Origin of the sequence: Caproicibacterium argilliputei (assembly GCF_029211325.2) — a bacterium.
GTDB lineage: Bacteria > Bacillota > Clostridia > Oscillospirales > Acutalibacteraceae > Caproicibacterium > Caproicibacterium argilliputei.
Genome location: NZ_CP135996.1, coordinates 115,343 through 173,013, shown reverse-complemented (window position 1 = coordinate 173,013; position 57,671 = coordinate 115,343). Strand labels below are relative to the sequence as shown.

The window sequence follows — 57,671 nt, the reverse complement described above, 5'->3', positions numbered from 1 at the left end:
TTACCAACGGCTCCAACTACTACGACCACCTGCAGCCGGATGTCACCTCTTATGACTATGATGCCCTGCTGACCGAAGACGGACGCCTGACGCCGAAATACCATGCCTTTCAAAAGGTCATTGCCAAGTATGCACCGCTTCCGGAAGTAACGCTTGACCCACCTGCGCCACGCAAGGCATATGGCAGTTTCCCGGTGCAGGACGCGGTATCGCTGTTTTCCGTTTTGGAGGAACTTGCAGACTGCACGGAAAGCCCGTGGCCGCTGTGCATGGAAAAACTCGGTCAGAATTTTGGCTATACCTGTTACGTTTCTGCGCTAAAGCCGAATGTTCCCATCGAAAAGCTGCAGCTCATCGGTGCCAATGACCGCGCGCAGGTGTTCTTTGACCGCGAACTGTACCTGACACTTTATGACCATGACCTGCTGCGGGAGCACCCGGCTGCGCCACTGTCTGGCAGCCGCTCTGAGCTGGAAATCCTGACGGAGAACATGGGGCGCGTCAACTACGGCCCGCGCATGGAACAGCAGCGGAAAGGCATTGACGGTTCTGTACTGCTCAACGGTCACAGCCACGCCGGATGGAAAATGTATCCGCTGCCGATGGACGCGGACATGGCGCGTAAAATAGACTTTAGCAAGCCGTACCGCACCGGCACCCCGTCCTTTTACCGCATTCCCTTTACCGTGGAGCAGCCTGGTGACACGTTCCTAGACTTGACCGGATGGGGAAAGGGCTGCGCCCTGCTCAACGGCTTTCAGCTGGGGCGCTTCTGGGAAATTGGCCCGCAGAAGCACCTGTATATCCCCGCACCGCTGCTGCGGCAGGGAGAAAACGAACTGCTCCTTTTCGAATCAGAGGGCAAAGCCGCCGCGCAGATTACCCTGACGGCAGAACCGAATCTCGGCTGAAAATACAAACAGACCCGCCAGCAAAGGCAGGCCTGTTTTTTTATGCGCGCCGCAGCAAAAAGCGCAGCAGCTCCAAATTGGACTGATTGTTGATTGCCGCTTCCTCCTGATTCAGCAGGAAGCGGGCGTCCGCCTTCCACTCCCCACACACATCCACGCCCAGCACTCTGCAGCGCGACTCAAACAGCCCCAGCAGCTTTTCCAGCACCGGCAGGGAAAGCCCGCCCTGGCTCCAATCTGTGCGCGCAAAGTAGGTGTTCAGCACATCCTTGTCAATCGACACATAAACCGGCAGTCGGCTGCTTTGCAGGCGGTGCAGCTGCACCCAGGTCTGCTGCTCCTGCAGTGCCTGCAGGCTGATGCACTGCAGCCGCCTGCGGTACGGCTGGGCAATGCCGGCAAAGGCGCTTTCATCCGGCCCGACCATCCACACCTGCCGCAGATTCCGGTTTTCGTCCATGGCACGCTGCACCCAGCATCCACAAGAGAGCAGCCCCGGAAACTTCGGTGGCTGCATATCGCTGTGGTAATCAAACAGCAGCAGGTGAAACGGCTCCTCGATTTTTTCCATCCAAAACGCACTGACATAGTGGTAATCACCGGAATCAATAAAGTGAATGCCATATGGGGAATACGGCCGGATTCGCCGCCGAATCTCGTCTGCCGCCTGCGGCGTGCAGTAACAGGAAGTGCCGGCAATATCCGAACAGTCCACCCACACAAAGCGGGTGTTCCGATAAAAATCCTCCTGTTCGTACACATGAGAAAAGTCCATGATAATCGTCTGCGGTTTCATTTCCTGCTCCCCTTTCTGCGTCGCTTTTCTTCCAGTATATCCCTTCTGCTGAAAAAGTCCAGCCCTGCACGCCCCACTAAAAAAAGACGGCGGCCGCCGCAAGGCGTGAACCGTCGTCTTCTATAAACGCTTCTGTGAAATTAAACATACCCCATGGGGTCAACTGCTGTACCATTTTGGCGCACCTCAAAGTGACAGTGCGGCCCTGTGCTGTTTCCGGTACTGCCAACATAGCCAATCAGCTGTCCCTTGGCCACCGTCTGGCCGCTGCTGACCGCCACACTGCTCATGTGCCCATAGTAAGTGGTCAAGCCGTTGCCGTGGTCAATAATCACCAGATTGCCGTACCCCCAGCCGTTGTCGCCTGCCTGCACCACAACGCCGCTGTCTGCCGCCACAATCTGCGCCCCATAGCTGGCGCCGATGTCAATTCCCTTGTGATAGGTACTGCCGATACCGCCGGGGCTGCTCCGGCGCCCAAAGGGAGAAGTGACCGTTGTGCAGCTGGGCACCGGCCACATCAAGGAGCCGCTGCTGCTGCCGCTTGCCTTGCTTTGCTCGGCGGCTTTCTGTTGCGCCGCCACTTTCTTTCTCTGCTGGCTTGCCTCGTATTCCTTATACCACTGGTCAACCGCCTCGCTGGCCTGCGCTTCCTTCTGCGCCAATGAATCACTGACCGACTGCATATCCTTCTCTTGCGAAGCCATGTCGTTGATGACGCTCTGCGCCTCGCTGACCAAGCCGGAAAGCTCTTTCTGCTTCTGTGCAACCGCTGTCTTTGCCGTGGAAACATCCTGCCGATTCTGCTCAATGGTATCCTTCTGCTTTTTCACCGCCGCCATATCCGCTTTCAGCGTGTCAATTAAAGTGGTGTCGTGTTCTGTCACCATCTGCAGGGCGGTCGCCTTATCTGCCAAGTCAATGACGCTGCTGGCAGAAAGCAGAATCTCCAGATTGCTTGCGCCGCCAGACATATACAGCGCGCAAAGGCGCTGTTTGAGCTTCTCTGTGTTGGTGGTAATCGCGCTTTGCTTGCCCGCGATGGCGTGCTCCGCCTTTACAATCTGTGCGTCCAGCTCCTCGACCTGCGCGTTGTATGTATCAATCTGATTTTGCAGGGTGGAAATCTGGCTTTCCAGCGTTTGCTTGTATGCTTCTTTCTGGTTCTTATCCTGACGGAGCTGGCTGAGTTTCGCGTCATTTTCCTTTTTCTGCTGGGCGTACTCTGCCTGCTTCTGCTTCAGCGCCGACACGTCCCCCGCCGCATATACGGCAGAAACGGCCGGCGACAGGGTCAGCGAAGCCGTGAGCAGCAGCGAAACCAGACCGCCGAGGACTTTTTTCGCGTTTTTTGCCTTACCAGCCAACGATAGAACCTCCTTCTTTTTTCAGGTAACGTCCAATGGAAATAATGCCGCCCACTGCGCCGAACAGCGCGCCGATGAGCATAAACAGCGCAACAACCGGCGCCATCATGCTGTTGAGGTTGACCACATTAAACAAGGAACTAATGCCCATGGAACTGACCACGCGGTAATACACCAAATTCAGCAGCGCCGCCGCAACGCCGCCGGCAGCCACGCCAATGACCATACCCTCCACCAAAAACGGCACGCGGATAAACCAGTTGGTGGCGCCGACAGACTTCATAATGCTGATTTCCAAACGGCGCGAATACATGGCTACTCGAATGGTGTTCGCAATGATGAACAGCGAAACCAGACTCAGCGCAGCCACCACAATCAAACCGACATTGGTGACAATGTGGTCAATGCGCGTCAGCTTGTCTGCCAGCTCCTGATAGTCGTAAATTTTGTCCACCCCTTCGATGGAGGTGATTTTCGCGGCAGTTTCCTTGTACTTGGAAAGGTCTTTCATCGAAATGCGGAACGTGTCGGGCAGCCAGTTGTTGTCGCCCTCCAGACCGTCCAGCAGACCGGCGTTCTGCTCGCCGACCATCTGCTTCATTTCTTTCATGCCGTCTTCTTTGGAAACGAAGTCGCAGGTGGCAACGTTGTCCAGCTTTCGAATTTCGTCACCGATTTTCAGCGCTTTCAGCGTCGGCACATCCTGCTTGATGTACACTTTAATGGAGTTGTTGCCCTCCACCATACTCATGGCGGTTTTGATGTTCCAACTGAACAGCACCGCCGCGCCGGTCATCAGCAGACAACTCATCAGCACCGCCACAGATGCCAGTGACATCGTGCGGTTGGTCCAAATATTTTTAATGCCCTCTTTAAGCAGATATCCAAAATTCTTCATCTTGCCGCGGCCTCCAGTTCGTTGGTATCGGCCACAATGCGGCCCCCATGGATTTCGACAATCCGCTTCTGAAAGTGCTTGACCAGACTGTGCTCGTGCGTCACCATCAGAATGGTTGTCCCGCGCAGGTTGATTTCACTAAGCAGGTCCACAATTTCAAAGGACAGCGCCGGGTCAATGTTTCCGGTCGGCTCGTCCGCAATAATCATATCCGGATTGTTGACCAGCGCGCGCGCCAAACCCACGCGCTGCTGCTCACCGCCGGAAAGCTCCGCTGGGTAGCACTTCGCCTTGTTCTGCAAATTGACCAACCCCAGAATGTACGGCACGCGTTTGTGAATTTCGCGGTAATTGGCGCCCACAATGTGCATGGCAAACGCCACGTTTTCAAAAACCGTCATTTTGGAAATCAGGCGGAAATCCTGAAACACCATTCCCATGGTGCGGCGCAAGTACGGCACCTCCCGCCGTTTGATACCCATCAGGTCGTGCCCATTAACCATGAGCTTGCCACTGTCCGCCTTTTCCTCACAGGTAATCAGCTTCAGCATGGTGCTTTTTCCCGCGCCGGAGGAACCCACTATGAACACAAACTCGCCCTTGTCAACGTGCAGGTTCACATCATACAGGGCATGGGTGCCATTCGGGTAGGTCTTGCTAATATGACTCAACTCGATCAAGCAGATCGCTCCATTCCAATTCATTTTCCCTACTGCAGAAACTACCGCAGTATGTGTTAACATAATATCACACAATCTGCAAATATAGTTCTTTATAAGAATGATATTGTAATCATTCTGTAAACTGTGAGCAGACTGTGAACACCTGGTAATCCTTCGTTCCAGGCATTTCCGTCCACACAAATCCAGACAGAAAAAAAGCAACCGCACTGCTTCCCGGCACGGCCGCTTTTCTTCCTTTTAAAACTTCACCGGATTGGCGTTCAGGTACCGTTTCACCATCAGCGCTACCTTAAAGACGATGGCGTCCTCAAACTCGCGCAGGTCCAGGCCGGTAATCTTTTTAATCTTTTCCAAACGGTACACCAGCGTGTTGCGGTGCACAAACAGCTTGCGGCTGGTTTCCGAAACATTCAGGTTGTTTTCAAAGAACCGCTGAATGGTAAACAGCGTTTCATGATCCAGACTCTCAATGCTGCCTTTCTTAAAGACTTCCTTCAGGAACATTTCGCACAGGGTAGTCGGCAGCTGATAAATCAGACGCGCGATGCCGAGGTTGTCATACCGCACGATATTGCGCTCGGTGTCAAAAACCTTGCCAACCTCCAGCGCGACCTGTGCTTCCTTAAAGGAACGGGCAAGGTCTTTCACACCTTCCACCGCGGTGCCGATGCCGACTACACAGTGGGTATAAAATTCACTGGAAAGCGTATCAACAATGGAGCCAGCCAGCTTTTCCAAATCCTTGCTGTCAATGCCCGGCTTAATCTCCTTAACCAGCGCGATGTCCGTTTCGTTGATGTTGATGACAAAGTCCTTGTTCTTGTCCGGGAACAAGTTCTGTACCACGTCGTAAGCCGCCACATCTGTTTTGTTGGTCACCTTAATCAGCATGCACACGCGGCTGACGTCGTTGTTAAAGTGCAGCTCCCGCGCCTTCAGGTAAATATCACCGGGCAGAATGTTATCCATAATCACATTCTTGACAAAGTTGCTGCGGTCGTACTTTTCATCGTAATACTGCTTGATGCTGGCAAGCGACACGGAAAGCAGCGCCGCGTAACGCGCCGCCTCCGGGTCAGTGCCAAGCACAAAGACCGCGTACTCCGGCCGCGGCATACTGCCAAAAGCCTTATAGGTGTAGCCGTTTACCACAAACGTGTCCTGTGACATCATGAGTTCAGCAGTCACGCTCTCGTTCACCTCGCCGATACGGCCCAATTCGCTGCAGGCAATAATCACAGACGTTTCATCAATGACGCCAATGGTCCGGTCAATCGCGTCGCGCATTTGATGAATGACGCCCTGAAATAATCTGTTGGACATTAGGAATCCCTCGCTTTTACAAAGTATTTGAATGCATCCTACTGGCAATATCGTCAGATGGAACAATAAACGTAAAAATTGCAATGTATGATTTGACAAAAAGCGCACCTGAAAAAGTGCAAACCTTTTATATATTTTACACACTTTTGTGCTGCTTTTCAACCGTTTTGCGAAAGAATTCATAATTTTTTCTTGAATTCCGCAGGACACAGAAGCAAAAAGGAGGGAACCACACGCTGTGCAGCCCCTCCCTGGAAACATCATTTGATTTTTAGTTCAGGATTGTAACCTCAGAATCCTTGTCAAACAGATGGCACTTCTCCATATCAAAAGCAATCTTGATATTGTCGTTTGTCTTCGCAACAGAGGTGGGATCCACACGAGCCGTCAAGTTGTTGCCCTCGCAGGTCAGATACAGGTAAGTTTCCGCACCCATCAGCTCAGTAACATCAACATTTGCTTCGGCGATATACTCCGGATGCTCCTCGAGGAACTCCTGCTCGTCATGCACATTTTCCGGACGAATGCCGAACAGAACATCCTTGCCTGCATAGGGATCAAGCGTTTCTGCCTTGGCCTTGTCTGCCGGAATCAGCAGGCTGTACTTACCAAAGTCAACGGTGTAGCCCTTAGCGCCCTTGTTAATCTTGGCGTCGATGAAGTTCATTTGCGGGCTGCCCATGAAGCCTGCGACAAATTCATTGACCGGGAAGTCATACAGGTTCTGCGGGGTATCTACCTGCTGGATGATGCCGTCCTTCATAACCACGATGCGGTCGCCCATGGTCATAGCTTCTGTCTGGTCATGCGTAACGTAAATGAAGGTGGTGCCCAGACGCTTATGCAGCTTGCTGATTTCTGTACGCATCTGTGCGCGCAGCTTTGCATCCAAGTTGGACAGCGGTTCGTCCAGCAGGAAGACCTTCGGGTCACGGACGATTGCACGGCCCAGCGCAACGCGCTGGCGCTGGCCGCCGGACAAAGCCTTCGGCTTGCGGTCCAGCAGATGGGAGATGTCGAGGATGCGGGCGGCTTCCTCAACACGCGCCTTGATTTCGTCTTTCGGGGTCTTGCGCAGTTTCAGACCAAATGCCATGTTGTCAAAAACCGTCATATGCGGATACAATGCATAGTTCTGGAACACCATTGCGATATCACGATCTTTCGGCGCAACGTCGTTAGCCAGCGTATCACCGATGTACAGCTCGCCCTTGGAGATTTCCTCCAAACCTGCAATCATGCGCAGTGTGGTGGACTTGCCGCAGCCGGAAGGGCCGACCAGAATGATGAATTCCTTATCAGCGATCTCGAGGTTAAAGTCACTCACAGCCTGTACGCCGCCGTCATAGATTTTGTAAACATGTTTTAAGGATACGCTTGCCATAACATGTGCCTCCTGTTATTTCATTCTCTGTCATTCACGAAATGTTGATTGCTATTATCATAACAGATGAAACACGGTGTGTACAGCCGTGTTTTATCCAAACTTGCCGCTGCAGGTTTATGAAATTCTCCTAAAAGCCAAAAAGGCAAGTCAAAATTCGTCCATTTTGTCAAACCACGCTGTCAAAACGAAGTCGTGTTTTTTAGGCAAAGTGTCAATTTCGCGTTTCCAGCAGCGCCTGGCGCTCCTCTGGCAGAAGCGGGCGCACCCTGCCGGGCGGCAAATCCGCCGGCAGGCGCAGCGGGCCAAAACCCACCCGCTGCAGCGCCAGCACCTCGCAGCCCTGCGCCAAAAACATCCGCTTGACCTGGTGGTACTTTCCCTCGTGCACGCGCACCTCATACACCGGGCAGCTGCCGTCCTGCACCAGGGTCAGCTTTGCTGGCAGGCAGGTAAAGTCCGGCAGCACCACCCCCGCCGCAAAGCGTTCTTCCGCACCCGGGCACGGCGGCGCGGAAAGCCTGGCAAGGTATGTTTTCCACACATGGTGCTGCGGTGACAGCAGGCGGTGTGCCAGTGCGCCGTCGTCGGTCAGCAGCAGCAGGCCGGTGGTATCCTTATCCAGCCGGCCGACCGGCTGGACTCCGCGCCGATACAGCTCCTGCGGCACAAGCTCCAGCACCGTCGGCTGCTTTTTGTCCCGTGCGGCGGTCAGCACACCCGCCGGCTTGTGCATCAGCAGGTAAACAAATTCTTCGTAACCTAAGTTTTTGCCGTTCAGTGTCACCGCACGCGGGTCTACACGCTGCGCTGGATTCCGCACAGGTTGTCCTTGCAGGCAGGCGGCTCCCTGCCTCACGCACGCGGCAGCCTCCCGCCGGGTCATACCCGTCTGCAATGCCAGCAATTTATCAAGCCGCATCAGCGCCATGTGCCTCACCTCTCTTTTCCCGTATTATACCCGAAAGGCGCAGGAAACACAACTTTATGCGGAACTGCCCGCTTTCATCTCCCGCAGTGGCTTCATAAAGCCGTCCAGCGCCGCTGTGGAAATATCGCCGCCAACGATTTTTCCGTTACAGACCAGCAGCGTCGCGCGGACTTCGTCCTTGCTGGTATAATTTGTTACCCGGTACACATACTGATGACAGGTCTTTCCGGCAATTTTTTTCAAATCAAATCCGGCTTTTTGGTTCAGCGCATTATAATTCTGATACACCTTTGAAAATTCCCGGGGAATCGCGACCTCTCTCGCAGACACCGGCTCTTTTTCCACCTGCCAGCCGCACTGCGCCAAAAACGCCACCCGCTGCTGGTTGGTTTCTCCGGCAATGCCCCCTCCGGTGCCGGCGGCAGACACCAAAAACAGGATAGCCGCTGCCAAAACCGCCGCTGCCGCGGCAAAAAAGAGCTTTTGCTTTTTGCCGTGCAAAGAAATTGTCACAGTTTCACCTCCCATTTTGCTGTTACTGCACTATATGCATTTCTTAAAAAAAACAGTACACGCGCAAGTGAAAGATGCTATAATAAGTCTATCTGGATGAAGGAGTATGATTATGGCAGCATACAGACACAACAAGTCAAAAGTAACCATTCATTATAAGGATTTCTATAGAAGGAGGAAGCGGCGCGGACACATTCTCTTTTTGCTGGCCGCCATCGGCATCAGCTGTGCTGCGGTACTCGGCACGCATATGCTTTTGGAGCCGTTTCAGACTGCCGTACCGGCGGCGGCGTCGGCTGCCACACCCGCTTCCAAAAATTCGGCTGTTTCTTCCTCCACCGTTGACAAAAGTTCCTGGAAGCTGCGGTTGGTGAATGCCTCGCATCCGCTGCCCGAAAACTTCACCGTTGAAACCAGCCCTGTGGGCAATGTGCGTTTTGACATACGTGCGGCGGGCGAGCTGCAAAGCCTGCTTGATGCCTGCAGCAGCAGCGGCAATCGGCTGATTCTCTGCTCCGGCTACCGCAGCATCAGCAAACAGACCACGCTGTACCAAACGGAAATCCGCAAAGTGCAGGCACAGGGTTCCTCCAACGCGGCAGAAGAAGCCGCCACCATTGTAGCCAAGCCCGGCACCAGTGAACACAACCTGGGACTTGCGGTGGATTTCGGCTGTTTGACCGATCAGCGCTGTGACGAAGCGTTCGGCGACACCCCGGAGGGACAGTGGCTGATGAACAATGCCTACCAATACGGTTTCATCCTGCGCTACCCCAAGGGTAAGGAATCCATCACCGGCATTATTTATGAGCCGTGGCACTACCGCTATGTCGGCAAAGAAGCCGCAAAAGAAATTCACGAAAAAGGCATTTGTCTGGAAGAGTACCTCGCTTGAAAACAAAAAGCCGGAGCAGCCGCTCCGGCCTTTCTTACTTTAATTCTGCAATCGTTACGCCGCTTTCGCCCTCGCCGTAGGTACCAAGCCGGTAGGCTTTTACGCTGGAGTGGCGCTTCAGGTGCTCCTGCACCGCCTTGCGCAGCACACCGGTACCCTTTCCGTGAATAATCGTCACCTGCGTCAAATTGCTTCTGACTGCATTGTCCAAAAACAAATCCACATTGGCAAGCGCTTCGTCGGCGGTCTGGCCGCGCAGATCCAGCTCCGCGTGTGCCGGTGCGTTGGCAAACTGCTTCGTCACCGTGCGTGTGCGGCGGCGCTCCTCGCGCCGCTTTTCGGCATTTGTCACCAGCTGCAGATTAGAAACCGCTGCGCGCGTCTTGATAACGCCCGCCTGCACCAGCGCATGCTTGCCGTCTTTGTCCACTTCTAAAACCGTGGCCTGCTTGTCCAGATCCACCAGTTTGACCGTGTCGCCCGCGCGCAGCGGACGCGGCAGGCGGTAGCCGCTGTCCCGCCGGTTCCGGCTGACCGGGTCGGCTGTATTTTCCATCTGGCGCAGACCGGCGTTCAGCTTTGCTTTCTGCTCCGCTGTCAGCTGCCGGTTTTTCTGCTTTTTGAGTTCTTCCAGTTCGTTCAGCAGCGCATCCGCCTGCCCGCGCGTGCGGGAAACCAGCATACTGGCCTGCTCGCGCGCACGTTCCATTTCCTTTTGCGCGTTCCGCCGGATTTCCTCCTGCTTTGCTTGTGCGTCAGCCAGAGCCTTCCGTGCTTCCTCCAAGTCTCTGCGCGCTTCTTCGCGCTCGTCTTCCAAAGCGCGGCGGCTTTCTTCCAGCTGCCCCACCACGCTTTCAAAGCGCGTGCTTTCCGTGGAAACCAGCGACTGTGCGTGCACAACCACCGCTTCTGCCATGCCAAGCCTGCGGGAAATGGCAAATGCATTGCTGCGCCCCGGCACCCCGATGAGCAGCCGGTAAGTCGGCCGCAGGGTTGCCACGTCAAACTCGCAGGAGCCGTTCTGCACGCCGGGTGTGTCCAGCGCATACGCTTTCAACTCCGCATAATGCGTGGTGGCGGCAATGCGCGCGCCCTGCCGCCGCAGTTGCTCCAAAATGGAGGTGGCCAGCGCGGCGCCCTCCACCGGGTCGGTTCCCGCACCCAGTTCATCCAAAAGCACCAGACTCTGACCATCTGCCTGTCCTAAAATTCGAATAATATTGGTCATATGCGCCGAAAAGGTGGACAGGCTCTGCTCAATGGACTGCTCGTCGCCGATATCCGCAAGCACCCACCGAAAAACCGAAATCCGGCTTTCCTCCGACACCGGCAGCAGCAGGCCGCACTCTGCCATCAGCGTCAAAAGACCGATGGTTTTCAGCGTAACGGTTTTGCCGCCGGTGTTGGGGCCGGTAATCACCAAGGTGTCAAAATCTGTGCCCAAGCGGATATCCGTGGGCACTACCTTGTTCCGGTCAATCAGTGGATGGCGGGCGCGCTTCAGGTCAATTTCGCCGCGGTCGTTGACCTGCGGCAGCGTTGCCTTCATTTTATAGCCAAGACTTGCCTTTGCAAAAATCAAGTCAAGCTGTGCCGCAATCGTGCATCCGGTAATAATACTGGAAGCAAAGGAACCTGCCTCGGCGGAAAGCTCCTGCAGAATGCGGTCAATTTCATTTTTTTCGTCGTTCTGCAGCACACGGACTTCGTTGTTTGCTTCAACCACTGCCATCGGTTCAATGAATACCGTGGCGCCGCTGCCGGAGGAATCATGCACCAGCCCCGGCACTTCGCCGCGGCATTCCGCTTTGACAGGCACCACATAGCGCCCGTCGCGTTGGGTGACGATTGCATCCTGCAAAAATTTCTGGTAGTACGGCGAGCGCACCATGGCATCCAGTTTTTCACGCGCACGGGCAGAAGCAGCGCGGATTTTCCGGCGGATGGCCGCAAGAGCGGGGGAGGCATTGTCGTTCATTTCCTCCTCGGAATCAATCGCGCCGTAAATTTTTTCTTCTAAGTACTTATTGGTCACAATCCGGTCAAAGCGGTCGTCCAGTACCGTGCGGATTCCCGCACTTTTGCTTCGCCAGTCACAAACTGCGCGCAGACAGCGCAGAGCGCCCGCCACCCGCAAAAGTTCCGCCATATTTAAAACACCGCCGGACTCCGCACGGCGCAGCGGATTTGTCACATCGTGCAGACCGCCAAAAGACGGCGAGCCGAATTTTGCCATCAGGCTGTAGGCGTCCCACGTTTCTTGCAGCAGATGCTGTACGTCTGCAAATTCTCCGGTCGGCCGCAGTTCCTTTGCCAGCGCAGCCGCCGCGTCACTTGCGGTTTCCTGTGCCAGCATTTCTAAAATTTTATCCAGCTCCAAAGCATGGAGATGGTGTTGTGTTTCTTGATTCATAGCTCCCTCTTACGCGGCAAACGCCGCGCTTCTCCTAATTGTTCGTATGTGCAGAATCGGAAAGCCGCCCCGAAAGGCCGCTGCATTCGGCGGTTTTCCGGAGCGGTTTTGTCTCTGCTTTTATGATGTACGCCGTTCCGCAGGGGCTGTGCAGGCTTTCTCTTTTGGCGAAGCGCTGCCTGTCTCCTGCGGAATAGAATGATAAAAATCCAGTGTATGAAAGCCGCGGTCCAAACGTGCCAGCAGATACCGCTCGCTTGCCCCGGCAAGTTCCTGCAGACCCTGCGTGCCCAGTGCGAATGAAAAAAGCTTCTGCTCCTGCGCATAGATGGTGTGCCGCAGCGCGGTCAGCGCGCCGCGGTGCAGAATCACGCTGCCCTGCCTGCCCGCCTTCTCACAGCAAGCGGAGCAGAGCAGGTCTCCCTCCACCGGAAAGAAACGCATGGTTTCGTCTTCATACCGACGGCACTGCGCGCAGCCAATTAAGTCAGGCTGGTACCCCGCAAGACCCAGCATCCGCATTTCGACCGCCGCCTTAACCAGCGCAAGCGGACGCCCACCCTTGCACAACCGCTGAAACGCCCCAAGAAGCAGCCGCAGAAAGGCCGCTGCCTGCTCTTTGTCCTCCTGCGGTGCCAGCGTGCCCGCCAGTTCACAGAAATACTGTGCAAGCGCCAGCCTGCCAATGTCCTGCCGCAGCTCAAAAAAGACCTCCAGCGGCTGTGCATCGTCAATCATGTACTTGTCCTTCCCGCAGAAGAGCAGAATACGTGCGTAGCAGAACAGCTGTGTGGCAGACACCAGCCGACTGTTGGCGGCACGGCTGCGGCGCGCAAAAGCCCGTACCACGCCGCGGTCGCGCGTTAGAACCGTCACCAGGCGGTCACTCTCCCCGACAGCCGCTACCCGGATCACAACTCCCTCTGTCTGTATCTGCAACCGGCTTCTCCTCCTGATTCGCGGAACCCACTCTGCACTGGGCATAGCGCAGATAATCCTGCACACTGCCCGTACGTGCAAAGCATGACCAAGCTGTTTGTTCATCCATAACGGCTCGCTCCTTCCTATGTGCCTTGCTGCAAAACCCGCTTTTCGGGTTTTGGTTTATTACCAGTATGCACACAAGCGGGAACCGATATGAGTGGCAAATAAAAGAATTTTCGACAAGTTTCAGTGCGTTTTTCGTGGTTTTTGTGGTATGTTCAAAGCTCTGCAGCAACCTTTACTTCAGCAGATCTCTGGTATCAAAGCCAAAGCTGCGCAGGGCGGCTTCTTTGTTGCGCCAGTTCGGCTTTACCAGTACCTGCAGCTGCAGGTTAACCTTGACCCCATAAAAGCTTTCCAGCTCTCTGCGCGCGTCCGTACCGATTTTTTTCAGCATAGCGCCGCCTTTGCCGATAATAATTCCTTTATGGCTGTCCCGTTCACAGTAGATTTCCGCTTCAATGTCGATACAGCTGCCGTCCGCGCGCTCCTGCAGGCGTTTTACCACCACTGCAACGCCGTGCGGCACCTCTTTGTTCAATCGGCGCAGCATTTTTTCTCGTACAAATTCTCCTGCCAAAACCCGCTCCGGCTGGTCGGTCAGGGTATCGTCCGGAAATAAATGCCCGCCGGGCTGGCTGAGCTTTTTCAGTTCTGCCTTGAGGTCGTCGACACCGTCGCCGGTGCGCGCGCTGACCGGTACAACCGCCGTGAAAGGATATTGCTTCTGAAACGCGGCAATCTGCGGCATCAGCAGGGACTTATCTTCCAGCAGGTCAATTTTATTGATGCACAGCACCGCCGGAAGGTGCTGGTTCTGAAAGCGCGCGGTCAGGTCAAGGTCTGCCGGAGAAACCGGCGTGCCCGCCTCTGCCACCAGCACCGCAGCGTCCACCCCCGCCACAGAAGACGCCACGCTCTGCACCATATAGTTGCCCAGCCGATCGCGCGGTTTCAGCAGCCCGGGTGTGTCCAGAAACACAAGCTGCTGCTCCTGTTCGGTCAGCACCCCCATAATCCGCGTCCGGGTCGTCTGCGGTTTGCTGCTGACGATGGCCACTTTCTGGCCGAGCAGCCGGTTCATCAGGGAGCTTTTCCCCACATTCGGCCGGCCGACAATGGCAAGAAATGCGGACTTTTCTTCCGGAATCGTTTTTTGCATGGAGGTACCTCACCTTTTCATTTTAAATCAGCGACTGCGCAAAAGCTGTCTTTTCGCTACGGCAGTAGCCGGATTTTTCGTAGTAATGCATCACACCGGGTTCTTTCGAACCGGCCATCAGCACAATCTGGTAGCAGTTGTTCTGAATGGCAATCCGCTTTGCCTCCCGCAGGCACGCAGAGCCAAAGCCCTGCCTGCGGAACGAAGCGTCTGTCACCATATTTTCAACCAATGCGTATGGCCGCTGGCCGCGCGCTATGTCCGGTACAATGACCATGGAGCAGGCAGAAACAATTCTGCCGTACACCTCATTGACCACCACATGGCAGTCTGGATTTTTCAGAATCTGCTCCCACACGGTTTCGGCGTTTTCCACTGTGCACGGCTGGGCACAGCTGTGCAGCTGCGCGTACAGCAGAAGAATGCCATTTAAGTCAGTGCGCCTTGCTTCTCTTACCATTTTCTTATTCCAACTTCTTTCGGTAAAAATCTGCCGGTGTGACCGGCTTCTACAATTTTCGCGCAAGAACTTCCAAAAGTTTGCTCAGCGGTGCCTGCAAAACAGCGCGTGCAGGCGGTCGCGTATCCCCGGCGGGCCAATGGAAACATACACAGCCGAAAGCACCGCTGACACAGCCAGCAGTGCCAGCAGCCACGGCCTGTCCGTCAACCACCGCCAGCCTGCGGCAATATATGCCGGCTTTGCAAACAGGCACAGCGCCACGCCGACTGCGCAGAACGCACGCACCAGAACACCGCCCGCCGCCAAATCCTTGACGCCGCGGATGCCGCTGCTGAATGTGGTACTGACCAGATCGCACTGCGTTTCCACCACTGTATTAACCATTTCCGCAGACACAACCGAACCAATCGTCAGGAAAAGCACCGCATACCCCAGCCGCCCCAAGTGGAAAAAAGGGGAGAAAAGCAGGGTGTAAAACGCCGCCACCGTGTGAAAGCGCATATTGCGCTCGGTGTTGATACTGTACACAATCCCCCGCAGGGCATATTTCAGGCTTTTGAGGAACCGCATACAGACACCTTCCGCACCATTTCGCGCTTATTCATCGTCATCCAGCACATAGCTGCTACTGCTTGGCAGACCCAGCTCCGCCATAACCTGCTCCTCTTTCTCGCGCATCCGCACACGCTGAATGCCGCCGTCCTCGTGGTCGTATCCCAGCAGGTGCAGCATACTGTGCGCGGTCAGATAGCCGACCTCGCGCTCCAGACTGTGGCCATAGCGCTCTGCCTGCTCCGTGGCTTTCTCCATAGAGATGACAATGTCGCCCAAAATTTTTGCGCCGGTGGTGTGGTCAACGTCATACACGCCGTTTTCGCCCATCGGAAAGCTGAGCACATCCGTCGGCATATCCTTATCACGGTACTGTTTGTTGAGCTGATGAATCTGCTCGTTATCTACAAATGTCACACTGATTTCCGCGGAGCTGTCAAAATGCTCCATGCGCAGAACAGCATTGCAGCAGCGGCGCACCAGCATCCGCAGCCCTGTCGGAATTTTCACTGCTTTTTGCTTATTTTCTATCATGACTCTAATTTTTTCCATAATCAGTGTTTAACCTCCTCGTATTTTTCATAAGCCTTAATAATTTCCTGTACCAGTTTGTGCCGAACCACATCTCTTCCGGTAAACTCCACCTGCGCAATGTCTTCCACCCCGCGCAGGATGCGCATAATCTGCTTTAAGCCGCTGTGCTTGCCGTCCGGCAGATCAATCTGCGTGATGTCGCCCGTAATGACCATGCGGCTGTTAAAGCCCAGCCGTGTCAGGAACATCTTCATCTGTTCCCTGGTTGTATTTTGTGCTTCATCCAGAATGATGAAGCTGTCATCCAAAGTCCGCCCGCGCATATACGCCAGCGGGGCAACCTCAATGCTGCCGCGCTCCACGTACCGCTGGTACGTTTCCGCACCGAGCATATCAAACAATGCATCATAAAGAGGGCGCAGGTAAGGGTCCACTTTTTGCTGCAGGTCGCCGGGCAGAAAGCCCAACTTTTCGCCTGCCTCCACCGCCGGCCGGGTCAGGATGATACGCTCTACCTGATGGGCACGGAATGCGGTGACCGCCATGGCAACTGCCAGATAGGTTTTTCCTGTGCCCGCCGGCCCGACGCCGATGGTCACGGTATTGTCCCGAATGGCGGCACAGTACTTTTTCTGCCCCAGCGTTTTGGGTTTAATCGGTTTGCCTTTGCTGGTAATGCAGATGCAGTCGCCGGCCAGCGCGCTAACTTTGTCTTCCGCGCCCTCGTTGACCAAGCTGATGCAGTACCGTACGTTCTGCTCCGTCAGCGTTTCGCCGCGATTCAAAAGGGTCAGCAGGCTGTTGACGGCGCGCACCGCACGCTCCACATCCTCCGGCTCTCCGGTCACTTTGATCTCACCGTCGCGCGCCACTGCCGCCACCCGGTACTCCTTTTCGATCAGACGGATGTTGCTGTCAAGGCTGCCGAAAAGCGCCGCCGCCTGTTCCGTTCGAGCGATGCTGACTCTTTGTTCAAACAAAAGCTTCACCTTACACTGTTTAAAATTCCCGCGCTTTCTGCCTGCCGGCGCCCGGCCCCGGGCGGTTAGCACGTGATAACAAGTTTGCAGAAAGCGAATCTGTTTGCTTTTTAATCATACCACATACGGCAACCATAGTCACTAGGTTTTGCCCAAGTTTATTGTGTTCATTTTTACAGAAAATTAACGCGCATTTCTGACATTCCGCGTTTTTGGCGAATTTTTCGGCATCTGAGCCCGCTGCGCGTGCAAAAACGGCTGTTTACCGGAAAAGCTTCACTTCCTTGGCGATATTTTCGCGGCAGGTCAGCCGACGGGTCACGGTTACACCGGCCGCATCCGCACGCACCGTATCGCTGCGTGCCGTGACCTGCGCACCGGAAAGCTCCGTTTTTTCCTTGCTGTTCAGCAGTAGCCGCGCCTGCTGCTCCACCTGTGCGCGGCTGCGCCGCTGGGTAACATACCGCACCGGCGTCAGCTGCTCGCGCAGCAGGGAAAGGGGCAGCTCCCTGCCGCAGAACCGCACCGCGGTCTGCTGCCCGGTCCGTTTGAGCATCCCCTGCGGCGGCAGCTGCACGGAAAGGGGAATTTGCACCCCGAACACCAGCAGGGCGCTGCGCTGCGCGGGCTGGCCGCAAACCTGCCACTGCGAAAGCGCAAACGGAACTGTCACCTGCAGCGTGTGCTGCGTTTCGGCGATAACCGTGCCCGCGGCGTGGTACAGCTGCAAAAAATTCTGCTCCTTGTTCTCCACCACCGCAGACACCAGAAGCTGCCCTTTCACAACGCCATCGCCCACCTTCACCACTGGTGTTCCGGCAGAAACGTGCATTTCCACCACTGTGCCGCTTTCGGTGGCGCGCAGGTGGTACCAGCCGCTCTGGTCTGCAACCGGCGGCTGGGCATCCTTTTCCGTAAGCTGCACATCCACATCGGCGCCGTGATTGTTCACGCTGACCCAGCTGATTTGTGGAAACCGTTCCATCAGCTTTGTCTGGATTTCCTTGGCGGAAAAACTGCTTTTCCGCGCGCCCGGCGCAACCCCCTGCTCCGCCAGCACCTGTCGCAGCGCCTGCTCTGAAATCTGCTTGCAGCCGGTCACTTCCACTGTCCAGAAAAACTGTCCGAGCAGCAGCAGAACCGCCCAAAACAGCGCGAAGCCCGCCACCAGGCCGGGGCGGTGCCGCAGGTGCTGCAGACGGAACGGCAGTCCCCGCTTTTTCTGCAGCCGCAGCCGCACGCCCGCCTGCTTTGCCGGACGGCGCAGCGCCGCATACTGCCCTGCCCGCACACAGGCGGTCAAGCCGCCTGCCTCCGGCCGCACACGCCAGAGGTACACGCCGGCTCTGGTGCAGCTGTTCAGAAACTGTTCCTTTCCCTTGGGCGTAACCACGCGAAAGCGCACCCAACCCACCAGCCACCGCGTCAGCCACATTCAGGGTTCCTCCTTTTCCGCCTCACGCACCGGCAGCATTTCCCCGCGCGCCGCGTAATCAATCTCCGTAATGTAGCCGGTCACCACCAGTGTCTTAACCGCAAGGCTGTGCAGCGTCAATCCGCGACCCAAAAAACGCAGCACCCCCCTGCCGTAACGAATCCGCACCGCTTCCTCGGTATATTCCAACACACCGCCGCAGCCGTCCACTGTTGCCTCCCGGTTTCCCGCAAGTTCCAGTTTTTCGCCGCTCTGCGCCAGCAGAACCGGTTTTTCCGGCAGTTTCATCGCGCATCTCTCCTTTTTTCCACAGACTTTCGGAAAGCGGTTGAAAAAAAGCGGCTTTCCAAAAGTTCTCCTTCTGCTGAAAAAATATTCCTCGACCGCTGTGCATATGCATTGTGGACGGGAGGAGGTAACTTTCTATGCTGAAAAAAACGGCGGGCGCGGCGGCGGTGCTGCTGGCTGCCGCCCTGCTTCTCTTTCCCCGACAGGCGGCGGACGGTGCTTCCGCAGGAATTTCCACCTGTCTGGGGGTACTGGTTCCATCGCTGTTTCCGTTTCTGTTTCTCACTGTGTTCCTGATTAAAAGCGGGCTTTCCTCTGCCATCGGGGCGTGCATTGGCAAACCGTTTGCCAAACTTTTTGCGCTGCCGCCCGCTGCGGCGCCTGCCATCCTGATGGGTATGCTCGGCGGCTACCCAACCGGCTCCCGCGGGGCGCAGGCACTTTATGAAAGCGGCGAGCTGACCGCCGAGCAGGCGGAACGGCTGCTGCTTTTTTCGGTAAATGGCGGGCCGGCTTTCATCTGCACCGCCGTAGGACTGGGGTTTCTGGGCAGCGTGCAGACCGGCCGCTTCCTGCTGGCGGTTCACCTGCTGTCCGGTCTGGTGGTCGGCGTGCTGCTGGGGCTGCCGCACCACCGGGACAAAACGCCGCCTCGCAGAACCGCCGCCTGGCCCTCGCTGGGCAGTTCACTGGTGACCGCCGCGCACGATGCCGCTTCCTCCATGCTGCTGATGTGCTGCTTTGTCATCCTTTTCAGCACGTTTCTGTGCATCCTGCAGCAATTCCTTTCTGGAAAGGCGCTCGCCGTTTTTGCCGGTGTGTGTGAAGTCACCCTCGGCTGTCGCTCGCTTGCCAATGTACTTGCACCGCTGTGGTGCGTTTCTCTGGTGCTCGGCTGGGGCGGGCTTTGCGTGCACCTGCAGGTGCTGCAGGGACTGGCCTTCCGAGTGCGCACCGGGCGCTTCTTTCTGTGCCGCGCCGCGCAGGGTGGCATCGCGGCGCTGGCAACCCTGTTGCTGGGCGAGCGCTTCTCGGTAAAGCCCGCCCTGCCGCCGGTGGTGGATGTGTTCGGCAGCCTGGCGCAAAGTCGGCCGGCGCTTTCCGGCAGTATTGCCGCAGGCGTGGCACTGATTATTCTTTGTGCCGCCATGCTGCTGGACAGTAGCGGACAGCAAAATTCTGTGGTATAATAGTTTTTAAAAAGTCCATACTGCAAACTGTATGGCAATCACAGACAGCTGTCCGGCGCATTTTGCTTTTCCGGCAGCCTGCAAGGGGGCATTCCATGAAAATGCAGAACGGCAGTCTCTTTGGCAGCGCCATTGAACCCCGCTGCGATTACTGCGCGCACGCGGTCGGTGCGCAGGGCGGGGGTTCCTGCCTGCTTGGCCGGCAGCCCGCGCAAAACGGCGCCTGCCGAAGCTTCCGGTACGACCCGCTGCGCCGCGTGCCACGGGCGCGTCCGCCGGTTCCCAAACCGGGCGCAGAGGAGTTTAAACTCTGAACAGACAGAAAAGAAGCCGAAAGCAGCCATTTCGCTGTGCTTTCGGCTTCTTGATTTTTATAAAAAGTTTAGCAGGCAGAGCCGTTTCCCTGTCCGCTGATGACATACACCGGATTCTGCGCCTGCATCAGCTTGTGCCCACCGGCAGGGCGGGACTTCGCCACGCTGATCTGCGCAATATCCACATCCGCCAGTGCGAAGCGCTCCATGCACGCAATCGCCTGTGTCACAGTTTCCAGTGAAATGGCGTTCAGCACCAAGCGCACGCGCGGATTTTTGCGCAGCACTTCCTCCAGAATTTCCGGCAGGTTGCCCGTGCTGCCGCCAATGAACACACAGTCCGGCGCCGGCAATCCGCGCAGAACCTCCGGCGCTTCACCCTCAACCGGTTTGACGTTGTAAACGCCGAATTTTTGCCGGTTCTGCGCGGTCAGGTGCAGCGCGGCGCGGTTTTTGTCGATTGCATATACAATGCCCGCCTTTGCCTGCAGCGCGCACTCCACGCTGACAGAGCCGGTGCCACACCCGATGTCGTAAACCACGCTGTCCCGGTGCATCTGCAACTTGCCGACGCTGACAGCGCGCACCTCACACTTGGTCATGGGCACGCCGCTGTGAAAAAACGCCTCATCTGGAATACAGGTGCGCACTTCCTGCCGCACCGGCTCCGGATTTTCAACCAACAGAACGCTCATCTGGCTGAATTTGCGAATTGCCAGTTCCTCTGCACTGCCGCACAGAATGCGCTCATGCGCGGTTCCCAGCAGCTCGCCGACCACTGCCTGCAGACCACCCAAACCGCCGCTGCACAGCAGCGCACAAATATCCTGCACCCGACAGTGTCGGCTCGCCAGAAGCAACGTGCGTTGGTTTGTGCGCACCGCCCCCACGGCCTGTGCGGGAGAAGTTTCAGCAGACAGCAGCTTCGCATCCCCCCAGGTACACCCCACGCGCGCGCAGAAATACGCAATGCAGCTAACGCCCGCAGTGCCCTCTACAGTACAGGTGTCCTTGAGTGCGTCACGCAGCCGCTCAGACTCTCCGTAAAAACCGGGGTCGCCGTAAAATACAACCGCCGCCTCCTGCACCTGTGGATGTGCATCCAGATAGGACTGTATCTTCTCCGGTGCTGTCTGTCCGATTTTCGGGCAGGCAGTCTGCAGGGTTTCCAACAGCTGCCCTTCGCCAAACACACAGCCGCAGCGCGCAAGAACCTCGGCCGCCTCGGCGGTCAGTCCCTGCCTGCCGCCAACACCGGCGCCAACCAGATAAACTTTCCTTTTCATGTTTTAACTCCGTCGTTTTGTTCTCAGATTCGGGGCCTGCCGCAAAACCGCGGCAAATCAACCGTACTGTTTATTTTACTACAAAGTCAAGGAAATAGGAAGTCCAAATGTAGAAATAACAAAATCAGGCTTGCCCGCGCTGCCTGTGTTTGCTATACTAAAAACAAAAGGCGACTTTTCGCAGGAAAGCGGGTTTTCAAATTGACGCCACGGGAACGCAGAAATGCCATTCTGCACAAGCTGGAGCATTCCGGCGCGCCTGTAAGCGCCTCTTCGCTGGCACAAACATTTGGTGTCAGCCGGCAGGTAATTGTAGGGGACATTGCCCTGCTGCGCGCGGAGCAGGCCGCCGTTACGGCAACGCCGCGCGGCTACATTCTGGAGCGCACCGCACCGGCAGGGCTGCTGCGCACCGTTGCCTGCTGCCACACCGGCGCAGAAGCGCTGCGGCAGGAGCTTTATACGGTGACTGACAACGGCTGCGCCGTACTGGACGTGATTGTTTCCCACCGCGTGTATGGTCAGCTCAGCGGAAAGCTGCATATCTTCTCACGATATGATGCGGATGTTTTTCTGAAAGCCGTACAGGAAAGCAACGCGGCTCCGCTGTCTGTGCTGACGGGGGGCGTCCATCTGCACACGCTTCTGTGCCCGGATGAAGCTGCTTTCAAGCGGGTCACCGCCCAGCTGCAGAAGCTTGGCATTCTGTACTGCGGACACACGGAAGAACCGCAGAAAGCCGACATTCCCTGACAAAGGGAAGTCGGCTTTTTAACATCTTATAGGCTTTCGTGAAATGTGCGGGCGACCACCTCTTGCTGCTGCTCACGGGAAAGGCGGTTAAAATTCACCGCATAGCCGGACACACGAATGGTCAGTGTCGGGTACTTTTCCGGATGATCCATCGCGTCCAGCAGCGTTTCGCGGTTGAGCACGTTGACGTTCAGATGATGCGCGCCTTGGCTGAAATAGCCGTCCAGCAAAGCGGTCAGGTTCGCCTCACGCTGCGCTTCGTCCCGACCGAGGGCCGCCGGCACAATGGAAAACGTGTTGGACACCCCGTCCTGGCAAACGCCGCGGTACGGGATTTTCGCCACGCTGTTGAGAGAGGCCAGCGCGCCGGCTTTGTCGCGGCCGTGCATGGGGTTGGCGCCCGGCGCCAGTGGTTCGCCCTGTTTGCGGCCGTCCGGCGTTGTACCGGTTTTTTTGCCGTACATCACATTGCTGGTGATGGTCAGCGCGGAAAGCGTGTGCTTCGCGCCGCGGTACAGCGGGTACTTTTTTAGTTCCCCGATAAAGGATTCCACGATTTCGACTGCCAAATCATCTGCACGGTCATCGTCGTTTCCGTACTGGGGGAAGCTGCCCTCTGTTACAAAATCCACGGCGATTCCCTGCGCGTTGCGCACCGGACGCACGTTCGCGTACTTGACTGCGGAAAGGGAATCTGCCGCCACGGAAAGGCCTGCCACACCGAACGCCATCAGCCGCTCGACGCGCGTGTCATGCAGCGCCATTTGGCTGGCCTCGTAAGCGTACTTGTCATGCATAAAGTGAATGACGCTGTTTGCATCTGTGTAAAGCTGTGCCACATAGGCAAGCACCGCCTTGTAGTTTTCCCAGACAGCTTCATAGTCCAGCACCTCTCCCTGCAGTGGCGGAATCCCGGGCACCACCGTAACGCCCTGCAGCTCATCCACGCCGCCGTTTATGGCAAGCAGCAGGCTTTTTGCCAGATTGCAGCGCGCACCGAAAAACTGCATTTGTTTCCCTACCCGCATGGCGGAAACACAGCAGGCAATCGCGTAATCATCGCCATACACCGGTCGCATCACGTCATCGTTTTCGTACTGAATGGAATCTGTCGCAATGGAAACCCTCGCACAGTAGCGCTTAAACGCTTCCGGCAGGCGCTCACTCCAAAGCACCGTCAGGTTCGGCTCCGGGGCAGTGCCAAGGTTCCTGAGCGTGTGCAGATACCGGAAAGAATTCTTCGTAACCAAGGTTCTGCCGTCAACACCCATGCCGCCGACCGCCTCGGTCACCCAAGTGGGATCTCCGCCAAAGAGTTCGTCGTACTCCGGCGTGCGCAGATGCCGCACCAGCCGCAGCTTGATGATTAACTGGTCCACAAGCTCCTGCGCGCCTGCCTCGGTCAGCGTACCGCTTTCCAAGTCACGCTGGATATAGATATCCAGAAAGGTGGAGGTGCGCCCCAGACTGGTTGCCGCACCGTTATTTTCCTTGACGCCGGCAAGGTAACCCATGTAAACTGCCTGCACCGCCTCGCGGGCGGTCTGCGCGGGTTTTGTAAGGTCGACGCCGTAGGAAGCCGCCATCTCCGTAACCGCTTTTAAAGCGCGAATCTGCTCGCTGACCTCCTCAGACAGGCGGATGCGTTCCTCTGTCATAGGGCCGTCCAGTTCGGCAAAATCCTTCCGTTTCTGCTCAATTAAGAAATCCGTTCCGTACAGCGCCACGCGGCGGTAGTCGCCAATGATACGGCCGCGCCCGTAAGCATCCGGCAGGCCGGTCAGCAGACCAACGTGCCGCGCTGTACGCACACGCTTCGGGTAAGCGTCAAACACCCCTTGATTGTGTGTTTTCCGGTATGCGGAAAAGGACCGCTCAATCTCCGGATTCAGCCGGTAGCCATACTGCTCTAGACTCTGCTGTGCCATGCGCATTCCGCCATACAGGTTCACCATGCGTTTAAGCGGCGCGTCGGTCTGCAGCCCAACAATCACTTCGTTTTTCCGGTCAATGTACCCCGGTGCAAAATTGGTAATGCCGGAAACGCGCTCGGTTTCCACATCCAGCACACCGCCTTTTTTCTGCTCCTGCCGCAACAGAGCACTGCACGTTTTCCAAACCGCCCTTGTCTTTTCCGTCGGGCCCGTCAAAAAGCGGTCGTCTCCCTCATAAGGCGTATAATTTTTCTGAATAAAGCCGCGCACATCCACTTCGCACTGCCAGCGGCCTTCGCAGAAGCCGTCCCATGCCTGATTCATCTGTTGCCCTCCATTCATTTTTTACAACGATTCGATTTGCTTCCATCCAGGCTGTCAAAGTAACGCGCCTGCCACGTTTTCACCTGTTCCGTGTCCATGGCCGGAACGCCTGCCAGCGGGTACATAAGCCCCATGGTCTTGTATTTCTGCACACCCAGCAGGTGGTACGGCAGCAGTTCGACTTTCTGCACATTCGGCACGTGCGCAGACACAAAAGCCCGCAGTGCCGCCATGTGTGCTTCCGAATCCGTCAGCCCCGGCACCACCACGTGCCGCACCCATACCGGCGTACCCGCGCGGCGCACCGCCTGCAAAAATCTGCCGGTTTCCGTCCAGTCGCGTCCGGTCAGTTTCCGGTAGCTTTCCTCGGTAACCTGCTTCACGTCGTACAGCACCAGATCCGTATACCGCAGAATTTCGTCATACATCCCCCGGCCGCAGCCCGCTGTGTCCAAACAGGTATGAATGTCCGCTTCCCGGCACAGCCGGAGCGTTTCCAGCAGGAATTCCGGCTGTAAAAGCGGCTCGCCGCCGGAAAACGTGACACCGCCGCCGCTGCGCACAAAGTATGGCTTACAGCGCACAATGCGGTGCAGTAGCTCTTGCGGCGTCACCTGCTCCCCGCTGTCCGCTTCCCAGGTGTCCGGATTGTGGCAGAACCGGCACCGCAGGGCGCACCCCTGCAGGAACACCACCACGCGGACGCCCGGCCCGTCCACCAATCCCATAGTCTCCAGCGAATGGACGCTTCCCAGTGTCAAATCCGTTCCTCCTTTTCTCCGAACGGCTGTTTTTCCGCGTAAAAACACAAAAAATGCCGACCGTCCGGGTTCTCGCCCAGACGGTCGGCATTTCCTTCGCCATACTCCACGTGGTTGACTCCACTTCCGTCAGTCGTATGGCTGCTATGGCTACAGCATACCGGATTTTCGGCGGATTGTCAAGAGCGGCACTAATGACTTTTTAATCTTGAATTGGCCCCAGTCCAGCAGCTCTCTCAGCTGTCCGCCGTCCATTCATGCATGGTACCCGGTGCGTTTTCGTAACACTGCTTCATCGCAGCGTACCATTTGGTGCAGGAACTGCTTTGCAGCGGATAAAAGCCCTCCGGCCCATTAAAGGTACAGCCTTTTTCTTTGTAAAAACCGCCGCTGCCGCCGTCACTGTACTGATAAGCTCCGCTGCCGTCAGCCGGGTACAATTTCAGGCCATATTCCCACCCAACCATGTGCGGATCTTCTTGTATGTGCCTCAGCTGCACGGTTGAAATTTTCTGCAGCAGTGCGGCAATCTGCTTTTGGTTAGTAATCGTTTTGTCGTACTGCATATGGGAAATTACAATTTTTGAAAATTTGGAAGCATCCGTACCCAGCACGTTGCCCATCCCGACTGTCGGGTTTCCTTTCACCTTGAACAAGAGGGTCTTTTGCCCTTTTTCCGGCTGTATGTACACGCCCGTTTCCCCCGGTGACAAACAGCGAAATGCGTAATAATAGGTCGTGGTGCTGTCCCTGCGGTTGTGCTGCCAAGAGGGTGAATTTTCGTATGTTTGCAGTATCTTCCCATTTCCAACTGAACAATCTGGACGAAGCGGCGTTCCCGTATGGTTTAACTTTGTAATCGGTACATCCGACAGTGTAATCGCAAACGTGTAGGTGTCACCCACCCAGAGTTTCATATCCTGTGTCGTGTCCGACCAGTACCACCCCTGCGATTTTCCCCACGGATTACCGGACACACGCGCGGCGCTCCACCTGCCAATGCCGACTCCCGCAAGCACCAGTGCGCCCGCCAAAAGGATGCCGACACCACCAAACAGGATTTTCTTTCGCATCGTCATACCCTCCTTTAAAACTCTCTGCCAACTTTTAAAAAATTGACGAAGATGCTTCTTATTCCAGAGAATCTTCAACTTTTTTCCTGTACTTTTCCCATATTAAGTATATTCCCCCTCAAATTCATAAGTCAACATATTTTTTTAATACTGGGAAATAAAAATATCTGTTTTTCCCATACGTACCGCAGCCTCACGCAAAGCTTCCTCTTCCTGCACCAATGCCATGCGCACGTGACCCCTGCCGCTTGCGCCAAACGCACTGCCGGGCGTCACCAGTACGCCCGCTTTCTCCAAAAGCTCCTCGGTAAACCGGCGGTCATCCTCACCATACCGCGCGGGAATCTGCGCCCAGACAAACATGGTCGCGGCAGGCTTTGCAAAGTGCCAGCCCAGCTTGTCAAATGCCGCACAGAGGAAGTCCCGGCGCGCTTCATACGCCGCCCGCGTGTGTGCCACGCAGGTCTGGTCGCCAGTAATCGCTTCTGCCGCTGCCTGCTGAATCGGCAGGAACATTCCGTAATCCAGATTGGACTTGAGCTGCTTGAGCTGTGCGATAACCTGCGCATTTCCCACGCAGAAGCCCACGCGCGCACCCGCCATACCGTAGGTCTTGCTCAGGGAGTTAAACTCTACACCGACCTCTGCCGCGCCGGGAAACTGCAGAAAACTTCCACAGGTTTTGCCGTCAAAAACCAGCTCGCTGTAGGCGTTGTCGTGCAGAACAATAATTTCGTACTTTTTCGCAAACGCAATCAGTTTCTCATAAAACCAATCCGGTGCAACCGCGGCGGTGGGGTTATTTGGGTAAGAAACCACCATCAGCTTTGCGGCTTTGGCTTCCTGCTCCGGAATTGCATCAAAGTCAATTAAATACTTGTTTTCGGGCTTGAGCGGCATCCAAACCAAGCGGCCGCCGGCAAGCTCCGGCCCGCAGCGAAACGCCGGATAACACGGGTCCGGCACCAAAACCGCATCGCCGGGGTCGACAATCGACAGCGCAATGTGCGTCAGACCCTCCTGCGAGCCAAGCAGGGAGCAGACCTGCGTCTGCGGATCCAGTGTGACACCGTAGCGGTGGCTGTACCACTGCGCTGCCGCCTGCTGCAGTTCGGGGGTGTCACCGATGGCGTAAACGTACTGGCGCGGGTTTTCTGCCGCCTCTGCCAGGGTGCGGCGGATGCTTTCCACCGGCGGAATGTTTGGGGTACCCACACTCAGGTCGATGACCTGCACGCCCTGCGCTTCTTCCTTCCGTTTCTGTTCCAGCAGTTCCGAAAAAACGCCTTCCTGAAACTGCTCCATCCGTTTTGCAAACCGCATTTTCATTTCCTCTGCTTCTTTCATCCTTTTATGTAGTGCTTCCTTAAAATTGTACGCCCAACGGCTGTTTTCGTCAACTTTTCTGGAACAGAATCCCAAAAAAGCACCGCACACAAACGTATGCGGTGCTTCCGGTACAATTTCACTTTTCTACAGACTGAAAAGAAGCGGAACCATTGACAAAACGCTGACAGCCGCGCTGCAGGCAATGGCTGCTATCCCAAATCTCCGACGCCATGCCGGACGGACACGCTTCCCTAGAAGATACAGCGGAAGCTGTAAAAAATCCACCGCCAGCATTCCCAGCGCAACAGCGGCGGCCAGTGTCATGCGCCAAAGTTCGCTGTCCGTCATATCCGCCATGCCGGGGCCAAGGCCCTGCATACCGCCTACCGCTGTCCATGCGGCGTAATACGCCGCCGCACCCAGTGCGCAGAGAACCAGTGCCACACCGAAAAGGCGTTTCTGCCACGCCTTTTCCCTGAAAAATCGGTGGCACAGCGTAGACGGCAGCATCCCGAATGCCGACCAAAACGGCGCGGCTAAAAGCAATCCCGCAGCCTGTGCATTCATCTGACCGCCCCTTTTCTTCATGAATCTGCGTCATAAAAACGTTATGCGTTCACAATGGCTTTGTATAATTTCGTATTCTGCATCGGGATGTCAAGCTGTTTCAAAGAAACCCGCTGTACAAGCGGAATTTTCAACCAAAAGTTCTTCTGCTCTACTTTTTTGAGAATCTTCCGGTTCAGATTCTCGTCCTCACAGACACCGAAGAAAGAAACCAAGTCCCCATATTGCGCTGTCATTTTCGCGTCGCCCATAAACTGCTCCGCCGGCTCCGGACTGCTTCCGTTTGCCTGGCTGTATTTTTCCCAGTTCTGCTCGCTCAGACTTCCCTCCGGCTCTCCGATTTTTTTCGATAGGAAAGACAAATACGCAGCGTCTCGCTTTTTAACCGCATCAAACGCCGCCGCAGGGTCTGCAAATGTTTCAAACAAGTAATTCTTTTCCCCGTTTACAAGCAATGCGGTTTTGTAAACGATTTTCCCAAGCTTAGGGTCATAGTAATTGCTGGTCGGAACGTTTCCCGCACTTACAACTTGAATTTCATTTTTGGTAGCCGCCGGATTTGGCTGCGCACACACGTAAGAATAAGCGCCGTAGGCACCGACAAGGACGGCAGCGCAGATTCCCTATACAATTTTGTTTCGCTTTTTTGAAAAAAACAAATGCATTAAAAGCTCCTCTCGCAGAAAATCACAAGAAGCAGGGCATCCATAAAACCCTACGTTCTCCCTATAACAAACCACCATTTGTATGATTATGAGGGCAGTGCAGTACAACCGGAGAATCATATGGCATATATTGTACTAACATGGATATTTTAGGATATATTCCTTGCTTGAGTTGCGTATTCATTTTCATTGCCATATTAAGGCACTCATTATTTTTTTCGCTATTTTCACACAAAGATAAAGTACTGTAAATTTTACCAGAAATATTTCGATTACTATCACCACCGAGATCAGAGGGCAGGCTTGCGGCAAGGTAAGGCTGAAGAACTGATTTATAAGATTTGTAATTTTCAAGTGATAACGGATTTAAATGATATTTTTTCGCTAACAAGGTCAAAAACGAATTGTATTTGGCTGATGCAACTTCCAAAGCTTTTTTATTGTCGGGAAAAGAAGGATACAAGTGATTTTTCTGCCCATTGATTAACAACGTTTTAGGATAAGAAACTTTGACGCCGGTTTCCTTTTCCATATATTCTGTAGAACTGCTCGTACTGCTATTGTTTTTAATAATAATTTCTTGAGATAAATATTCGTTGGGATCTAACGAAGTTGGCTGAGCAAAAGCGGTTGACAGGCTCATACACATGACAGAAGCAACGGCCAACGCACCTACAAAAAGTAATTTTTTCTTTTTCATTCAAGTAATCTCCTTTAAGACAAGAGCCAAGTATAGCCACACATCGGTAAATATCCAACTGCTTTAGCACCCTGCAGCCTGCTCTGTATCATCCTAACCGCCACGAGGAGCTTACAATCTTTTAAAAAAACATCACAGTGTGCATCTTTTTTTCTCCCCATCGCGCCCGCAAAATGATTTGCGCCTTTATGATACGCCTTTTTTACAAAAATGTAAACCCTGATTTTCCAGATTTTATCTGGCAGTGTCCACGCTCCGTAAGGCATCCTTCATGGACTTGACATACTCGTAAATGGGCTGGCCGGCGTTTTCACCATACTTCGCCGCAAGCTTGACGATGGCGCTGCCAACAATCACGCCGTCCGCAAGCTTGCCAATCTGCGCAGCCTGCTCCGGCGTGCTGACGCCGAAGCCCACTGCGGCGGGGGTGTCTGTACTTTCGCGTACTACCTGCAGAATTGCACCCAAATCGGTTTCGATTTTGCTGCGCACGCCGGTCACACCCATGGAGGACACCACATACAGAAAGCCCTCCGCTTCCGCCGCAATCTTGCGGATACGCTCGTGCGAAGTCGGGGCAACCATGGAAATGACCTGCACACCGCAGGGCGCGGCGGCCTGCACCACTTCGCCTTTTTCCTCAAACGGAACGTCCGGAATGATAATGCCGTCAATGCCCACCTGCGCGCAGCGTTTAAAGAAGCGCTCGTTTCCGTAGCTGAACACCGGATTATAGTAGGTCATGAACACCAGCGGCGCATCCGTCTTTTTCCGCAGGCGCTCTACCATCTCAAACACGCCGTCTGTGGTGGTGCCGGCGGAAAGGGCGCGCAGGTCTGCCTCCTGAATCACCGTGCCCTCTGCAATCGGGTCGGAAAAGGGAATGCCAATTTCCACTAAGTCACAGCCGCCGCGCAGCATTTCCAAAACAAATTCCTCTGTCTTTTCCAAAGACGGGTCACCTGCGGTGACAAAGCCGATGAACGCCTTGCCGCTTTCAAATGCCTTTGCAATCCTGTTCATTCTGTAAGCTCCTTTCCTCTGTAGCGCGCAATGGCCGCCACATCTTTATCCCCTCTGCCGGAAAGGCAGAGAATCATGCTCTGGTCTTTGCGCATGGTGGGTGCCAGCTTTCGGGCATACGCCACGGCGTGCGCGCTTTCAATGGCGCAAATAATTCCCTCTGTGCGCGCAAGGTACTCAAATGCATCCACGGCTTCGTCGTCTGTCACTGGCACATACTGCGCGCGCCCAATATCGTAAAGGTGTGCGTGCTCCGGCCCAATGCCGGGGTAATCCAGTCCGGCGGAAATCGAATATACCGGCGCAATCTGACCGTACTCGTTTTGGCAGAAGTAGGACTTCATACCGTGAAACACGCCCAGTTTTCCGGTGGCAATCGTTGCGGCGGTCTGCGCGGTGTTCACGCCGCGCCCCGCGGCCTCGCAGCCAATCAGCTTGACGTCTTTGTCCGGAATGAAATTGTAGAACATTCCCATGGCGTTGCTGCCGCCGCCCACACAAGCCAGCACCGCATCCGGCAGCTTGCCCTGCACCTGCAGAATCTGCTCCCGCGCCTCGCGGCTGATGACACTTTGGAAGTCGCGCACCATCATCGGGTACGGGTGCGGCCCCATCACGGAGCCTAAGCAGTAGGCGGTGTCCTCCACACGACTCGCCCACTCGCGCATGGCTTCGTTGACCGCATCCTTGAGCGTACCAGTGCCGGAAGTCACCGGATGAACCTTTGCCCCCAAAAGCTCCATGCGGTACACATTGAGCGCCTGCCGCTCGGTGTCCTTGATTCCCATGAAGATTTCGCACTCCATGCCCAGCAGCGCCGCGCCGGTGGCGGTTGCCACGCCGTGCTGCCCCGCGCCGGTTTCGGCAATCAGGCGGGTTTTACCCATGCGCTTGGCAAGCAGCGCCTGCCCCAGCACATTGTTGATTTTGTGCGAACCGGTGTGGTTCAAATCTTCGCGCTTCAGGTAGATTTTCGCGCCGCCCAATTCCTTTGTCATTTTTTCCGCGTAGTACAGCAGGGACGGCCGCCCGCTGTACTGCTTGTTCAGAGTGTCCAGCTCCGCTGTGAATTCCGGGTCATTTTGATAGTGCGCGTATGCCTTTTCCAGCGCGTCCAGCTCACTCATCAGCGTTTCCGGCACATACTGCCCGCCGTAGATTCCATATCTGCCCTTAGACATTTCGAATCCTCCTTATCAGTTCTGCAATTTTTGCCGCGTCCTTGACACCGTCCGTTTCCACACCACTGGAAACATCCGCCCCCCAGGGCCGCACCTGCCGCACCGCTTCCGCGGCATTTTCGGCGCAGAGTCCGCCCGCCAGAAACCACGGGCGGCGGATGTCGGGTATGAGATTCCAGTCAAATGTGCGTCCGGAGCCGCTGCCGCTGTCCAGCAGCAGCACATCCGCCGTACTGTTCAGCGCCCGCGCCGCATCCGCCGCGCTTTGCACGCGAAACGCGCGAATCACCGGAAAGCCCGCCTGCTGAATCTGCCGCACCATTTCCTCCGGCTCCTGCCCGTGCAGCTGCGCGACAGCAATGGTACCGGCGGAAAGCATGCTTAAAATCTCCTGCACCGGCTGATTGGCAAACACCCCCACCGGCACGATGCCGAAACGCAGTGCCCGCCGCAAAGCCGCCGCCTGCGCCGGCGTCACCCGCCTGCGGCTTTTTTCCGCAAACACGAACCCGGCAAAGTCCGGTCGGGCGGCATTCACCGCCTCGATGTCCTGCGGGCGTGTCAGCCCGCAGATTTTAATTTTCGTCATTCCGCCGCCTCCCGCAAAGCACGCAGCGCCGCACACCGATTCGGCGCACGCATGAGCGCCTCTCCAACCAGCACTGCATCGGCGCCCATCCGCCGCGCGGCGGCAACTTCTTTTGTGCCCTGCACACCGCTTTCGGAAACAAACAGCACACCGGACGGAACCAGCCTGCGCAGGCGCTCCGCCGCGTGCATATCCACGGTAAAATCCTGCAGGTTCCGGTTGTTGACGCCCATGATTTCCGCACCGCTGGCCAAAGCCCTGCGAATCTCCTCCTCGGTATGCGCTTCCACCAAAGCGGAAAGGCCGAGCGATGCCGCCAGTTCACGGTAATCCCGCAGCTCCCGGTCGCTGAGAAGCGCACAGATGAGCAGAACCGCCGAAGCACCCAGCAGCTTCGCCTCACAGATCATGTACGGGTCCACGGTAAAGTCCTTGCGCAGAACCGGCAAGCGGATTTTTCGCGCAATCTCCTGCAGATACCGGTCGCTGCCCAAAAACCACTGCGGCTCCGTGAGCACCGAAACCGCCGCCGCGCCCGCTTTTTCGTAGTCCTCTGCAATCTGTAAGTACGGAAAGTCCGGCGCGATGAGTCCTTTGCTCGGCGAAGCTTTTTTGACTTCGCAGATCAGCGAAAGTCCCGGCCCGCGCAGCGCCTGCGCGAACGGAAAGTCCTGCCCGGCGGGCAGCGCCTTTGCCTGCTCCAGAATCTGCGCATAGGGAACGCACTTTTTCCGCTGTACCACACGCGCCCGTGCGGCGGCGGCAAGCTCCTCCAGAATCATGCGGTTTCTCCGTTGGAAAGCCGGATAAACTGCTCCAACTGTGCCTTGGCGGCGCCGCTGTCGATGGTCTGGGCGGCAAGGCGCACACCGTCCTGCAGGCTGCTCACCTTTCCGGCAATCTTCAGCGCGGCGGCGGTGTTCAGCAGCACCGCGTCCCGCTTGGGGCCTTTTTCACCTGCCAAAATCGCGCGGGTGATGGCGGCGTTTTCCTGCGGCGTGCCGCCCACAAGCTCCTCTTTCCGGCAGCGAGGCAGCCCGACTTCCTCCGGTGTCAGGACATATGAAGTATATCCGCCGTCCTGCAGTTCGCACACCGTGGTGGGTGCGGAAAGGGAGATTTCGTCCAGACGGTCCTGCCCGTAAACCACCATGCCGCGCTTGACGCCGAGGTTGGTCAGCACGCGTGCAAGCGGCTCTACCAACGATTCATCGTAGACGCCCATCAGTTCCATATTGGCGCCCGCAGGGTTTGAAAGCGGCCCCAAAATATTAAACACGGTGCGAATGCCCAGCTCTTTGCGCACCGGTGCCACATACTTCATCGCAATATGATAATTCTGCGCGAACAGAAAGCAGAGGTTGATTTTTTTCAGCAGCTGTGTGCTTTTTTCCGGCGGCAGAACGATATTGACGCCCAGCGCCTCCAGGACGTCTGCCGCGCCGCATTTACTGGAGGCCGCGCGGTTGCCGTGCTTTGCCACCGGCACGCCCGCCGCGGAAATGACCACGGCAGAGGTGGTGGAGATATTAAAGGAATTGGCGTTGTCGCCGCCGGTGCCCACAATCTCCAGAACGTCCATATCGTGCAGCAGCTTGACGCAGTGCGCGCGCATACCCGCCGCAGAGGCGGTGATTTCGTCAATGGTTTCGCCCTTCATACGCAGCGCGGTCAGGTACGCGCCCATCTGCGCCTGCGTGGTTTTTCCGCTCATAATTTCATCCATGACCGTATTGGCGGTGGCGTAATCGAGGTTTTTCCCTTCGGTAAGGGTGGCAATTGCTTCTTTAATCATGACAAATCGCTCCTTTGCAAAAAGTTTTCTAAGATTGTTTTTCCCTGTGGCGTCAGGATGGACTCCGGGTGAAACTGCAGGCCGTACACGGGCAGCGTTTTGTGCTGCACCGCCATGACTTCTCCGTCATCCAAGCTGCGCGCTGTTACCAAAAGCTCCGGCGGCAGGGTGCTTTCGTCCAGCGCAAGCGAATGATACCGCGCCGCGCCGATGGTTTCCGGCAAGCCATCAAACAGCGGGCAGCCCTTGGCAAGGCGCACCGGCGACTGCCGCCCGTGCATCAGCCGTTTGGCGTACCCAATGGTTCCGCCAAACGCTTCACAAATGGCCTGGTGCCCCAGACACACCCCTAAAAGCGGCACCCGCCCGGCAAAGTACCGCACCGCCTCCTCGCAGATGCCCGCCTCTGCGGGGCGGCCCGGCCCAGGACTGAGCACCACCGCCCGCGGGTGCAGCTGCTCAACCTGCGCGACCGTCACTTCGTTGTTGCGCACCACGCGGATTTCCGGGTCAATAGAGCCGAGCAGCTGATACAGGTTATAGGAAAAGCTGTCGTAGTTATCAATCAGTACAAGCACTGTCAATCCCCCCCTGTGCTTCTTCCAGTGCGGTTACAACCGCTTTTGCCTTTTGAATGCATTCCTGATACTCGCGCTCCGGCACGCTGTCTGCCACAATGCCGGCGCCGGAACGAACAAACACCTTGCCGTTTTTCTGAAAAGCGAAACGAATGGCAATACAGGTGTCCAGATTTCCGGTGAAGTCCAGATACCCGACCGCACCGCCGTAAATGCCGCGCTTGTTGTTTTCCAGCTCGTTGATAATCTGGCAGGCACGGAACTTCGGCGCACCGGAAAGCGTTCCGGCGGGCAGCACGGACGCAATGACATCGGCGGCGGTGCAGCCCTCCCGCAGCGCCCCCGCCACGGTGGAGCCAAGGTGCATGATGTGCGAAAAGCGCAGTACCTGCAGGTGCTTTTCCACGTGCACGGTGCCGAATTTACTGATGCGGCCCAAATCATTGCGTCCCAGATCCACCAGCATATTGTGCTCGGAAAGTTCCTTCGGATCGGCAAGCAGCTCCGCCTCCAGCGCCTCATCCTGCGCCGGCGTCTGGCCGCGCGGACGGGAGCCGGCAAGCGGAAAGGTGTGCAGAACACCGTCCTGCAGCTTTACCAAAGTTTCCGGTGAAGCACCGGCAATCTCCATTTCGTCGCTGCAGAAAAAGAACATATACGGCGAGGGGTTCAGCGTGCGCAGCACACGATAGGTATCTAACAGGCTGCCCGTAAAGTCCGCCTCCAGACGGTTGCTGAGAACCACCTGAAAAATATCTCCCTCCCGAATGTACTGCTTCGCGCGTTCCACCATGGTGCAGTACTGCGCTTTGCTGAACAAATGCCGTACCGGAGAAGTCAGCCGCCCCGGGTTTTGCGGTGCCGGTGCCCCGGTACGCACCAGCTCCGCCAATGCTTTCAGCGCCGCCTGCGCCGCCGCATAAGCCGCCTGCACATCGCCGGTCAGCGGCATATTGACTGTCAAAATCAGTTTCTGCCGCAGGTTGTCAAATGCAATCACCTTGTCAAACAGCATGAGGTCAACATCGTTAAAGTGCTCCTGATCCTCTGCGTCCAGCCGCAGGCGCGGCTCACTGTACTTGATGTAATCGTACGAAAAGTAACCGACCAACCCGCCGGTAAAGGGCGGCATTCCCGGCAGGCGCGGGCTTTTGTGCGCGGCCAGGATTTTTTCCAGTTCCGCACCGGGGCTGTCGGTGTGAAAGCTGCGCTGTGTCTTCCCGCGGATGCGCATTTGCCCGTTTGTACAGGTGATTTCCAGTTTCGGGTCAAATCCCAGAAACGTGTAGCGCCCCCACTGCTTGGTGTCCTCCACGCTTTCCAGCAAGAAGCAGTGGATGCTCTTTGCCTGCAGAATCCGCAGAACCTGCAGGGGGGTTGTGCGGTCGGCGTAAAGCTCACAGCTGACCGGAAGCACCCGGTATATGCCCTGCGCGGCAAAGCGCCGGGCTTCCTCTAACGACGGTTTTGTCATGATGCGTCCCTCCCAACGCGTTTTCCCCGGGCGGGCATAAAAAAGACCCGCCCAAGGCAAACAAAAGAATTTGTCTGCCAAGGACGGGCCTGAAACTTCAAGCTCGCGGTGCCACCTTGCTTTGCGGTATAAAAACCGCACCCTTTGCGGGGTACCAACATACCCCCGACCCATTACGCAGGCCTTGCGTCACGGAATACTCGGCAGAAGCTGCCTTTGACCGTGCCCTCAGTGGTCCATTTAACGTTCTGCTCGCGGTCCGTTCTCATCTGCCCGGACTCTCTGTACGCGCTGGAATCGTTTTTATCTCCACTTCATCGGTTTAACAGGAAACATTATGAAATTGTTTCTTCTATTATACGCAGTCCTTCCGCTTTGTCAACCGCTTTTTGAAAATTTCCAATGATTTTAAACGAAAAATCCGCCGCCAGCCCCAAAAGGGCATAAAAAAGCCCCCGTAAAGGGGGCTGCCGAACTTTGCTGAATCAAACTCAGCCCTTGCAAGCCTCGTAAACTGCCACTGCACACGCAACGGTTGCACCGACCATCGGGTTGTTGCCCATGCCGATGAGGCCCATCATCTCCACGTGCGCCGGCACGGAAGAGGAACCTGCGAACTGCGCATCGCTATGCATACGACCCATGGAGTCGGTCAAGCCGTAAGAAGCCGGTCCTGCGCCCATGTTGTCGGGGTGCAGGGTACGACCCGTGCCGCCGCCGGAAGCGACGGAGAAGTAATGGCGGCCGTTCTCGTTGCACCACTTTTTATAGGTGCCTGCAACCAAGTGCTGGAAGCGGGTCGGGTTCGTGGAGTTACCGGTAATGGAAACATCGACGCCCTCCATGCGCATGATGGCGACACCTTCCTGTACGTCGTTCGCGCCGTAGCACTTAATCTGCGCACGCTCGCCGTTGGAGTAAGCGATTTCTTCAACCACATTGACTTTGTCGTTAAAGAAGTCATAGTCGGTCTTTACATAGGTAAAGCCGTTGATACGGGAAATGATATAGGCGGCGTCTTTGCCCAGGCCGTTCAGGATGACACGCAGCGGCTCTTTGCGGGCGCGGTTTGCCGTGCGGGCAATGCCGATAGCGCCCTCAGCGGCTGCGAAGCTCTCGTGGCCTGCGAGGAACGCAAAGCACTTGGTTTCGTCGTGCAGCAGACGTGCGCCGAGGTTGCCGTGACCCAGACCGACGTTGCGGTGCTCTGCAACGGAGCCGGGCACGCAGAATGCCTGCAGACCGACACCGATGAGTTCGCTTGCTTCCGCGGCGGATTTCACGCCTTTTTTCAGGCCCAGTGCAACACCGAGGGTGTAAGCCCAAACCGCGTTGTCAAACGCGATGGGCTGTACGCTCTTTACAATCTTATCAACGTCGATTCCCTTGGAAAGGCACAGGTCGCGTGCTTCTTCCAGGGAGCCGAGGCCGTTTTCTTTCAGGAATGCCTCGATCTTCGGCATTCTTCTCTCTTTACCTTCAAAGCTGACATCGTTTGCCATGGTTTTGAATCCTCCTTTGTTGTTTCTTATTCGTTGCGGGGGTCAATATACTTGACAACGCCGTCTTCTTTGCTGTAACGGCCGTAATGACCGACGTTTGCCTTATAGGCTTCCTCGGGGTTTGTGCCCTTGCGGATAGCGTCCATCATCTTGCCGACGTTTACAAATTCATAGCCGATGACTTCGTCATTTTTGTCCAGAGCCATGTGCAGAACATAGCCCTCGGTCATCTCCATGTAGCGCACGCCCTTGGCTTCTGTGCTGTACATGGTGCCGACCATGCTGCGCAGACCCTTGCCCAGATCGTCCAGACCTGCGCCGATGGGCAGGCCGCCCTCGGAGAAAGCAGTCTGGCTGCGGCCGTAAACGATCTGCTTAAACAGCTCGCGCATAGCGACGTTGATTGCATCACATACGAGGTCGGTGTTCAGGCACTCGAGGATGGTTTTGCCGGGCAGAATCTCAGCTGCCATGGCGGCGGAGTGGGTCATGCCGGAGCAGCCGATTGTTTCGACCAGCGCTTCCTTGACCACGCCTTCTTTGACGTTCAGCGTCAGCTTGCAGGCGCCCTGCTGCGGCGCGCACCAGCCAACACCATGTGTCAGACCAGAAATGTCTTTAATGTCATAAGCCTTTACCCACTTGCCCTCTTCGGGGATCGGGGCGGGGCCGTGCTTGGGGCCTTTTGTGACTGTGCACATGTTTTCCACTTTAGCGGAATAGTTCATAGCGGTACTCCTTTCGATTTCAAGTCCTTGGTTTTTTCCTGAAAAGGGGCCTGCGCACAGCAGGCGCCCCAACCAATGATCGTTTCCTATTATAGGACTTTTCGACACACTTCGCAACTGGATTTGTGAAGATTCAGACAAGGCATATGGCCGCGCGCACTTTCTGCGTTTTCTCACAAAAATGCGGAGGGCTTTAAAGAACTTACTGGAAATTTTTTTCAAAAGTATTGCGATTTTAGTTGTAATTGTTATAATGATATTAGAGTTTTTGTGCATTGGAAGTGGAAAAAGGAAACTTCCTACAGTGCGCACGGTCACAAACTGTCAGAAAGGAGCCTCCTGATGAAAAAATGCAAAAAGAGATTCGTTATTCCTGTTGCGATTGTGGCAGCCGTCCTGATTGCGGGAATGGCGGTGTACTTTCACGGCCCGGGGGTTGACGCGGAAAAAGGGCCCTTTATTACAGAAGCGCAGGCAAAGGAAATTGCTCAGCAGGCAGTTTCCACCTCTGCGGACGGGACGTGGACCAAAAACAGCAAAGTGACCTTTCTTTTGCCGGAACACGACCTTGCCGGAAATATCGTCATGTATAACTGCCGCGTGGAAACAGACGGAAAACCCACCGGCGATATTTCCGTTATGACACAAAACGGCGGTTCACAGGGCAGCAGCAATAACGGCTCCACATTGGCGTACTGCGACCGGAAGCTGCAGACCGCCGCAAAGCGAAATGCACAGGCGGACGACTATCTGGTAAATGGCGCACAGTGCGGGTATGATGTTGCGCTGAAAAATGAAGACGGCAGTTATACCGTTGCAGAAATGAACGGCAAACCGAAAACCATCTCCAGCCGCCGGTTTCTGTGGCACGCTTGGTTTTACAAGCATTGTAGAATTTCTGGCTGGGCGTAAGAAACAGCCTGCGCGTTTCGAAGCGCCGGCGTTTCTCCTAGAAAAAGTTCGCATTTCACACCCGCAGCGGGATTCTATAAAAAACGCAGTCAAAATTATAAAGCAGAGAACAGGCACAGGAAAAAACTGCGCCCGCTCCCTGCTTTTCGCATTTTCATCGGCCAAATTCACAGAAAATCTCTTTCCTTTTGAAACGTGCTATGCTATAATCTAAAAGTATGTAATCATTTTGGAAATCGGTAGCTGGAATTTACCGTTATGAGGTGACACTATGCCAAACAATATCCTGACCAAATTCTTCGGGAACTACAGCAAGCGCGAGCTGAAACGCGTTCAGCCCATCTGCGACGCGGTGCTGGCACTCGAGGACAAGTATAAAGCGCTTTCAGATGAAGAACTGAAAGCGCAGACCCCCATGCTGAAGGAGCGGCTGGAGTCCGGCGAAAGCTTAGACGACATCCTGCCCGACGCGTTTGCTGTCTGCCGCGAGGCCAGCGCCCGCGTGCTGGAAATGCGCCACTTCCCGGTGCAGATTGTCGGCGGTATCGTTCTGCATCAGGGCCGTATTGCCGAGATGAAGACCGGCGAAGGCAAAACGCTGGTCGCCACCCTGCCCGCCTACTTAAACGCGCTGGCAGGCAAGGGCGTGCACATTGTAACCGTCAACGATTACCTCGCCCGCCGCGACAGTGAGTGGATGGGCAAGGTGTATCGCTTCCTCGGTCTTTCCGTCGGTCTGATCACGCATGAAAAGGACAACGCCGCCCGCAAGGAAGCATATGCCGCCGACATCACCTACGGTACCAACAACGAATACGGTTTCGATTATCTGCGCGACAACATGGTCATTTACAAAGAGGACAAGGTACAGCGCGGCCACAGCTTCTCCATCGTGGATGAGGTGGACTCCATCTTAATTGATGAAGCGCGCACCCCGCTGATTATCTCCGGCCCCGGCGACAAATCCACCGAGATGTACACCGTTGCCGACCACTTTGCGCAAACCTTAAAAGTCGTAAAAGTCGCAGAGCTGAACGATAAGGAAGACAACGACGCCATTTACACAGATGCGGACTACATTGTGGATGAAAAAGCAAAAACCGCCACGCTGACACCTTCCGGCGTGAAAAAAGCGGAAGCTTTCTTCCACGTGGACAACCTGACCGATGCGGAAAATATTGGCATTCAGCATTATGTCAACCAAGCCATTAAGGCGCGCGGTGTCATGACCCGCGATGTGGACTATGTGGTCAAAGACGGTGAAGTCATCATCGTTGACGAATTCACCGGCCGCCTGATGTATGGCCGCCGCTATAACGAAGGTCTGCATCAGGCCATCGAAGCGAAGGAGGGTGTGAAAGTTGCCCGCGAAAGCAAGACGCTGGCAACCATCACGTTCCAGAACTACTTCCGTCTGTACGACAAGCTTTCCGGTATGACCGGCACCGCCATGACGGAAGAGGATGAATTCCGCGAAATCTACAAACTGGACGTTGTGGAAATTCCCACAAACAAGCCAATGGTTCGTGAGGATCTGCACGACGTTGTTTACAAAACGGAAAAGGCAAAGTTTAACGCAGTCATCGACGACATTGTGGAGCACCACGAAAAGGGACAGCCGGTTCTGGTCGGCACCATTTCCATTGAAAAGAGCGAGGAACTCTCCAAAATGCTGAAACTGCGCGGCATTCCGCACGTGGTTTTGAACGCAAAGTACCACGAAAAGGAAGCGGAGATTGTTTCGCAGGCGGGCAAAAAGGGCGCCGTCACCATTGCAACGAACATGGCAGGCCGCGGCACCGATATCATGCTGGGCGGCAACAGCGAATATATGGCCAAAAGCGAAATGCGCCGCATGGGCTTCAGCGAGGAAATGATTGCACAAGCAACTGCTTACGGCGAAACCGACAATGTCGATATTCTCAATGCTCGTAAAACATTTAAGGAATTAGAGGATAAGTACAAAGAGGAAATCCGTCCGGAAGCGCAGGCAGTGCGCGATGCAGGCGGCCTTTTCATCATCGGTACCGAGCGCCACGAGTCCCGCCGAATTGATAACCAGCTGCGCGGCCGTGCCGGACGTCAGGGCGACCCCGGTATGTCCCGCTTCTACATTTCTCTGGAAGACAACCTGATGCGTCTGTTCGGCGGCGAACGTGTCGCGGCGATGATGGAAACCCTTAACGTGGACGAAGACACGCCGATTGAAAACAAAATGCTGACCAAAACCATCGAAAACGCCCAGCGTAAAATTGAAGGCCGCAACTTTGGCATTCGTAAAGACGTGCTGAAGTATGACGATGTTAACTCCCGCCAGCGCGAGATTATCTACAAGCAGCGCGACCAGGTGCTCAACGGTGAAAACGTGCATACGCAGGTCATGGAAATGATCAAGCAGGCGATTGAAAACCAGGCCAAGCTTTACCTGCCGATGGATGATGCTAATCTGGAAAATCCACGTCAGAATTGGAACTTTGACGGCCTGCGCGACCACTACATGGGGTGGCTGCTTACCGAGGATGACTTCATTTACACCGAAGAAGAGCGCAAAACGCTCAAGCCGGAAGATGTGTCGGCGGCACTGTATGAAAAGGCTGTGCAAATCTGTGACCAACGCGAGCAGCAGTTCGGCGAGGATATCTGCCGTGAGTTGGAGCGCGTAATTCTGCTGAAAAACGTCGACACCGAGTGGATGGATCACATCGACGCGATGGAAGAACTGCAGCGCGGCATTCGCCTGCGTGCTTACGGGCAGAAAGATCCAGTGGTCGAATACCGGCTGGAAAGCTTCGATATGTTTGACGCGATGATCGACACCATCCGGGAAAACACCGCCCGCATGATGCTGACAGTGCGCCTGCACACGCAGGAGGAACCGCAGCGCGAGCAGGTTCTGGAGCCGACCACAGCCTCCGGCGCACCAGAGGGCGAGGAAGCACCGCAGCCAGAATCGCATGAAGGCCGCAAAATTGGCCGCAATGAACCGTGTCCCTGCGGCAGTGGCTTGAAATGGAAAAAGTGCACCTGCGAAAAATATCACCCGAAAGACGGCAGCCAGCCGTACATTACGGACTAAAATACAGAAGTGCCGCCGGGCCGTGTGCAAAGGCACATGACCGGCGGCACTTTTCTATGCAGGAACCAAAATAAACTTTTTGTATTTTTTTGCAGTTTTATACGAATTGTTGCAGAAACACCGTGGGTGGCAGCCACTGTTTCAACAGAATGAAGGAGCGATGTGGAAAATGATCGGGGTTGTGGATGTGGGCGGCGGTTTGCGCGGTGTTTATGGCGCAGGCGTACTAGACTACTGCCTGGAAAATGGAATCCAGTTTGATTACGGAATCGGCGTTTCTGCGGGCAGCGCCAATATTGGCGCCTACTTTGCAAAGCAACACGGCCGAAACTACCGGTATTACACCAAGTATTCCTTCCGCAAGGAATATATGAGCCTTGGCAACTTTCTGCGCAAAGGCTCCTACATTGATTTGGAGTATGTTTACGGAACATTGGCAAACCAAAGTGGCGAGGATCCGCTGGACTACGCCGCGATTGCGCGGTCAAACGCGGTTCTGCAGGTCGTGGCAACCAACGCGCTGACCGGCAAGCCGGTTTACTTCGGAAAAGAAGACATTGCGCAGGACAACTACCAGATTATGATGGCTTCCTCCTGTATTCCGGTGGTCTGCAAACCGTACGAAATTGGCGGCGTGCCGTACTTTGACGGCGGCCTTTCCGACCCGGTGCCGGTGCAGAAGGCACTGGATGACGGCTGCGAAAAAGTAGTCGTGATTCTCACCAAGCCGGAAGCCACCCTGCGCGAACCCAAGCATGACGCGCTGCCCGCGCGCCTGCTGCGGCGCAAATACCCGCAGGCGGCCGAAGCGCTGCGGCTGCGCTACCAAACCTACAATGACGGCGTCGCCTTGGCGCAGAAATATGCAAAGGACGGTCGGGTACTGCTGGTTGCCCCGGACGACTGCTGCGGAATGCAGACGCTGACAAAAGACCGCAGCTGCATTGACCAAATGTATCGGAAAGCCCTGCAGGACGGCAAAAAGATTCTGCAGTTTCTCGCTTTTTCGCAGACGTAAAAGCGGAATACCGCCATAAGCGTCCAGGGTTCTTTCATTGGTTTGGTGGGTGTGATTGCTGCTGCACTGTAAAAAATTTTGGGTCTGTTGGAAGAGATTCGCTTTGTGAAATTACGTCTCGTATAATTTAAAATGATTTATACAGCTTTCCACACTCTCAACAGAGTTTTCAACCGATGCGTGGAAAAGTGCGGAAAATCGCCTGCAAAAAGCAGCAAAAGCGAAAAACAGCAGCAGAAAACCCCCTCAAAATCAAAAGAAGCAAAAAAACAAGCCCTCGGTGTCAAAACCGAAGGGCTTGTTCTGTTTCTATCAAAAAATCAGGCTTTACCGTCGCAGCCCATGACCTCTGTAATCTTATGGGCAACCATGTCCTTCACTGCCTGACGAGCGGGCGCAAGGTACTGGCGCGGGTCAAAGTGGTCGGGATGCTCGGAGAAGTACTTGCGGATGGAAGCGGTCATGGCAAGGCGGATGTCGGAGTCTACGTTAATCTTGCAGACAGCCATCTTTGCGGCCTTGCGCAGTTCGCTTTCCGGAATGCCGATGGCATTCGGCATATTGCCGCCGTACTGGTTAATAATCTTGACAAATTCCTGCGGAACGCTGGAAGCGCCGTGCAGAACAATTGGGAAACCGGGCAGGCGCTTGGAAACTTCCTCAAGGATGTCCAGGCGCAGCTTCGGATCCTGGCCAGGCTTAAACTTATATGCGCCGTGGCTGGTGCCAATGGCGATTGCGAGGCTGTCAACACCGGTACGATTGACAAACTCCTCCACCTGGTTGGGGTCAGTGTACATAGCCTTGTCGGCTTCAACGGAAACTTCGTCTTCGACGCCGCCCAGCGTGCCCAACTCGGCCTCCACGGTTACATTATATTTATGTGCATATTCCACAACTTTTGCAGCCTCGGCGACGTTCTCATCAAACGGCTTGGAAGAACCGTCGAACATTACAGAGGTAAAGCCGTCGTCGATGCAGGCTTTGCACATTTCAAACGACGGGCCGTGATCCAGGTGCAGGGTAATCGGAATATCCGGATTTTCAGCAACAGCCGCTTCGACCAGCTTCACCAGATAGGTGGGGTTGGCGTAAGCGCGCGCGCCTTTGGAAACCTGCAGAATTACAGGGGCTTTCAGTTCTCCTGCCGCTTCTGTAATGCCCTGAATGATTTCCATGTTGTTTACGTTGAAAGCGCCAATTGCATAGCCGCCCTCGTAAGCCTTTTTAAACATTTCCTTGGTGTTTACTAATGCCATGGTTTTCACACTCCTAATCTTATTTCGCACTTTTATTATACAACAGTTATGCCCAAAAAGGAACACAAACTTGCCGGAACCGCGAATTTGTTAAAAGATTATCGCGCAATGACACAAAAGCAGCATTCTCAGCCTGCCGCGACACCGTTCCGCGCCCAATTAAAAATATACTGCTGGGCAAGCCCCGCCGCCGCACCGAACGCCGCCGGCTCCACGCCCGGAAACCACTGCGCCATGGCACGCTTCATCCAAACATCCACCGGAAACGCCTCCATACGGTGCAGCCCATACAACAGCGTGCAGTCCGCCACCTTCGGCCCCACGCCGACAATCTGCATCAGCGCAGCACGCGCCTCGGCAAGCGGCACCGTACGCAGCTGCTCCAGCGGCACAGTGCCGTCTGCCACTTTTTGCGCCGCATCCAGCAGATAGCGTGCCCGAAACCCGCATCGCAGCGGCGCGAGCTGTGCTTCTGTCAGCCCGGCCAGCGTTTCGGGACGCGGAAACGGATGTGCGGCGGCGCTCTCCTGAAACGCCGCGTGTGGCAGCGGCTCTTCGGTCTCTTGGCAAAGGCGGCTGACAATCCCCTGGATGCGCGGAATATTGTTATTCTGCGACAGAATAAACGAGCAGAGCGCTTCCCATGGGTCCTGCCGCAAGATATGGATGCCCGCGCTCTGCCGGGCTGCCTCGCGCAGATTGGGGTGCAGTTCGGCAAGCTGACCGCGCAGGGTTTCATAATCGGTATCGAAGTCAAAGTAGCGGCGCCAAAACGGATTCTGCTCCAGTTTCGGCAGATCCTGCTGCGTCAGGACCAGACGGCGACCGCCGGCGGTGCCGGCAAACACATCCGGCGCGATTTCGCGCCAACGGAAACACTGCCCGCAAAGCAGGGTTCTGCGAAGATTCAAAGCAACAGACTCCTTTCTTCCTTCCGTACAGCGGAAATTTTTCGCGGAAAAATGTGGGGATTTAAAATATCTGTAAAAAATGTTATAATACAGCGAAACAAAGTGTTTCGCGGCGGAATTTGCTCTCAGTATAGCATGAAAATACGGAAAGTTAAAGGGGCGCGCTGCCCTTTTGTTTACATAATCTGTTTTCCACCGCAGGTGCATATTTATCAAAAGGGCTTGGTTTCGCGAGTTATCCACACTTTCAACAGAGTTATCCACATTCTCCACCTGGTTTTCCACTTGGATTATGTAAACTTGTGCAAATACGTTTTGTATAAACGCCGTTTCCGTGGGAAAAATCCGTATGTATATTCTTTTATAGAATTATATTTCTGCGTGAAAATTCAACCATTCCACCGGGAAAACTTTTTCAGTGGAAAACCCGCGCGCCCCCCACCTCGCTGTGGCGCCTTCCTTCAACATTTTTTCTGAAAGAACGTGCAGGAGCGACAGCCTTGTGGTATAATAAATTATTATGGGAAAAGTATCTGGAGGAGCCAATATGAAACCGAACCGGAATGAGCAAGACGACCGTGTGCGCGGCGATGACATCATCGCTGGCCGCAACGCTGCGGCGGAAGCTTTTAAAAGCGGCCGCACACTGGAAGCACTTTATATCGCACGGGGGCAGCACGGCGGCAGCCTTGGCGCCCTGATTGCCCGTGCCAAGGAGGCGGGCGTGCCGGTGAAGGAAGCAGACCCGCGCAAGCTGGACGCCATGTGCGGCGGCGCAGCCCATCAGGGGGTTGTGGTGGTGGCTTCTGTCAAGGAATATGCATCGCTGGACGATGTCTTCGCACTGGCGCAGCAACGCGGCGAAGCACCGTTTCTGATTGTTGCGGACGGTCTGGAGGATCCGCACAATCTGGGCGCTGTGCTGCGTGTGGCGGAGTGCGCCGGCGCGCACGGTGTCATTGTGCCCAAGCGACGCAGCGTGGGGCTGACCTATGCCGTGGGCAAGGCCAGCGCCGGCGCTGTGGAATACGTGCCGGTGGTGCGGGTCAACAGCCTGCCCGCTGTGCTGGACGAACTGAAAAAAAGGGGTGTGTGGCTTTACGCCGCCGACATGGACGGCGAGCCGTGGTGCAGTGTGGACTACGCCGGCCCCTGTGCGGTGGTCATCGGCAGCGAAGGCTTCGGTGTCAGCCGCCTGGTCAAAGAAAAATGCGATTTTGTCATTTCCCTGCCCATGAAAGGAAAAATCAACTCCCTGAACGCTTCCGTCGCCTGCGGCGTCGTTTGCTATGAGGTGGCGCGCCAGCGTGCAGGAATCCACTCGAAATAGAAAGTGGGGGTAGCAGTATGGACGAACAGAAAGTAAATACGCCGAATCCCGCCGAAAAGCCAGAGGAAGAACCCATGGCGGACGCCATGACTTTTTCCACCAGCGCACAGAAAGTGCGTGAGGAACAGCAGGCCAAAGAGGCGGCGCTGCAGCGTGCGCAGCAGGAGCAGCAGGAACGCGAGCGCGCTGCCAAAGCTGCAGCCGCAGCGCAGGCAGATCGGCTTGCACAGAAGCAGCCGGAAAGCCGCGCAGAAAAAAAGAACCGGAAAAGCAGCCTGAAAAAACAGGATAAAATAAAACGCCGCCGCAGAAAACAGGAATTTTCAGAGGAAAACGACCCCTATTACGGTCTGGAACTGAAACCGCTGGAGGAGTACCAGAAACAGTACGAGGAAACCCTTTCCTTTAAGCCTGTGCAGCCGACCGAACAGCCCAGTGAAATGACAGGCACCTTTACCTACCTGTTTGACGGCAGCACCGAGGAAACAGCGGACGACTCAGCGCTGCAGCAGAAGCTGAAGCAGCTGCATGAGGAGCGCCGCCGCCGCGTCAGCCAGGTGGTCAAGGAAAGCGGCGTTTCCGATGTGGGAAAGGAAGATATCTTTTCCATTACGACAGCCATTAGCTTAGACGAAATTAAAAAGGCAGCCGCCGCGAAAGGCGTGAATTCCGAACGCATCCGCACCGGCGCCGCGCCAAAAGCGGCAGACACCCCGCAGGCTCCGGTGCGGGAGCCGCAGCCGCCGCGGTCAGTTCCGCAGAAAGAAGCGGTGCCCCACCCCATGCAGGAACCCGCAGAGCGCCCGGCGCCTCTGCGCGCGGTTCAGGAACCGCTGACCCCCGAACATTCCGTACAGACCGGCGCGCCGGTCACCTATCGGCCGGTCGGCACACCGGTTCATATTCTGGCTCTGCAGGATTTGACCACCCCGCTTTTTAACGAATCGCGTGAATATCCGCGCCTCGGCCGCCGGGAAGCGCCCATGCCGAGTGGTTCCGCAGTCCCTGTGGCACCGCCGGACGAGGCAGAAAATATCACGCGCCTTCCTGCGGCAGAGGCGGTGCAGCCGGTCAAGCCAAAAGCGGACTCGTCAGTGCCGCCGCAGGAAGCGGAGCCAAAACGGGAAAAAGCACCGGTCGTGCCGTTTACACAGGCGCATCCGGCTGCAAAAGAACCGGAGCAACCGGTACAGGTGCCTGACCGCTTTGCAAACGAAGACGAAACCCAGCCGGCGCCGCGCCCTGCGGCGGAAGTGCCGCTGCCCGGCTCCGCGCCGGTTCCGCCGGCACAAGAGCAGCCCACTTACCGCAAATATGAGGCAGCCGCGCGGGCGATGGTGCAGGAAATCGATCCGAACGCCCCCGCCGAAACCCCACAGCAGCCGAAGCGGAAAATTCTGCGCCGCGCCGCACGGGAGCAGACGGAACAGATGGAACAGCAGGCGCGCGCCAGCCAGCCAGATCCGTCAGACCTCGATGATTTGGAAGCGCTGAACATTCCGCTTCCGATACAGGAAGCTAAGCCCGCGTCAACCGACGAAGTGGAGGATTACAATTCCCGCGAGGACGCGGCCTCTATTTTCCATCAGCTTGGCGGCGATATGCGGGAGCTGATGCTCCGGCTGACCGTCACCGGCATCTGCGCTGTTTTGGAACTGATTTTCGGAATCTTTGGTGAATTTGGTCTGTTCGGTATGCCGCCGCTGAACATCACCGCTTATCTCATCTGCAATCTCATTTTCCTATCCTGTTCCGTCGGTTTCTGCGGCGTCACGATTTTGAACGGACTGAAAGCCCTGTTTAAGCTGCGCGCAAATGCCGACACCGGCGTTGCCGTGGCAAGCATTGCAGGCGTTATGCAGGCGGTTGCCGCTTTGTTTATGCAGAGCCAGATTCTGCACGGGCAGCTGCACCTGTATTCGGTGATTGTCTGCGGCGCTCTGTTCTTTAACACGCTGGGCAAGCTGACACTGGTGCGCCGGGTCAACAAGAATTTCCATTACATTACATCTCCGGATAAAACGTATTCCGTTGAAAAGTTTGACGACCACAATACCGCCCTGCAGATGGCAGAGGGAGTCACACTGGATGCGCCGGAGATTGCCTATCAGCGTGAAACGGACTTCCTTAAAAATTTCCTGCGCCTGTCGTACAGTGACGATCCCAGCGACCGCAGCAGCCAGTTCCTCGCGCCGGTTCTGTTCTGTGCAAGCTTGGTTCTGTTCTTAGTCATGCTGCTGTTTGTGCAGCCGCACAACGTGAACAGCGCCCTGACTGCCTTTGCGGCGGCCACGTGCGTCAGCGTGCCAATTATGAATATGCTGTCGGTCAACCTGCCGCTTTCCCGCATCAGCCGCGTGGCGGCGCAATGCGGCGGCATGGTCATTGGCTTTCCCGCCGTACAGTATTACGCAGACACCAATGCGGTCATGGTAGACGCCAAGGATCTGTTTCCGCGCGGCAGCGTCATTTTAAATGGCATTAAGACGTTCGGCAGCGCGCAGATGGACGATGTCATTGTGGACGCGGCGGCGCTGATGCATAAAGCCGGCGGCCCATTAAGCAGCCTGTTCGAGCAAATCATCCAAAGTCGGATGGACAGCTTGCCAAAGGTAGAAAATATTCAGTATGAAGACGGTATGGGCGTTTCCGGCTGGGTCGGCGGGCGGCGCGTATTTATTGGCAACCGCCGCCTGATGGAGCACCACAGCATCACCCCGCCCAGCGAAGCGCTGGAGGCAAAGTACATCCGCGGCGGCAAGCAGCTGGCGTACCTTTCCGTCGGCGGCGAGCTGGTTGCGATGTTCATTGTCACCTACCGTGCAGACCGGCACCGCACCATGGAGCTGCAGCGCATGGAGGACAACGGCATTTCGCTGATTGTCCGCAGCAACGACCCGAACGTAACGGCGCCGTTTACCGCAACACTTTTTGGTTTGGATGTACATACGGTACGGGTTCTGCCGGAACGCCTCGGACAAGTATATGAATCCCTAGTGAAAGAACCGACAGAGGAATCTCATGCCCTGCTGGCCACCCGTGGAAAGCCCAGCACGATGATGCGGCTGATTACCGCCTGCGTTCGTCAGCGGGCTAATATCTCGATGGCTGTGGCGCTGCAGAATGTCGGCGCGGTGCTCGGCTTTGTTCTGGTAGCGTTTCTGTGCTGTCAGCAGGGAATGCAGCAGGTCAGCACGCTGAGTCTGGTTATTTACGAGGCATTCTGGACGCTGGCCGTCTGGCTGGTTCCCAAACTCCGCAAACCCTAAGCACGCAGTGTGCTGAAGCTCACGGAGGGCGCGCTTTCCGTCGCTTTCTCAGAAAGCGACGGGGGGTGTGGTAGCGAAGCCCGCCACGACCTTTAAAAGTGCGGCAGGTTCGGGCTGCACGTCCGAGTGAGAAGGCAACAGGCATCTGCACCAATAGAAAGACTCTCCAGAGCACCGGAAAATTCCGTTTGGATTTTCCGGTGCTTTTTCTTTTTTCTGTAGCGTTTCGGCAGTTTATTTCGTGTACTTTGGTAAAGGGGATGAAAAAATGAAAAAAGAGCCAATGCGCACGCAAATGTTTATGGAGTGCGCAATCAAGCGGTTCGGTACGCCGGTGTTTCAGCTGGCATTGGTACATACCCAAAACCGCGCAGATGCAGAGGATGTTTTTCAAGAGGCATTTCTGCGGCTGTACTTGGACGGCACCCAATTTGCGGATGACGAGCACCTGAAGGCATGGCTGCTGCAGGTCACCGTGAACGTTTGTCGCGACCTGCACCGCAGCGCGTGGAGCCGCCGTCGAGCAGCCCTTACGGAAAATATCCCCTTTGAAACAGAGGAAGATTCCGACCTTTGGGCAGTCGTCGCGAAGCTGCCGCAGAAGTATCGGGACGTGATTCATCTGTACTACCAGGAGGGCTACTCCGCAGAGGAGATTGGCCATATTCTGGGGCGAAAAACGGCAACCGTACGCACACAGATGTGCCGCGCACGGGAACTGCTGAAAAAAAACTTAGGAGGGATTTCTGATGAAGAACAAGTATCAAGAAATGTGCATCCAAATCAAGCCGGATGAAACATTAACCCAAAAAACGCTGTCGCAGTTCACCGGAAAAGGAACTGTGCGTACGCACAAACACCGCCGTGTGGCAAAACCTGCGGCCATCGCTGCCGGCATTTTAGCCTTTGCCATTGCGTTTCCGTACCTGCAGTCGGCAGGAACACACGTGACGCCGCAAGCCGCCGGAAACCCGTCCAGCACCGCAGCCGCACAAAACACCTTCGGTCTTGCGGCTTACGCAGCGGAAACCAAACAAAGCGGCAACACCGTCGTGCTGCAAATGCAGCAGGACGAACTCTATGAGAGCCTGTCTACCGGAAGTGCTCAGGGCAATTATGTCACCATCACCTATCGGCCAAACCTGCAGTGCAAAGGAACAAATCTAAAATCCGTTCAGTATTCTCTGGACACCTCTGCACTGGACAAAGAGGAACAGGCGTTTTTCTTTCAAAAAACCGGCGAAAACGATGCCCCGGATACCTGGTCAGACACTGACCAGTATGCCCATCCGTTTACCATTGATTATCAAAAGAATGATATCACCGCACAGCTGAATGCTTATGAAATTTGTATTGCAAAGCATCTGACCGACACAGCATGGGAAGCACGGGACAAAGCGTTAAAATCAGCAAAAAATTTCGACGACTTTATAAAAAACCCCGAAACCGCAAAAATCAATGAGGATGATTTCCAGGTACAGGACACCACACAGATGGTACAAATCCTTTCTAAAACACGCATGGTCTTAAAAGCAACCTTTTTAGACGGCAGTGTCCGTACACAAACATACCAGATCACGCCGCGGGATGACTATAAAAAGAATTTAGCGGCGACTCTCACATATGAAAATCAGCTCTGCATTGAATTATATCAAAAGTTTCCCCTTGACCGCGATAATTGCAATACGCTTCAAAAACAGCAAAACGACCCAAAACGAACAGCGTTTGAAAAGGAACTGATACAGCGCGGACTGGCGTTTGAAAAGCAGCATCCGCTGTACAACATTACGCAAATTGAAGCTTCCGCCCCTGAAACCAAAAACAGCTTTACCCTGGCTGCTTACTCTGAAAAAAGTGACACCTACAGTAACGCAAACAGCAACGAAATTGCCTTTGCTTTGGAAACAGAGCGCAGTGGAAGTGATGACGGGGTTAAGAGCGGAGCCAGTTTCCACATAAGCGGAACCAACCTTGCAAATGTGGAAATGCAAATTGACCACGGAAAAATTTATCAAATTAAACGGGTAACCAAGGAACTCACATCTAAAGATGAGCAAGCTGAGGCAGAAGCGTTTATGCGAGCAGAAGATAAAGCACATAAACCGGACAAAACTCTTTCTTTCTTTTCATGGCAGCAATATCTTGACAACGGTAAAAAGTTGAAACCGTCTGAAGCTTTTTATATTGAAGGAACCATGCTTGGAAAGAAAACCTCTGTTTCCTACAATGCACAATACAGCTACGGTCTTTTTGCGCCTGCAGAGGAATTAGCAAAAATCGACCCTCCTTCCGCAGCACAGAAAAAGCAGGGACTTCTTTATGGACAAAATCTGGAGAAGGTAAATGACCTGTTCAACGGCGCGGTTTTAAAAATTACTGCAACTTACAAAGACGGCTCTCGTGAAACGAAAACACTGCACCTGAAAACAGAAAGCAGAAGAATCGGCTATGACCAAAAAAATCAGGTCAATATGATATTGCCAAAGGATACCAAGAATACGCAGGCTCCGCTTGTCAAAGTTCTCTGTGCCGACATCACCTGACATACCAATACCAAATACAACACACTTTTTCAGCGGCTGGCCTGCGCTTTTGCGCGGCGAGCCGCTGCCTTTAGAATTATGACTAAATTTTCATTATCGTATCTATTTAAATGATATCAATTTCCTAAATTCCCTTGCGTGTAGTCGTAATTTACGCTATAATAGCAATATATTTTCATAAAATAACTATTCAAAATGACAACCCACGAAGGGGGCACCAAAATTGAAACCGTATTCTGCGAAAGCTATTCTGAATCTTGCGCTGGCAGGCCACGCCGGCGCCGGAAAGACCAGCATTGCCGAAGCCATGCTAAAGCTTGCCGGCGCAACGGACCGTTTGGGAAAAGTCAGCGACGGCAACACCGTCTGCGACTGTGATCCGGAGGAAATCCGCCGAAAAGCGAGCGTTTCTTCTGCGGTTGCGCCGCTGGAATGGAAAGGTCATAAAATCAACCTGCTCGACGCTCCGGGTCTGTTTGACTTTGCGGGCGGCGCTGCGGAAGCGGTACGCGCTGCAGACAGCGTGCTGATTGCCGTCAGTGGACGCGACGGTGTGGCAGTCGGCACCGAAAAAGCCGTTGCCGCGGCAGACGCACGCGGCTTAGCAAAAGCATTCTTCGTCAACGGTCTGTGCGATGAAAGCGCGCGGTTCTACCGGGTATTTGAGGATTTAAAGGCGTGCTTCGGCCCGGCAGTCTGCCCGGTGGTGGTGCCCTACTTTGAGAATGGAAACGCGAATGTTTACATAAATCTTTTGGAGTACAAAGCCTATGACTACGCAAACGGCGCCCCGGTTGAAGTGGAAATGCCGGACATGGGCGACCACCGCCTGCAGGGATTGCGCACAGCCATCTGCGAGGCTGTGGCGGAAACCAGCGATGCACTTTTTGATAAATATTTTTCCGGTGAATCCTTCACGCCAGAAGAAGTCATCGTTGGTATTTCCAAGGGTGTGAAGGCTGGAACCATTATGCCGGTTTTCTGCGGGGATGCCCTGCTGATGCGCGGCATGGAGCAGTTTTTAAACGGCATTACCTGGCTGCTGCCCTCCGCCGCCGAAAAAGCCGCGGAAATCGGCACGGATGTCAATGGCGAGCCGGTGGAACTCGCGGTCAATGAAAATGCCGCTGCCGCTGCCATCTGCTTTAAAACCATCGCCGACCCGTTTGTCGGCAAAATCAGCTTTCTCAAGTGCGTTTCCGGCAAGGTGGAACCGGACAGCACACTGTTGGATATGCGCACCGGCGCCGCCGAGCACATCGGCAAAGTGGTGCTCATGCGCGGGAAGAAGCAGGAGGAAATGCCGTTTCTGCCGGCAGGGGATATCGGCGCGCTACTGAAGCTTTCCGATGTACTTACCGGCGACACTCTGTGCGCCCCTGCCCGCCGGGTTACACTGGACGGAATCGACTACCCCGCGCCGTCTTTGCGCATGGCTGTCATCCCCAAAAAGAAAGGGGAAGAGGATAAACTGGCGCAGGCCATTTTCCGCCTGATGGAAGAGGATCCGACCATCGGCTATGAAAACAACACGGAAACGCATGAAATGGTCCTCTCCGGCTTGGGTGAGCAGCACTTGGATGTTGTGCTTTCCCGTCTGCAAAGCCGCTACGGTGTGGAGGCCGCTCTGCAAACGCCGCGCGTTCCGTACCGCGAAACCATTCGCAAAGCCGTAAAGGTGCAGGGTCGGCACAAGAAACAGACCGGCGGTCACGGCCAGTTTGGCGACGTTTGGATTGCATTCAGCCCCTGCGACAGCGAGGATCTGGTTTTTGACGAAAAGGTAGTTGGCGGCAGCGTACCAAAAGGCTACTTCCCCGCTGTAGAGAAAGGGCTGCGCGAAAGCGTGGAAAAAGGCCCGCTGGCGGGCTACCCGGTGGTTGGGCTGCACGCAACGCTTTACGACGGTTCCTACCATCCGGTAGACAGCTCGGAAATGGCGTTTAAAACCGCCGCAGCTCTGGCATACAAATCTGGTATGCCGCAAGCAGACCCTGTGCTGCTGGAACCAATCGGCACGCTGCAGGCACAAGTGCCGGACAACAACATGGGCGATGTGATGGGCGAGGTCAACAAACGCCGCGGCCGCGTGCTGGGCATGGAACCGGCACAGAACGGGTACCAGATTGTCACCGCGGAAGTTCCTATGGCGGAAATGAGCGATTTTTCCATTTTCCTGCGTCAGGTCACACAGGGACGCGGGAGTTATACCTTTGCTTTCGCGCGGTATGAGCCGTGCCCGCCACAGGTTGCGGAAAAAATCATCGCCGTCGGCAGAAACTAACCTCATAATCGCCTAAAAAAGAGGGTGCAGCGTAAAACGCTTGCATCCTCTTTTATGGTCTTGTCCGGTGGGGACTGCTTTCTGCTTCCCGCAGCCCCTGCAGCGCCGCTTCCGTTTTCCGCAGGCAAACCTTCGTCCGGTCGGTTTCCTGCCGGGCGATTCCCAAATACAGTAAGTCGGTTAGAAACAGGGACGCGTTGCGAACCGCAATGGCACCCAGTTGCAAGTCTTCTTCCGCGACCGGAATCGGAAGCAGAATATCCGCCAATTTTGCCAATGGGGTATCCGCGCGCGGCGTAATGGCGATGACCTTTGCCCCCGCTTTTTTGGCAAGGCGCACCGCGGCATTCGTATCCTTTGCCTTGCCGCTGTAGCTGACCGCCAGCACTGCGTCTTCTGGCGCCAGGTGCGCCGCTGTGGCCAGCTGGTCTCGAAAATCTCGCCGGTAAATGCCCACGCGTGCAATCCGCGCAAGCTTTTCCATGAAGTCCAGGCAGACCACACCGGCACCCCCCGCACCAAACAGGCAAAGATTCCGGCAATGCAGCAGGACGTGTACGGCCCGCTCCACCTGCTCCGGATTCAGCTGCCGATATGTTTGGCTCTGCAGGGAACCGTTCAGGTCTTTTACTTTTCGGCTGATCATCTGCATGGAATCCTGCTGAAAAATTCCGTTTTCAAAATTGGAAATTCTTTCTGCACTGTCCCGTGCCAAATCAACCTTTAGCGCGGTAAAGCCTTTGTATCCCAGCTTATGTGAAAACCGCACAACCGCCGCCGGTGAAACACCCGCATTCTGCGCCAGTGTTTGTGCGGAACTCTGCGTTACTTCCTCCGGATTTTTCAAAATGTACACCGCCAGCTTTTTTTCGGTTGCCGTGCAGTTCTCCATACATTCCCGAATTTGATAAATACAGCTCATCTGGTTTCCTCACTGTGTGTTTTCTACTATTATAACACAAATTTCTGTGAAAATCGCTCACGGCATCGTGCACGTATATTCTCTGCAATCTATCAGATACTAAAGGCAAAGCAGAAAGGAAGGGATTGCGCAGTGTCATGGTTATTGTGGATAATCGGCTGGCTCATCATCGGAGCACTGGCAGGCTGGATTGCCAGCAAAATCACCGGAAATGACAGCCGGATGGGGCCAGTGGCCAATATTGTTGTCGGCATCATCGGTGCATTTATCGGCGGAATCATCATGAGTCTTCTGGGCGGTACCGGATTCACCGGGTTTAACCTCTGGAGCCTGATCGTGGCAATCATCGGTGCGGTCGTGCTCCTTTGGATTGTCAATGCGTTCCGTAAAAACAGCTGAATACGCCAAAAAGCGCCTGCTGCGGTCTGTGGCAGGCGCTTTTTCAATCCATTTTACGGCATAAAAACAGGCCGAATGTCTTACGAAGCTGGAGGCCATTCACAACTGGGCACAGTGATACTCTGGATGTTTTTTTCGCAGGAAAAATTGATTTGCCAAAGCCCTCCGGTGCATGAATGCAAGCCGGTTAAAAAGCACATCCGCGAAAGCAGCGGCAACCCGCCCTGCCGAATCAGAAAACTGTGTTTACGGAAGAAGATATTGCGGACAAGAAGGCGGAGGCTGCAACGGGATAAGACTGGCTGTTGGAGCGAAGCTACAAAAGAGGAACCGGTGCAACGTCTGGACGAGTTTGAGGATGCCTATCCGGATAGGCCAAAGGGGAAAGAGTAATGACAATGCAAGAAAAGATTGTTCCATTTATTCCATTTATGTGGTTGACAAATGCCAATTAAGTTATATAATATATGATACATTATTGCTTTTTCAATATGGTTCTGCATCGGGAGCTTAATTATGACACTGCAAAAAGCGAAAAAAATGAAATTTTTCATTATGGTCGGCACTGTAATTATTGTAACTATAATTTTAGCAGTACCTGTGTATCGTCAACTACGCATTATTCATACCACGCAATTTCGAAATATTGATTTTTATAACACCTGCGCCGTTTATAATGGATATCAGACTCCGAAAACCTTGAACGGAAAATTTTATCAATGTTGGGATGGATTTAGGCATAATAAGTCGGAGGAACCCATTTTGAAAACAGCATTGCCCGCATTTAATAGGCAACAAAAAAACGCTCTAACGGAACCTTATTGTACGCTCCTTGTAAATCGTAATTCAAATATCGAAGAAATATTGTATATTCATTTCTATAAGATCGAAAATAAAAATATCTTTTTACCAACTTATAAAAGTGCAATGTTTGATTATAACGGTATTCAGTTGCTGGCTATGATAGATGGAATCGCTTTCAACTGTAATACCAACGTTTTTAAGCGTACACTCAATAAATATGAATATACTTGGAAATAACATATCTTTTTTAAACATGGTGAATCGTATACTTGCATAAACATTAAGATAAGTTCCTTGCTAGCATTTGTATTATCTTTCTCTATTTGTACACCGGCTTTTGCAACAGAAAAATCAGATTCCAACTGTAGTGGAAATACTCGGTTATTGTATTGAAACTGATTTATAAATAATCATTCTTCAAAAATGCAGAAAGCGTGCTACCCGATGATTGCATGGGGAATTATCTTTGCCGTTCTGGGCCTGATTATGGAAATTAAGCCTATTTCCCTTTGGCCCATCTTGGAAAAGTGGAAATCGGAAAACGCCGAAGGACCGTCTAACCTATATGTTTTTTCCATGCGACTGGGCGGTGCTATCCTACTGATTGTTTCCGGGCTGTGTTTGTGGAGCATATTCATGTAATGGTTCCACATCATAAAAAACGGC

General features: G+C 54.9%; 53 protein-coding genes and 1 riboswitch (1 of these 54 cut by a window edge). Of the genes, 16 read left to right on the top strand and 37 right to left on the bottom strand.

Annotated features, from left to right (window positions below):
* Positions 1 to 911: the 3' portion of a glycoside hydrolase family 35 protein gene (locus PXC00_RS00785; protein ID WP_316935036.1), read on the top strand. The gene continues 853 nt to the left of window position 1, outside the view; only the last 911 of its 1,764 coding nucleotides appear in the window; the start codon falls outside the window, past its left edge; the stop codon is at positions 909 to 911.
* A gap of 40 nt (positions 912 to 951) precedes the next feature.
* Here the strand turns inward: PXC00_RS00785 and PXC00_RS00780 are convergent, their stop codons facing one another.
* From PXC00_RS00780 to PXC00_RS00745, 8 genes are all read right to left on the bottom strand, one after another.
* A complete protein-coding gene (locus PXC00_RS00780) occupies positions 952 to 1,707 on the bottom strand; it encodes an arginase family protein (protein WP_275844858.1) in 756 nt (251 codons plus the stop codon).
* A 140-nt stretch (positions 1,708 to 1,847) separates the two neighbouring features.
* Complete coding sequence (locus PXC00_RS00775) at positions 1,848 to 3,074, bottom strand: murein hydrolase activator EnvC family protein (protein ID WP_275844859.1); 1,227 nt, start codon at positions 3,072 to 3,074, stop codon at positions 1,848 to 1,850.
* Complete coding sequence (gene ftsX / locus PXC00_RS00770) at positions 3,064 to 3,972, bottom strand: permease-like cell division protein FtsX (protein WP_275844860.1); 909 nt, start codon at positions 3,970 to 3,972, stop codon at positions 3,064 to 3,066. The genes PXC00_RS00775 and ftsX overlap by 11 nt, the downstream gene beginning before the upstream one ends.
* Positions 3,969 to 4,652 (bottom strand): cell division ATP-binding protein FtsE, encoded by a 684-nt coding sequence (gene ftsE, locus PXC00_RS00765; protein ID WP_275844861.1) that lies wholly within the window; start codon positions 4,650 to 4,652, stop codon positions 3,969 to 3,971. Before ftsE ends, ftsX begins: the two co-directional genes overlap by 4 nt.
* A 240-nt stretch (positions 4,653 to 4,892) precedes the next feature.
* Positions 4,893 to 5,978: a PucR family transcriptional regulator gene (locus tag PXC00_RS00760; RefSeq protein WP_275844862.1), complete on the bottom strand. Its 1,086-nt coding sequence runs from the start codon at positions 5,976 to 5,978 to the stop codon at positions 4,893 to 4,895.
* 271 nt (positions 5,979 to 6,249) lie between these two features.
* The gene (locus tag PXC00_RS00755) at positions 6,250 to 7,362 is read right to left on the bottom strand and encodes an ABC transporter ATP-binding protein (RefSeq protein ID WP_275844863.1); all 1,113 of its coding nucleotides are present in this window, start codon (positions 7,360 to 7,362) and stop codon (positions 6,250 to 6,252) included.
* Positions 7,363 to 7,576: 214 nt separating this feature from the next.
* On the bottom strand, positions 7,577 to 8,293 hold the full coding sequence (locus PXC00_RS00750; protein ID WP_275844864.1) for a pseudouridine synthase: 717 nt from the start codon (positions 8,291 to 8,293) through the stop codon (positions 7,577 to 7,579).
* 54 nt (positions 8,294 to 8,347) lie between these two features.
* Complete coding sequence (locus PXC00_RS00745) at positions 8,348 to 8,806, bottom strand: DUF4830 domain-containing protein (protein WP_275844865.1); 459 nt, start codon at positions 8,804 to 8,806, stop codon at positions 8,348 to 8,350.
* 112 nt (positions 8,807 to 8,918) lie between these two features.
* Between PXC00_RS00745 and PXC00_RS00740 the strand changes: the two genes are divergently transcribed.
* Complete coding sequence (locus PXC00_RS00740; protein WP_275844866.1) at positions 8,919 to 9,701, top strand: M15 family metallopeptidase; 783 nt, start codon at positions 8,919 to 8,921, stop codon at positions 9,699 to 9,701.
* Between the two features lie 34 nt (positions 9,702 to 9,735).
* On the opposite strand, the gene PXC00_RS00735 is transcribed toward PXC00_RS00740, so the two are convergent.
* The 9 genes from PXC00_RS00735 to PXC00_RS00695 all read right to left on the bottom strand — a co-directional run bounded on the left by PXC00_RS00735 (position 9,736) and on the right by PXC00_RS00695 (position 18,512).
* Positions 9,736 to 12,114 carry an endonuclease MutS2 gene (locus PXC00_RS00735; RefSeq protein ID WP_275844867.1) on the bottom strand — a complete coding sequence of 793 codons (2,379 nt, stop codon included), beginning with the start codon at positions 12,112 to 12,114 and terminating at the stop codon, positions 9,736 to 9,738.
* A 120-nt stretch (positions 12,115 to 12,234) separates the two neighbouring features.
* Entirely contained in the window at positions 12,235 to 13,053 is an 819-nt protein-coding gene (gene recO / locus PXC00_RS00730) for a DNA repair protein RecO (RefSeq protein WP_275844868.1), read from the bottom strand.
* 283 nt (positions 13,054 to 13,336) lie between these two features.
* Positions 13,337 to 14,260 (bottom strand): GTPase Era, encoded by a 924-nt coding sequence (era, locus tag PXC00_RS00725; RefSeq protein ID WP_275844869.1) that lies wholly within the window; start codon positions 14,258 to 14,260, stop codon positions 13,337 to 13,339.
* Between the two features lie 22 nt (positions 14,261 to 14,282).
* The gene (locus tag PXC00_RS00720; RefSeq protein WP_275844870.1) at positions 14,283 to 14,720 is read right to left on the bottom strand and encodes a GNAT family N-acetyltransferase; all 438 of its coding nucleotides are present in this window, start codon (positions 14,718 to 14,720) and stop codon (positions 14,283 to 14,285) included.
* 84 nt (positions 14,721 to 14,804) lie between these two features.
* A complete protein-coding gene (locus tag PXC00_RS00715; RefSeq protein ID WP_275844871.1) occupies positions 14,805 to 15,293 on the bottom strand; it encodes a diacylglycerol kinase family protein in 489 nt (162 codons plus the stop codon).
* A gap of 27 nt (positions 15,294 to 15,320) precedes the next feature.
* Positions 15,321 to 15,827, bottom strand: coding sequence for an rRNA maturation RNase YbeY (gene ybeY, locus PXC00_RS00710; RefSeq protein WP_275844872.1), 507 nt, complete (start codon positions 15,825 to 15,827; stop codon positions 15,321 to 15,323).
* A 2-nt stretch (positions 15,828 to 15,829) separates the two neighbouring features.
* A complete protein-coding gene (locus PXC00_RS00705) occupies positions 15,830 to 16,789 on the bottom strand; it encodes a PhoH family protein (protein WP_275844873.1) in 960 nt (319 codons plus the stop codon).
* A gap of 262 nt (positions 16,790 to 17,051) precedes the next feature.
* Positions 17,052 to 18,224: a sporulation protein YqfD gene (locus PXC00_RS00700; RefSeq protein WP_275844874.1), complete on the bottom strand. Its 1,173-nt coding sequence runs from the start codon at positions 18,222 to 18,224 to the stop codon at positions 17,052 to 17,054.
* A complete protein-coding gene (locus PXC00_RS00695) occupies positions 18,225 to 18,512 on the bottom strand; it encodes a YabP/YqfC family sporulation protein (RefSeq protein WP_275844875.1) in 288 nt (95 codons plus the stop codon).
* A gap of 137 nt (positions 18,513 to 18,649) precedes the next feature.
* On the opposite strand from PXC00_RS00695, the gene PXC00_RS00690 reads away from it, so the two are divergent.
* Positions 18,650 to 19,702, top strand: a complete 1,053-nt coding sequence (locus PXC00_RS00690) for a hypothetical protein (RefSeq protein ID WP_275844876.1) — start codon at positions 18,650 to 18,652, stop codon at positions 19,700 to 19,702.
* Positions 19,703 to 19,797: 95 nt separating this feature from the next.
* Positions 19,798 to 20,016, top strand: a complete 219-nt coding sequence (locus tag PXC00_RS00685; protein WP_275844877.1) for a hypothetical protein — start codon at positions 19,798 to 19,800, stop codon at positions 20,014 to 20,016.
* A gap of 68 nt (positions 20,017 to 20,084) precedes the next feature.
* On the opposite strand, the gene cbiT is transcribed toward PXC00_RS00685, so the two are convergent.
* Entirely contained in the window at positions 20,085 to 21,302 is a 1,218-nt protein-coding gene (cbiT, locus tag PXC00_RS00680) for a precorrin-6Y C5,15-methyltransferase (decarboxylating) subunit CbiT (protein ID WP_275844878.1), read from the bottom strand.
* Positions 21,303 to 21,503: 201 nt separating this feature from the next.
* Between cbiT and PXC00_RS00675 the strand changes: the two genes are divergently transcribed.
* Positions 21,504 to 22,055 (top strand): transcription repressor NadR, encoded by a 552-nt coding sequence (locus tag PXC00_RS00675; protein ID WP_275844879.1) that lies wholly within the window; start codon positions 21,504 to 21,506, stop codon positions 22,053 to 22,055.
* A 26-nt stretch (positions 22,056 to 22,081) separates the two neighbouring features.
* Here the strand turns inward: PXC00_RS00675 and pflB are convergent, their stop codons facing one another.
* The 16 genes from pflB to PXC00_RS00595 all read right to left on the bottom strand — a co-directional run bounded on the left by pflB (position 22,082) and on the right by PXC00_RS00595 (position 38,278).
* Positions 22,082 to 24,313, bottom strand: coding sequence for a formate C-acetyltransferase (gene pflB, locus PXC00_RS00670; RefSeq protein WP_275844880.1), 2,232 nt, complete (start codon positions 24,311 to 24,313; stop codon positions 22,082 to 22,084).
* 14 nt (positions 24,314 to 24,327) lie between these two features.
* The gene (gene pflA / locus PXC00_RS00665; RefSeq protein WP_275844881.1) at positions 24,328 to 25,074 is read right to left on the bottom strand and encodes a pyruvate formate-lyase-activating protein; all 747 of its coding nucleotides are present in this window, start codon (positions 25,072 to 25,074) and stop codon (positions 24,328 to 24,330) included.
* Between the two features lie 67 nt (positions 25,075 to 25,141).
* Positions 25,142 to 25,221: riboswitch (ZMP/ZTP riboswitch) on the bottom strand.
* An 89-nt stretch (positions 25,222 to 25,310) separates the two neighbouring features.
* Entirely contained in the window at positions 25,311 to 26,147 is an 837-nt protein-coding gene (locus PXC00_RS00660; RefSeq protein WP_275844882.1) for a hypothetical protein, read from the bottom strand.
* Positions 26,148 to 26,291: 144 nt separating this feature from the next.
* Entirely contained in the window at positions 26,292 to 27,470 is a 1,179-nt protein-coding gene (locus PXC00_RS00655; RefSeq protein WP_275844883.1) for an aminotransferase class I/II-fold pyridoxal phosphate-dependent enzyme, read from the bottom strand.
* Between the two features lie 150 nt (positions 27,471 to 27,620).
* Positions 27,621 to 28,064 carry a hypothetical protein gene (locus tag PXC00_RS00650; RefSeq protein ID WP_316935034.1) on the bottom strand — a complete coding sequence of 148 codons (444 nt, stop codon included), beginning with the start codon at positions 28,062 to 28,064 and terminating at the stop codon, positions 27,621 to 27,623.
* A gap of 20 nt (positions 28,065 to 28,084) precedes the next feature.
* Positions 28,085 to 28,618: a hypothetical protein gene (locus PXC00_RS00645; protein WP_275844885.1), complete on the bottom strand. Its 534-nt coding sequence runs from the start codon at positions 28,616 to 28,618 to the stop codon at positions 28,085 to 28,087.
* Positions 28,619 to 28,769: 151 nt separating this feature from the next.
* Positions 28,770 to 29,408, bottom strand: a complete 639-nt coding sequence (locus PXC00_RS00640) for a hypothetical protein (RefSeq protein WP_275844886.1) — start codon at positions 29,406 to 29,408, stop codon at positions 28,770 to 28,772.
* Between the two features lie 234 nt (positions 29,409 to 29,642).
* Positions 29,643 to 30,431: a tryptophan synthase subunit alpha gene (trpA, locus tag PXC00_RS00635; RefSeq protein ID WP_275844887.1), complete on the bottom strand. Its 789-nt coding sequence runs from the start codon at positions 30,429 to 30,431 to the stop codon at positions 29,643 to 29,645.
* Positions 30,428 to 31,612 carry a tryptophan synthase subunit beta gene (trpB, locus tag PXC00_RS00630; RefSeq protein ID WP_275844888.1) on the bottom strand — a complete coding sequence of 395 codons (1,185 nt, stop codon included), beginning with the start codon at positions 31,610 to 31,612 and terminating at the stop codon, positions 30,428 to 30,430. The genes trpA and trpB overlap by 4 nt, the downstream gene beginning before the upstream one ends.
* A complete protein-coding gene (locus PXC00_RS00625) occupies positions 31,605 to 32,201 on the bottom strand; it encodes a phosphoribosylanthranilate isomerase (RefSeq protein WP_275844889.1) in 597 nt (198 codons plus the stop codon). Before PXC00_RS00625 ends, trpB begins: the two co-directional genes overlap by 8 nt.
* Entirely contained in the window at positions 32,198 to 32,983 is a 786-nt protein-coding gene (gene trpC, locus PXC00_RS00620) for an indole-3-glycerol phosphate synthase TrpC (protein WP_275844890.1), read from the bottom strand. Before trpC ends, PXC00_RS00625 begins: the two co-directional genes overlap by 4 nt.
* On the bottom strand, positions 32,980 to 33,996 hold the full coding sequence (gene trpD, locus PXC00_RS00615; RefSeq protein WP_275844891.1) for an anthranilate phosphoribosyltransferase: 1,017 nt from the start codon (positions 33,994 to 33,996) through the stop codon (positions 32,980 to 32,982). The genes trpC and trpD overlap by 4 nt, the downstream gene beginning before the upstream one ends.
* A complete protein-coding gene (locus tag PXC00_RS00610) occupies positions 33,993 to 34,574 on the bottom strand; it encodes an anthranilate synthase component II (protein ID WP_275844892.1) in 582 nt (193 codons plus the stop codon). The genes trpD and PXC00_RS00610 overlap by 4 nt, the downstream gene beginning before the upstream one ends.
* Positions 34,558 to 36,048 (bottom strand): anthranilate synthase component I family protein, encoded by a 1,491-nt coding sequence (locus PXC00_RS00605; protein WP_275844893.1) that lies wholly within the window; start codon positions 36,046 to 36,048, stop codon positions 34,558 to 34,560. Before PXC00_RS00605 ends, PXC00_RS00610 begins: the two co-directional genes overlap by 17 nt.
* A gap of 491 nt (positions 36,049 to 36,539) precedes the next feature.
* Positions 36,540 to 37,550 carry a GGGtGRT protein gene (locus tag PXC00_RS00600; RefSeq protein ID WP_275844894.1) on the bottom strand — a complete coding sequence of 337 codons (1,011 nt, stop codon included), beginning with the start codon at positions 37,548 to 37,550 and terminating at the stop codon, positions 36,540 to 36,542.
* Between the two features lie 26 nt (positions 37,551 to 37,576).
* Positions 37,577 to 38,278 carry an iron-sulfur cluster assembly scaffold protein gene (locus PXC00_RS00595; RefSeq protein WP_275844895.1) on the bottom strand — a complete coding sequence of 234 codons (702 nt, stop codon included), beginning with the start codon at positions 38,276 to 38,278 and terminating at the stop codon, positions 37,577 to 37,579.
* 342 nt (positions 38,279 to 38,620) lie between these two features.
* Between PXC00_RS00595 and PXC00_RS00590 the strand changes: the two genes are divergently transcribed.
* From PXC00_RS00590 to PXC00_RS00580, 3 genes are all read left to right on the top strand, one after another.
* Positions 38,621 to 39,190, top strand: coding sequence for a hypothetical protein (locus tag PXC00_RS00590; RefSeq protein WP_275844896.1), 570 nt, complete (start codon positions 38,621 to 38,623; stop codon positions 39,188 to 39,190).
* 271 nt (positions 39,191 to 39,461) lie between these two features.
* Entirely contained in the window at positions 39,462 to 42,266 is a 2,805-nt protein-coding gene (gene secA, locus PXC00_RS00585) for a preprotein translocase subunit SecA (RefSeq protein ID WP_275844897.1), read from the top strand.
* A 160-nt stretch (positions 42,267 to 42,426) separates the two neighbouring features.
* Positions 42,427 to 43,284: a patatin-like phospholipase family protein gene (locus tag PXC00_RS00580; protein WP_316935031.1), complete on the top strand. Its 858-nt coding sequence runs from the start codon at positions 42,427 to 42,429 to the stop codon at positions 43,282 to 43,284.
* A 320-nt stretch (positions 43,285 to 43,604) separates the two neighbouring features.
* On the opposite strand, the gene fba is transcribed toward PXC00_RS00580, so the two are convergent.
* Positions 43,605 to 44,543 carry a class II fructose-1,6-bisphosphate aldolase gene (fba, locus tag PXC00_RS00575; RefSeq protein WP_275844899.1) on the bottom strand — a complete coding sequence of 313 codons (939 nt, stop codon included), beginning with the start codon at positions 44,541 to 44,543 and terminating at the stop codon, positions 43,605 to 43,607.
* Positions 44,544 to 44,671: 128 nt separating this feature from the next.
* Positions 44,672 to 45,454 carry a DNA-3-methyladenine glycosylase family protein gene (locus PXC00_RS00570; protein ID WP_275844900.1) on the bottom strand — a complete coding sequence of 261 codons (783 nt, stop codon included), beginning with the start codon at positions 45,452 to 45,454 and terminating at the stop codon, positions 44,672 to 44,674.
* A 547-nt stretch (positions 45,455 to 46,001) separates the two neighbouring features.
* Between PXC00_RS00570 and rlmB the strand changes: the two genes are divergently transcribed.
* From rlmB to PXC00_RS00545, 5 genes are all read left to right on the top strand, one after another.
* Positions 46,002 to 46,784: a 23S rRNA (guanosine(2251)-2'-O)-methyltransferase RlmB gene (gene rlmB, locus PXC00_RS00565; protein WP_275844901.1), complete on the top strand. Its 783-nt coding sequence runs from the start codon at positions 46,002 to 46,004 to the stop codon at positions 46,782 to 46,784.
* Positions 46,785 to 46,801: 17 nt separating this feature from the next.
* Positions 46,802 to 50,053, top strand: a complete 3,252-nt coding sequence (locus tag PXC00_RS00560) for a hypothetical protein (RefSeq protein WP_275844902.1) — start codon at positions 46,802 to 46,804, stop codon at positions 50,051 to 50,053.
* A 268-nt stretch (positions 50,054 to 50,321) separates the two neighbouring features.
* The gene (locus PXC00_RS00555) at positions 50,322 to 50,849 is read left to right on the top strand and encodes an RNA polymerase sigma factor (protein WP_275844903.1); all 528 of its coding nucleotides are present in this window, start codon (positions 50,322 to 50,324) and stop codon (positions 50,847 to 50,849) included.
* Complete coding sequence (locus PXC00_RS00550) at positions 50,803 to 52,596, top strand: hypothetical protein (RefSeq protein ID WP_275844904.1); 1,794 nt, start codon at positions 50,803 to 50,805, stop codon at positions 52,594 to 52,596. Before PXC00_RS00555 ends, PXC00_RS00550 begins: the two co-directional genes overlap by 47 nt.
* 223 nt (positions 52,597 to 52,819) lie before the next feature.
* Entirely contained in the window at positions 52,820 to 54,880 is a 2,061-nt protein-coding gene (locus PXC00_RS00545) for an elongation factor G (protein ID WP_275844905.1), read from the top strand.
* 52 nt (positions 54,881 to 54,932) lie between these two features.
* On the opposite strand, the gene PXC00_RS00540 is transcribed toward PXC00_RS00545, so the two are convergent.
* Positions 54,933 to 55,802 carry a MurR/RpiR family transcriptional regulator gene (locus PXC00_RS00540; RefSeq protein WP_275844906.1) on the bottom strand — a complete coding sequence of 290 codons (870 nt, stop codon included), beginning with the start codon at positions 55,800 to 55,802 and terminating at the stop codon, positions 54,933 to 54,935.
* A gap of 144 nt (positions 55,803 to 55,946) precedes the next feature.
* Between PXC00_RS00540 and PXC00_RS00535 the strand changes: the two genes are divergently transcribed.
* The 3 genes from PXC00_RS00535 to PXC00_RS14100 all read left to right on the top strand — a co-directional run bounded on the left by PXC00_RS00535 (position 55,947) and on the right by PXC00_RS14100 (position 57,647).
* The gene (locus tag PXC00_RS00535; protein ID WP_275844955.1) at positions 55,947 to 56,201 is read left to right on the top strand and encodes a GlsB/YeaQ/YmgE family stress response membrane protein; all 255 of its coding nucleotides are present in this window, start codon (positions 55,947 to 55,949) and stop codon (positions 56,199 to 56,201) included.
* Between the two features lie 516 nt (positions 56,202 to 56,717).
* Complete coding sequence (locus tag PXC00_RS00530; RefSeq protein ID WP_275844907.1) at positions 56,718 to 57,242, top strand: hypothetical protein; 525 nt, start codon at positions 56,718 to 56,720, stop codon at positions 57,240 to 57,242.
* 186 nt (positions 57,243 to 57,428) lie between these two features.
* Complete coding sequence (locus tag PXC00_RS14100) at positions 57,429 to 57,647, top strand: DUF6199 family natural product biosynthesis protein (RefSeq protein WP_407654284.1); 219 nt, start codon at positions 57,429 to 57,431, stop codon at positions 57,645 to 57,647.
* Positions 57,648 to 57,671: the final 24 nt, after the last annotated feature.

Bases quoted from the DNA above. Each gene is read 5' to 3' on its own strand.
- rlmB (WP_275844901.1), top strand. From the start codon at position 46,002: ATGAAACCGAACCGGAATGAGCAAGACGACCGTGTGCGCGGCGATGAC.
- PXC00_RS00740 (WP_275844866.1), top strand. From the start codon at position 8,919: ATGGCAGCATACAGACACAACAAGTCAAAAGTAACCATTCATTATAAG.
- PXC00_RS00650 (WP_316935034.1), bottom strand. From the start codon at position 28,064: ATGAAGAAAAGGGGCGGTCAGATGAATGCACAGGCTGCGGGATTGCTT.
- PXC00_RS00760 (WP_275844862.1), bottom strand. From the start codon at position 5,978: ATGTCCAACAGATTATTTCAGGGCGTCATTCATCAAATGCGCGACGCG.
- PXC00_RS00595 (WP_275844895.1), bottom strand. From the start codon at position 38,278: ATGAACTATTCCGCTAAAGTGGAAAACATGTGCACAGTCACAAAAGGC.
- PXC00_RS00695 (WP_275844875.1), bottom strand. From the start codon at position 18,512: ATGAAACTGCCGGAAAAACCGGTTCTGCTGGCGCAGAGCGGCGAAAAA.
- PXC00_RS00560 (WP_275844902.1), top strand. From the start codon at position 46,802: ATGGACGAACAGAAAGTAAATACGCCGAATCCCGCCGAAAAGCCAGAG.
- PXC00_RS00685 (WP_275844877.1), top strand. From the start codon at position 19,798: ATGAAAATGCAGAACGGCAGTCTCTTTGGCAGCGCCATTGAACCCCGC.
- PXC00_RS00735 (WP_275844867.1), bottom strand. From the start codon at position 12,114: ATGAATCAAGAAACACAACACCATCTCCATGCTTTGGAGCTGGATAAA.
- PXC00_RS00690 (WP_275844876.1), top strand. From the start codon at position 18,650: ATGCTGAAAAAAACGGCGGGCGCGGCGGCGGTGCTGCTGGCTGCCGCC.
- PXC00_RS00605 (WP_275844893.1), bottom strand. From the start codon at position 36,048: ATGACAAAACCGTCGTTAGAGGAAGCCCGGCGCTTTGCCGCGCAGGGC.
- PXC00_RS00780 (WP_275844858.1), bottom strand. From the start codon at position 1,707: ATGAAACCGCAGACGATTATCATGGACTTTTCTCATGTGTACGAACAG.
- PXC00_RS00550 (WP_275844904.1), top strand. From the start codon at position 50,803: ATGAAGAACAAGTATCAAGAAATGTGCATCCAAATCAAGCCGGATGAA.
- fba (WP_275844899.1), bottom strand. From the start codon at position 44,543: ATGGCATTAGTAAACACCAAGGAAATGTTTAAAAAGGCTTACGAGGGC.
- PXC00_RS00625 (WP_275844889.1), bottom strand. From the start codon at position 32,201: ATGACGAAAATTAAAATCTGCGGGCTGACACGCCCGCAGGACATCGAG.
- trpA (WP_275844887.1), bottom strand. From the start codon at position 30,431: ATGAACAGGATTGCAAAGGCATTTGAAAGCGGCAAGGCGTTCATCGGC.
- PXC00_RS00720 (WP_275844870.1), bottom strand. From the start codon at position 14,720: ATGGTAAGAGAAGCAAGGCGCACTGACTTAAATGGCATTCTTCTGCTG.
- PXC00_RS00530 (WP_275844907.1), top strand. From the start codon at position 56,718: ATGACACTGCAAAAAGCGAAAAAAATGAAATTTTTCATTATGGTCGGC.
- era (WP_275844869.1), bottom strand. From the start codon at position 14,260: ATGCAAAAAACGATTCCGGAAGAAAAGTCCGCATTTCTTGCCATTGTC.
- PXC00_RS00750 (WP_275844864.1), bottom strand. From the start codon at position 8,293: ATGGCGCTGATGCGGCTTGATAAATTGCTGGCATTGCAGACGGGTATG.
- PXC00_RS00715 (WP_275844871.1), bottom strand. From the start codon at position 15,293: ATGCGGTTCCTCAAAAGCCTGAAATATGCCCTGCGGGGGATTGTGTAC.
- PXC00_RS00540 (WP_275844906.1), bottom strand. From the start codon at position 55,802: ATGAGCTGTATTTATCAAATTCGGGAATGTATGGAGAACTGCACGGCA.
- secA (WP_275844897.1), top strand. From the start codon at position 39,462: ATGCCAAACAATATCCTGACCAAATTCTTCGGGAACTACAGCAAGCGC.
- trpD (WP_275844891.1), bottom strand. From the start codon at position 33,996: ATGATTAAAGAAGCAATTGCCACCCTTACCGAAGGGAAAAACCTCGAT.
- PXC00_RS00655 (WP_275844883.1), bottom strand. From the start codon at position 27,470: ATGCGGTTTGCAAAACGGATGGAGCAGTTTCAGGAAGGCGTTTTTTCG.
- PXC00_RS00600 (WP_275844894.1), bottom strand. From the start codon at position 37,550: ATGGCAAACGATGTCAGCTTTGAAGGTAAAGAGAGAAGAATGCCGAAG.
- PXC00_RS14100 (WP_407654284.1), top strand. From the start codon at position 57,429: ATGCAGAAAGCGTGCTACCCGATGATTGCATGGGGAATTATCTTTGCC.
- ybeY (WP_275844872.1), bottom strand. From the start codon at position 15,827: ATGGAAAAAATTAGAGTCATGATAGAAAATAAGCAAAAAGCAGTGAAA.
- PXC00_RS00580 (WP_316935031.1), top strand. From the start codon at position 42,427: ATGTGGAAAATGATCGGGGTTGTGGATGTGGGCGGCGGTTTGCGCGGT.
- PXC00_RS00555 (WP_275844903.1), top strand. From the start codon at position 50,322: ATGAAAAAAGAGCCAATGCGCACGCAAATGTTTATGGAGTGCGCAATC.
- PXC00_RS00700 (WP_275844874.1), bottom strand. From the start codon at position 18,224: ATGTGGCTGACGCGGTGGCTGGTGGGTTGGGTGCGCTTTCGCGTGGTT.
- ftsX (WP_275844860.1), bottom strand. From the start codon at position 3,972: ATGAAGAATTTTGGATATCTGCTTAAAGAGGGCATTAAAAATATTTGG.
- cbiT (WP_275844878.1), bottom strand. From the start codon at position 21,302: ATGAAAAGGAAAGTTTATCTGGTTGGCGCCGGTGTTGGCGGCAGGCAG.
- PXC00_RS00660 (WP_275844882.1), bottom strand. From the start codon at position 26,147: ATGCGAAAGAAAATCCTGTTTGGTGGTGTCGGCATCCTTTTGGCGGGC.
- pflB (WP_275844880.1), bottom strand. From the start codon at position 24,313: ATGAATCAGGCATGGGACGGCTTCTGCGAAGGCCGCTGGCAGTGCGAA.
- PXC00_RS00755 (WP_275844863.1), bottom strand. From the start codon at position 7,362: ATGGCAAGCGTATCCTTAAAACATGTTTACAAAATCTATGACGGCGGC.
- PXC00_RS00640 (WP_275844886.1), bottom strand. From the start codon at position 29,408: ATGAAAAAGAAAAAATTACTTTTTGTAGGTGCGTTGGCCGTTGCTTCT.
- PXC00_RS00590 (WP_275844896.1), top strand. From the start codon at position 38,621: ATGAAAAAATGCAAAAAGAGATTCGTTATTCCTGTTGCGATTGTGGCA.
- trpB (WP_275844888.1), bottom strand. From the start codon at position 31,612: ATGTCTAAGGGCAGATATGGAATCTACGGCGGGCAGTATGTGCCGGAA.
- trpC (WP_275844890.1), bottom strand. From the start codon at position 32,983: ATGATTCTGGAGGAGCTTGCCGCCGCCGCACGGGCGCGTGTGGTACAG.